The organism is Achromobacter sp. UBA2119 (assembly GCF_002331005.1).
Lineage (GTDB): Bacteria > Pseudomonadota > Gammaproteobacteria > Burkholderiales > Burkholderiaceae_B > Achromobacter > Achromobacter animicus.
The window spans coordinates 245,662-288,769 of the sequence record NZ_DCYD01000023.1 but is presented as its reverse complement, the minus strand read 5'-3'; the positions used below and the strand labels follow the sequence as shown (position 1 = coordinate 288,769).

The window sequence follows — 43,108 nt, the reverse complement described above, 5'->3', positions numbered from 1 at the left end:
CAGATCGGCCTCGGGCTCAGGCGTGCGTGCGCCGCGCGCGGGCGCGAGATTGGCGGGGGGGGCCGGGGGGGGGCGGTCCGGGGGGGGGGGGGGGGGGGGGGGCGGGGGTGGTGGTGGCGGGGGCGCGGCGGATATCAACCCCGGCGGGATAGATGGAACGGGCTACGGCGGAAATGGCGGCAATGGGGGAGAAGTTGGTATGCCGGGTGGCGGCCAGTCGAATTATGCAGGGGGCGGTGGGGGTGGCGGCGGCACCTACACCAACGGCGGGTCGCCGGGCGATGGATTAGCCAGCCCAAATCCGGGTGTAGGCGGATCAGGCGGTATCGCTGGCGGTGAGGCCGGTGTCGATGGTGGCAGAGCGACCCAAGCAACGTGGGCCGGGGGCGGTGGAGGCGGCGGGGCGGCTGGCGGATCTGGCGGCAACGGGGGGCCCGGTGCCGGCTTTCCCGGTGGCCCCCCGGGCGGCGCCGGCGGAAACAGCGGTCACGGCGTCCATGTCACCGGCGCCAACTCCGTGATCATCAATTCGGGCACGATCTCGCAGGGACCGGCGAACCAGAACACCGCCATCAAGTATGCGGCCACCGCCCAAGATTCCACGCTGGTCCTGCAAGCCGGCAGTGAAATCATCGGCCTGGTCGACGCCACGGAGTCGGGCGGCAAGAACACGTTCAGGCTGGATGGGGGCGCGGCGCTGGCCTTTGATGTCAGCCTGATTGGAAGCGGCCCGCAGGCCCAATACGTGGGCTTCAATGCCTTCGAAAAAACGTCCGCGGGAACCTGGACCCTGATGGGCGCGCCCAATCAGGCCATCATGCCCTGGACCCTGTCGGGCGGGTGGCTCGCGATTGCCGACGACGCGAGCCTGGGCGACGCGGCCGGCACCCTCACGTTCAACGGCGGCGGACTGCAACTTGACGCCAACATCCTGTCGCAGCGCGACATGCAGTTTGCGGGAGAGGGCGCGATCCGTGCCGCTGACGGCACGGTATCCGTGATGCAAGGCGCGATCAGCGGGTCGGGCGCGCTTACCAAGACCGGTGCCGGGACGTGGATCATCGACAGCGACAATGCTTTCGCCGGCGCAACGCTGATTGACGACGGCGTGCTGCAACTGGGCGCGGGCCAGGCCACCGGATCGTTGGGCGCGGGCGTGATCGAGAACAACGCCGTTCTGGCGACAGACCGCGCCAACGCCCTCATCCTGTCCAACGCCATATCCGGTACGGGCGAGCTGTGGCAGGCCGGTTCGGGCACGACGACGCTGACCGGGCCGCTCACCTACACCGGCATCACGCGGGTGGACAACGGCATGCTGGTCATCGACGGCACCTCGTTGGGGCAGGCCGATCATGCAATCGCCAGGGTGGTTGCCGCGAGCAGTGCGGGCCTGGGCGTGGCCAACGGCGGCACATTGGAAGGCTGGGTGGACGGATCGAATCTATCCATCGACGCGACGAGCAAATGGAACATCCTGACGGATGCGTCCAACCCCGCGCAAGCAAACAACCTCAGCACCGTCAACGAACTTCGGCTTGCTGGTAGCGTCGCCTTTGCGCCGCCCGCTGAATGGACCAACGATGCCATCGGTCGTACGTTCACCGCCAACAGTCTGGTGGGTGGCGGCGGCGAAGTGCAGTTGCACATGATTCCGACCACGTCGGGCACCGTGGATTATCTGACCTTGAACGCGGGGGCGACGGGGTTGACCAACCTGGCGCTCAACACCGACAGCGGCTTTGGCGATCCGCTTCACGGCAACGGCTTTCTGGTGGTCAAGGCGGGCGCCAGCACGGACGGCGCGTTTCAGCTAAAGCCCGGCCAGCCTCCGCGAGGCGGCGCGTTCCGCTACGTGCTGGCGCATGGCGCGCAGGATGGCTCACCGGACTTTGCCAACAACTGGTATTTGATCAGCGAAGTCCGCCCCGAAGTCTCCATTTACTCGCAATTGGGCGGGCAAGCGTTGCGGCAGTCCGAGCTGGCGGTGGGAACGTTCAACGAACGCATGGGCGCCACCGAAACGCTGGCCCGTAAGGTGTATCCGTATGCCTGGGCCAGAACGCTGGGGGCCTGGGAGAACCGCGACGGCGCGCCGCGCGGCATCCTGCAGTCGCAAGTGGGAAGCCGCACGATGCTGGGCGGCCTGCAGGTGGGTACGGACCTGTTCGTGACCAACAAGGGCATCCGCCGCAACAGCCTGGGCGTGTTCGGCACGGCGATGGTGTCCCGCGCCCAAGTGGATCACTATCAAGCATCCACCCGTTCGACGATCGATGCCGGCCGCAGCGATCAGACGATGTATGGCTTGGGCGCTTATTACACGATGATGGACGGCAAGGGCGGGTATGCCGACTTCGTCACGCAGATCAGCCGGTACGGCGTGAAGACCCAATCGAGCGGCGCGGAGGGCATGTCCATGCGGACGTCGGGATGGGGCGCGGCGCTGTCGGCCGAAGCCGGCAAGGCGTTCGACATTGGCGATGCCTCTGAAGAGCTTCGACTGGAGCCGCAGGCGCAGATGATGGTTCAGCACCTCCAACTGCGCGACAGCGATGACGATCTTGGCCGGGTGACGCTGCCGAAGTCGCATGCACTGCATTCGCGCGTGAGCGTGAAGCTGTCCAAAGCCTGGGGTGAGCAGGACGACGCGCAGAACCACGGCTGGGTGATGCTGAGCTACCGGCACACGTTGGGGGAATCGTCCAGCGAGTATCAGACGCTGACGCAGGGCGACATCGCCTTTGACAACAAGCTGGACGGATCGCGCGTAGGGCTATCGGCGGGCTACGACCGTCGGGCCGGCAAGAACACGTTCGTCAATGTGCAGTTGAACGCCGAGCAGGGATTGGGCGGCGCGTCGGGCTTGCGCGCGGTGGGTGGCTCGGTGGGGATCAAGTATCTGTTCTAGCGTTCGCAGATCAGGCGTCTGCGAATGACGGATCCCACGGAGGTACTGGCCGCGTGCTGGCATTGCACGCCAAGCCATTGAATCGCCCGCCCCGCGCGCATGCGGGGCGGGCGATTTTTGTTTGCTAGTCGTCCAGTGAAGGCACGGTGCCGATCTGCATCAGGATGCGCGGCGATTCCATGTCGCCGGTTTCCTTGTCGATCATCACTTCATAGGCCGCGACGCCGGCAAATTTGGAGGCCATGGAATTCGCGATGCGGATGGCTCCGAATTCGCTGCTGGCCGGGCGGATTTCCCCGGGGGCGACGCCATTGGCGGCGGCGCGGTAGGGAACGACGATGTACTGAACGAGATGAGCAGCTTCTGACACAGGAATTCTCCCCTGGACGACAGTGTTTCGGGCGAGCGCAATGTATCACGTCGCACTGTGTTTTTGTACAGTATTTTTGCCACGGTCGCCAAGATATTTTTACGAAGCGACTTCGCCGTTCAAGGAAAACCCCTAGCGTTTCGCCATTGCCTGCCCTCCGGCCCCGCGCTTAGTATTTTCGAAAATCCTCAGCGTTTTATAAAACCAGGGGCACGGAATGGAAGCGAACCGCTACGACGCCTACCGCGAAGACACCGCGGGCCGCGCCAATGTGGCCGACTCGCCAGAGCGGGTGGCCTATTACCAGGAGCTGGCGCGGCTGGAGACCGGGGCGCTGTGGACGGTGGCGAACAAGATCGAGCCGTGGGCGCCGCGGTCAGCGTCCGTGCCCGTGGTCTGGCGCTATCAGGACCTGCGCGGTCACGTACTGCGGTCCGCCGAACTGGTGTCCCCCGAAGAGGCGGGCCGCCGCGTCATCTACCTGAACAATCCCGGCCGGCGCGACGTGGCGGCCGCGGTGGGCTGGCTGTATTCCGGGCTGCAGGTGATGCGGCCGGGTGAGCTGGCGTCCGCGCACGCGCACACGCATTCGGCGCTGCGCTTCATCATGGAAGGACAGGGCGCGTTCACGGTGGTGGACGGTCACAAGATGACGCTGGGGGCGAATGATTTCGTGCTGACGCCGAACGGCACCTGGCACGAGCACGGCGTGGCCGAGGACGGCACCACCTGCATCTGGCAGGACGGCTTGGACATCCCGCTGGTCAACGCACTGGAAGCCGGCTTTTATGCCGTGCATCCCGACCTGAACCAGACCGTCACGCATCCGGTGGACGACACCAGCGGCGCGTGGGGCGGCGTGGCGCTGCGGCCGCAGGTGTCCGGCTGGACCAAGCCGTATTCCCCGCTCTTCAAGTACGAATGGGAGCCTACGTACGAGGCGTTGCGCCGCTACGCGCGCACCACCGCGGGCAGTCCCTACGACGGCATCCTGCTGGAATACGTCAATCCGGCGACGGGCGGCCCCGTGATGCCGACAATTGGCGCCAGCATGCAGCTGCTGCGTCCCGGCGAGCACACAAAGGCGCACCGGCATACCGGCAGCTTCATCTACCAGGTGGCCAAGGGCAGCGGTTTTTCCGTCATCGACGGCAAGCGCTATGACTGGACCGAACGCGACATCTTCTGCGTGCCGTCCTGGGCCATCCACGAACACGCCAACCTGTCGTCCAACGACGACGCATGCCTCTTCTGTTTCAACGATCTGCCTGTCATGCGCTCGCTGGCCCTGTACCGCGAGGAAGCGGCGCAGGACAACGGCGGCCATCAGCAGCTGATCTAGTTTCCGAACGCAAACCGCCGCGCTGCTGCGGCCGGTTCCACAACCTTTGACCTTCTGGAGTTCCCGATGCGCCTGGTGACCTTTCGCGCTCATCCCACCGCCGCCGCCCGCCTGGGCGCGCTTGTCGACGGCTACGTGATCGACCTTTTCCTGCTGGGTCAGGAAGGCGGGGTGGATCTGCCCGACGACATGCTGGAGTTCATCGACCTGGGGCCGGTGGCAGTCGCGCAGGCGACGCGTCTCTTGGACACGTTCCGCGGCAACTGGCCGGTGGGCAGCGCGGTGCCGCAGGAGAACGTGAAGCTGCTGGCGCCCATCCCGCGTCCGCGCAAGAACATCTTTGGCATTGGCTTGAACTACGTGGAGCATGTGGCCGAATCCAGCCGCACGCTGGACACGTCGGCCGACCTGCCCAAGCAGCCCGTCATCTTCTCCAAGCCGCCCACGACGGTGATCGGACCGGGCGACGCCATCGAGCACAACGCGAAGATCACGCAGCAGCTGGACTGGGAAGTCGAGCTGGCGGTGATCATCGGACGCCGCGCGTCGCGCGTTGCCGAGGCCGATGCGCTGTCGTATGTGTTCGGGTACAGCGTGATGCTGGACATGAGCGCGCGCGATTGCCGCCGCGCGGGGCAATGGATCTATTCCAAGGGGCAGGACACGTATGCGCCGTTCGGACCGTGCATCGTGACCGCCGATGAGATTCCCGATCCGCAGGTGCTGGACCTGTGGCTGACGGTCAACGGCGAAAAGAAGCAGGGCTCGAACACGCGCCACATGTTGTTCAAGGTGCCGTTCCTGATCTCCGACATCAGCGCGGGCATCACGCTGGAGCCGGGCGACATCATTGCCACCGGCACGCCGGAGGGCGTGGGCGCCGGCCGCAAGCCGCAGGAGTTCCTGTGGCCGGGCGACGTGGTCGTGGCCTGCGTCGAAGGCATCGGCACGCTGCGCCACCCGGTGGTGGCCGTCTAGGAGCGCCGCGCTTGAAACCCAGAATCAAGGCCCCGCGTGAGGATGCGGCGGCAAACGGCGGCGCCGAGATCGAAGACATCACGCTGTCCGAACAGATCTACCGGCAACTGCGCCGCGACATCATGCGCGGCGCGTTTGCGCCGGGCCAGTCGCTGCGGCTGGAATTGCTGCGCCAGCGCTATGGCGGCAGCTTTTCACCGATCCGCGAGGCGCTGAACCGGTTGCGCAGCGAACGCATGGTGCTCACTACGACGTCGCGCGGGTTTCGCATCGCGCCGCTGTCCGTGGACGAAATGCGCGATGCCTGCGAGACCCGCATCCTGATCGATTGCGACGCGCTGCGCCGGTCGCTGGCCAATGCCGACGACGCCTGGGAGGCGCGGCTGGTCGGGGCGTTTCACGCATTGGCGCTGGCCGCGCGGCGGGCGGACGCCGCGCCGGGACTGGACCCGGACCGCGAGGACGCACTGGAAGCCCGTCACCAGGATTTTCATCAGGCGCTGATCGGCGCCTGCCGCTCGCCCTGGCTGCTGGACCTGTCCGCGCAGTTGTACGCGCAGACCGAACGCTACCGCCGGCCGGCGCGCGCGCAAGCCATGGCGTACGGCCCTGAACGCGATGTTGACGACGAGCACCGCGCGCTGCTGGATGCGGCGGTGTCGCGCGATGCCGATCGCGCGGTGGCGATGCTGGCGGCGCACTACCGCGAGACGGCGCAGGTCATCGCGCGCATCCTGTCCCTGCCCGAGGGACAAGCGGCGGCCTAGCACGCGCGATGCCGTAAGCTTGTCGTCCATGGCAGACCTGAAACTCCTCGAAGACCTGATTGCGCTGGCGCAGACCGGCAGCTTCGTGCGTGCGGCCGAGCTGCGGCACGTCACGCATCCCGCTTTCGGGCGGCGCATCCGTGCGCTGGAGACGTGGGCCGGCACACCGCTGGTGGAACGCCAGCGCCTGCCGGTGACGCTGACGCCCGAAGGCGAGACGCTGCTCAAGACGGCGACGCAGGTCGTCGAGCAGATGGGGCTGGTGCGCCATCGCATCCGTAGTTCGGGCGCGGGCGGCGAGGCCGTGCTGCGCATCGCCACGGGCCGCAGCCTGGCGCGCACGCTGGTGGCGGACTGGATTGCGCGGCTGCGGCACCGCGCGCCGCGCGTGCTGACGGACGGCACGCAGGTGGAGCTGTCCACCGGCAAGGCGCAGGACCTGGTGGTGCGGCTGGAACAGGGCAAGGTCGACCTGTTGTGCTGCTACGAGCATCCGGCGCTGTCCGTGCCGCTCAGCCCTTCGCGCTACCGGTATATGACGCTGGCGACGGACAAGCTGGTGCCGGTCAGCCAGATGGATACCCGGGGCCGGCCGCGTTTTCTGCTGCAGGAGGGCGGGGCGCCCGTGCCGCTCATCACGTACACCGGCGGGCTGGCAATGGAGCGCATCGTAGGGGATCGGCTTGAGGCCACGCCGTATGCGCTGACGCCGTTTGTGCGCAGCGATTCGCTGGACGCGGCGCATGGCGCGGTCGCCAAGGGTGTGGGGGTGGCTTGGCTGCCGTGGTCCATGGTGGCGGCCGACTGCCGGCGCGGCGCGCTGGCTGAGCTGGGCGGGCGCAGCGACGAGATCGCATTCGAAGTCCGCCTGTACCGTCCGCGCGCGCGGCTGACCGACCTGGCCGAAGCCGCCTGGGAAGCGACGGCGAATCGCAAGGCGTGAATTCAGGTCTGGCCTCGGGTCCGGATTCCTGCGCCTGAAGTTCAACGCCTGTTGTTCAGTAGCCGGAGTTCAGCGACCATATCTCGCCGCCAGAATCCCGATCAGCACAACGATGTGCCGTTTTGGCACGGACTGCCCCTGGGGAGCGCTCGAAAATAGCCCCCGAAATCAAATGAGACGGCTCCGCCGTCCACCCACAGCACCCCAGGGAGAAAGTCATGAAGTCCATCTTGAAGCCGCTGCGTGCGGCGCTAGTTTCGTTGTGTGCCGCCTCGGCGCTTGCCGCGGCCCCTGCCGCCAGCGCGGCTGATTACCCGGCCCGCAGCATTTCGCTGATTGTCGGTTACCCCGCCGGCGGCAGCCTGGATCTGACCGCGCGCCTCTTGGGCGAAGAACTGGGCAAGCGCCTGGGCCAGACCGTTGTGGTCGAGAACGTGGGCGGCGCCGGCGGCACGATCGGCGCGCAACGCGTGGCGCGCGCCGCGCCAGACGGCTACACCATCTTTTTGGGCTCCACCAATGAAATGGTGATCGCCCGCATGATCAACACCGCCGTCAAATACGACAGCGCCAAGGATTTCACGGCGCTGGGCATCGTGGCCTCGCAGCCGATGCTGCTGGCCGCCAGCAAGAACTCGGGCGTGAAGACCGCCGCCGACTATCTGGAAAAGCTCAAGGGCGCCGCGCCCGGCACGTTCAACTACGGTTCGTCGGGCGTGGGCACGACGCTGCACTTGGCCGGCGAGATGATCAACCAGGCCACCGGCACCCGCGCCGAGCACGTCCCTTACCGCGGCGTGTCGCCGCTGGTGACCGATCTGATGAGCGGTCAACTGGACTACGGCATGCTGGTGCTGTCCTCCGGGCTGCCGCAGGTGCGCAGCGGCAACATCGTCGCGCTGGGCCTGACCGAGAACAAGCGTTCGCCCGCCGCGCCCGAGATCGCGCCGCTGGCCGCCACCAAGGGTTTCGAGTCCGTGGACATCAACCTGTGGTTTGCGTTGTACGGCCCGGCCGGCCTGCCCGAGCCGGTGGTGACCAAGCTGCGCACCGTGCTGGATGAAACGCTGAAGTCGGACCAGTTCCGCGCCAAGATGCAGGACGCCGGCGGCGAAGTGGCCAAGCCGGGCGTGGACCCGGTGGCGTTCCAGGCTGAAGAAACCAAGAAGTACGGCGCGCTGGTCAAGGCCGCCAAGATCGAAGCGCAATAAGGCTGCGCGCGACGCATCACACCATCGAAAGACCAGGCATCAAGCGGATATCACCATGGAATTCAAGCTCCCCGTTCCCGACATCGCCGCCGAGCGCGCGGGCAATACCGACACGCCGGGCGTGTGGCACTTTGATTCGGGCGTGCCGGGACGGGCGCTCATGGTGAGCGCGCTGGTGCATGGCAACGAGTTGTGCGGCGCCTGGGCGCTGAAGGACCTGCTGGCCTCGGGTCTGCGCCCGCGCCGCGGCAGCCTGACGCTGGCCTTCTGCAACCTGGACGCGTTCGACCGCTTCGATCACGCAAACCACGATGCGTCGCGTTTCGTGCAGGAAGACATGAACCGCGTCTGGAGCGCCGAGCGTCTGGACAATCCCACGTCGCCGGACCGCCAGCGCGGCGCGGCGCTGCGCCCGTGGGTGCGGCGTGCCGACTGGCTGCTGGATCTGCATTCGATGCACGAGCCGGGGGCGCCGCTGCTGCTGACGGGCGTGCTGCCGCGAAATATCGCGCTGGCGCGCCGCCTGAAGGCGCCGCAGCACGTCATCGTGGACGCCGGCCACAAGGACGGCGTGCGCATGCGCGACTTCGAACACTTTGGCGACCCGGCCCGCGAAGACGCGTGCGCCCTGCTGATCGAATGCGGCTTTCATGGCGACCTGTCGTCGCGCGATGTGGCGCGCGACATGGTGGCGCGGATGCTGGTGGAATCGGGCGTGATCGACGCGTCGGACCTGCCCGAAGGCTGGCTGCTGCCGGATCCGGCGGCGCAACGCGTGCTGGAAGTGACGGATGCCGTGGTGGCGCCGTCGATGAATGTGCGCTTTGCCGGCCCCTGGTCGGGGCTGGAAACGTTTGAAAAGGCCGGATCGCTGATCGGTTGGGCCGACGAGCAGCCGGTGGTGACGCCCTACGACAACTGCACGCTGATCATGCCGTCGCTGCGGCAGTTGAAGCCCGGCGTGACGGTGGTCAGGCTGGCCCGCGACTACGCCGCGGGCTGAGGGGGCGCTTACTTCTGCGGCGTGTAGCGCAGCTCGTCGAGCTGATAGCCCTGCGCCGTGGCGGCGGCCAGCGCCTTGTCCAGTTCTTCCTTGGGCAGCTTGGGCGAGCGCGACAGGATCCACAGGTACTTGCGGTCGGGCGTGCCGACGACGGACCAGCGGTATTCGGGATCCAGGCCGATCACCCAGTAATCGCCCTTGAATGGCTTGAAGAAGGTGACTTCGAGCTTGGCGTTGTTGCTGCCTTCGACCACCGTGGCGGTGCCCGACGCCGAATCGATATCCCCGTCCTTGGTGCGGCAGCGGTTGTTCACGCCGATGGTGCCGTCCGGATGCGCGGTGTATTCGGCCGTGGTGTCTCCCACGCAATTGCGCTGGAAGAACATGGGGAAGTTGGCGATTTCGTACCACATCCCCACGTAGCGTTTCAGGTCGACGGATTCCACGGTCTGCATGGGCGGCGGCGCGGCGTGGGCAATGCCCGCCACGCTGACCGCCAGGGCCAGCAGAAATTTTGCGGTGCGGCGCATGGATAAAACCTCCTGATGTGACTGGTAAGGCCCGCGCGCGCACCCCGCAGGGGCGCGGCGCGGACCAATCCCTAACGATACGCCTTATTTGCGCGGCGCCTTGAGCGCGGCGTGATAGCGGCTCACGTAGGTATCGAAGTCTTCAGTGTCCGACTGTTCCAGACGGAGCTGTTCGGCGGCGGACGCTTCGGCGGCTTGCTGATAGGCCGTGGCCACGTCGGCCGGCAGCGGCTGCGCGCGCAGCGCATCCGCATGCTTGCGGCTCAGCGCCAGCGAGTAATCGTGGAACGACAGGCCGCTGTCCTTCAGTTCGGCCAAGAGGCGCGCCGAGGGCGTGGTGTCGGGCTGGTCAAGCTTGGCGCGTTGCGCCGCCAGCGCATCCGCGTAGGCGGTGCCGCCCATGGCGCTGTCGTACAGCGCCGCGTACGGCGCGATCTGATCCAGCAGTTCGTGACCCCATTGCGCCAGGCCGATGGTCTGGCCGTCGCGGTCCAGCGTGAGGCCCGGTTTGCGGCCTTCCTTGACGACGACCGAGAAGTTGTCGGCGCTGCGCTGACAGTAACCGTTGGCGGGGAAGAACGGGCTGTCCGAGGCCGTGCAGAACAGCAGGAAGGCGTCGACAAAACGGGCGGTGGTGGCGTCGATGCCGACCGGCGAATACGGATCGATGTCCAGGCAGCGCACTTCAACGTATTGCACGCCGCGTTCGGCCAGCGCCGTGATGGGGCGTTCGCAGCGGCCCGTGGCGCGCTTGGGACGGATGCTGGAGTAGTACTCGTTTTCGATCTGCAGCACGTTGGTGTTGAGCTGGATCCATTCGCCGTCGCGGTGGGTGCCGATCTTTTGATAGTCGGGCCAGGGCTGCGTCACGGCGCCGTACAGGCGGCCGAGGAACGTGTCCAGGTCGTTGTAGCAGAGCTTGAGCTGCGACTGCGCCTTGTTCTGGTAGCCCAGGTCGCTCATGCGCAGGCTGGTGGCGTAGGGCAGGTAAAGGGTGTGGTCGCCCAGTTTGTCCAGCGCGTGGTCCTGGCCTTGCAGGAAGCCGCTGGCCAGCGCGGGCGCCGAGCCGAACAGGTACATCAGCAGCCAAGAATACCGCGTGAAGTTGCGGATCAGGCCGATGTACCCGCGCGAGCGGCGGTCCTGGTCGGAGCCCGGCTGCGTGTCGAGCACGGACCATAGGGCTTCAGGCAGCGAAAAGTTGTAGTGCACGCCGGCGATGCACTGCATCGTCTTGCCGTAGCGTTCGGCCAGACCGCGGCGGTAGACGTGCTTGAGCATGCCCGTGTTGGACGTGCCGTACCAGGCGATTGGGATTTCAGGTTCGGGCGGCAGCGTGGCCGGCATGGACTGGTTCCAGATCAGTTCATGGTCCAGCACGGTGTAGACGTGGCGGTGCGTGTCGGCAAGCTCGGCCAGGAGCGCGTCCACGTTGTCGTGCGTGCCCGTGATGAGTTCGAGCAGCGACTCGGAATAATCGGTGGTGACGTGTTCGTTGGTCAGCGCCGAGCCCAGCCCGGCGGGGTGCGGCGTGCGGGCCAGGATGCCCTGTTCGTCCACGCGCAGGCCTTCTTTCTCGATGCCCCGCAGGGTCTGGGTCAGCATCGAGCGGTTGGCCTCTAGGCGGGCGAGGCGGTTGGCGGCAGTATCGGTCACGGATTGTTCTCGTTGGGGGCTGTCGCCGGATTTTACGGGGTGCTGGCCTCCTGTGCTGAGGGAACCAGTACTGGGGACAGGGACAATGCCTGGGCGGTGCGCGCCAGCCATTCGTCCAGGTCAGCATAGACGGGATCGGCAATGGGGGCGGTTTCGTTGAAGATCTCGTGCCACGCGGTGTCGTACCAGCGCAGGGTGAGCAACTCAGCAGGCGCCCGCTGGGCGAACTGGCGGCTGCCTTCGGCCGCCACGATGGAGTCGTCGCCGGCCACCATCAGCAGCGTGCGGCAGGGCAGCAGGCTGGCTTCGCGCAGCGCCTGCTGGCCGGCTTCGTCCACAAAGCGCGCCAGCCGCCCGGTCATGCGGCGCCGCACCAGGGGATCGGCGCGGTAGGCCTTTACGACGGCCCGGTCGTGGGAAATGCGGGCGGGCGCCAGGCCGTGCGGGACGCGCAGGTCGGGGGCATGCAGGGACATCCATGTCAGCGTGCGGCGCACCCATTGCGGAACATTGACGGCAAAGGGTGGGGAGCTGAGCACCAGCCCGTCCAGGTCGGCCAGCCGGCGCTGGGCGATGCGCACGGCGACCAGGGCGCCCAGGCTGTGGCCCAGCAGAATGGGCGGACGGCCGCAGGCCTGTGTCCAGTCCTGCAGCCGGTCCACGGCATCGGTGACCAGGTCTTCCTGGTCACGCAGGGTGGCGGGGTGTCCGCCGGAGCGGCCGTGACCGCGGTGATCGTGCGCGCCCACCGTCCAGCCCCGGGCGGTCAGCCAGCGCGCCAGCCGGTCATAGCGTCCGGCGTGCTCGCTCAGGCCGTGCAGCAGATAGATGCTGGGCCGGGCTGCCGGCTGCCCGTCTGCGGCCTGCGCGTCACGGGAGTGCCTGTCATCGGATAGCCCGTCATCGGAGTGCCGGCCACCGGATAGCCGGCCTCCGTCGCCTGCTATCGGAGGCGGGACATTCGGCGCGGCGGGCCAGCAATAATTGGCGAGCAACGTGCCATCGGGCGCGGGCGCCATGGAAATCGGCGACAATTTCTGGATTCCTCGAAATGACGGGACCCTGGAGTCCTCAGGTAATGACGATTTCATCGCTGTTTCGTTTCATGTTCAAGAAAGCGGGCGTTTTTTTGGCGCTGACGTTGGCGTTGGCGGCTTGCTCGCCCAGTTACAACTGGCGCGAGATGGATGTGGCGGACGGCCACGTCCGCGCCGCGTTCCCCGCTCGGGTATCGACCGAAACCCGCGATCTGAAGCTGGACACGCACGCGTTGAAGTTCACGATGGCCAGCGCGACCGTCGGCGAAGCGGTGTTTGCCGTGGGATCGGCGCCCCTGCCGCCGGAGATCGCGGCCAGCCCCGCGGCCCGGCAGGCGCTGGGCGTGGCGCTGATGCGGTCCCTTTACACCAACATGCAGGCGCCGCCGCCCAACGAATGGCCGCCTTATGGTCAGGAAATCGAGGTGCGCGGCAAGGCGGTGGGCAAGCCCGGATGGCTGCAGGCCAAGGTGTGGGTGACGGACACGATGCTGATCGAGGCCGTAGCCGCCGGCACCGAGGAAAGCCTGCCCGCCGAGCGCGCGCGCGAATTCCTGCGGTCCGTCGTCATCAAGCCTTGAACTCGAGCAGGCCCAGCCGCAGCGCCGCCACCACGGCCGCGCGGCGGCCCCGTACGCCAAGGCGGCTGCAGGCGTTGCGCAGGTGGAAATTCACGGTGCTTTCGCTGACGCCCAATATCCGGGCGGTTTCCCAACTGGTTTTGCCCGCGGCCGACCACCGCAGGCACGCGGCCTGTCTGTCCGATAGCGGCAGACAAGCTGCCTGCCGGTCTGCCAGATGCAGGCCGGCGGGTGGAATGGCGCTGCGGACGGCGCAACGCGATGAGTGGGCAGGAATGCGCATCGGTGTGGCGGACATGGCGGCGAGGACGGGATGGTCCTGTTGTGAACAATGCGTCCATGCTGCGGCGACCGCCCCGGCCGGGGCAAGCAATGATGCCGTGACGCATCAATCTTTTTATCTCTGACGGAATAGTCCATGTTGGCCATCGCGCAGTTCTACCTGTCAGCCATTGTGCTGATGATGCCCCTGCTTTCCTGCGTGGGAATCGGGCTTTATTGGGGTAAGCGCGATCTTCCTTTCGGCGGCAACTTCATCACCACGCTGGTGACGTCGGTCACCACGCCCGCGCTGGTGTTCCATACCTTCGTCACCACCCACCTGGACAACCGCGCGCTGGCCGACGTGGCTGCAGCAACCCTGATCGCCCTGCTGCTATGCGCGCTGATTTGCGCGGCGCTGCTCAAGGCCTGGAAGCTGCCTGTGCTGAGCCTTCTACCCACGGCGTTCCAGCCCAATGCCGGCAACCTGGGTCTGCCGATTTCGCAACTGGCGTTCGGCGACGCGGGCCTGTCGGTGGCGGTGGCTTTTTTTGCGGTGAGTTCCTTCGTGATGCACACCATCGCGGTGCGCATGCTGCCTGGCGTCAACACCAAGGGAAGCTGGAAGAGCCCGATCCTGCTGGCGTCCGTGGTGGCGGTGGCGCTGCGTTTGCTGGACGTGCCGGTGCCCGCGTGGATCATCGAGACGGCGCGCATGCTGGGCGCGGTAACGGTGCCGCTGATGCTGCTGAGCCTGGGCCATGCGCTGGCGCTGATTCCGTCAAACGGCATGCGCGACGGCGCCAAGGTTGGTGCGATCCGCCTGGTGGCGGGTCTGTTGACCGGGCTGGCTGTGGTGTGGGCGATGGACCTGGAGCCGGTGCTGGCCGGTGCGCTGACGCTGCAGATGGCCATGCCGTGCGCGGTGGTCAGCTATATGTACGCGCGGCGCTACACGCCGCTGGGCGACACCGCGGCGGGCGCCGTGCTGGTGTCCACCGTCGTGTTTCTGCTGCTGGCGCCGCTGATGCTGTGGTTCTCCCACGGGCAGTAGGGGCGCCGGGCGGCGGGGTCAAGTCCCGCAGTCAAGCCCGGCAGTCAAATCGCGCAGTCAGGCCGCGCGCTTCAGCCAGCACCCGCCAACGTGCGCAACTGCGTCATCAACGCATCGGGCAGGTTCAGGCCGTGCTTGACCGCCTCGTCGCGCAGCTTGCGGCGGCGGTCGCCCGGCAGGCGCACGCCTTCGTCTTCGAGCATGGCGTCGACCAGCGTTTCCACGCGTTCCAGGTAGACATCGTTACCCGCCAGCGCGTTGGGATCGATTGCCATGAAGGCCTGCCCCAGCCGCGCCGGGCCGCCTTCATCCACAAAGAACGACTCGTTCTCGTAGCCGAAGCGCGCGCCGGTCAGCGCGCAGGCCATGAGTTCGACAATGAGCGCCAGCATGGCGCCCTTGACGCCGCCCGCGGGCAGCATGCTGCCGGCCAGTCCCGCCTTGGGATCGGTGGTGGGCTGGCCCTCGGCGTCCAGCGCCCAGCCCAGCGGAATGGGCTGGTTGTCGCGCGCGGCGATCATGAGCTTGCCGCGCGCCACCTGCGACAACGACAGGTCGATGACCAGGCGCGCGCCGCCGCGGCGTGGGAAGATCGCCGCGATGGGGTTGGTGCCGAACAGGGGGCGCTTGCCGCCCCAGGCGGGCATGGCGGCAGGCGAGTTGCTCAGCGCCAGCCCCACCATGCCGGCGTCCGCCAGGGCTTCCAGGTGGTAGGCCGCTTCGCCAAAGTGATGGCTGTTGGCCACGCCCACGAACGCAACGCCATGCTCGCGGGCACGGGCCGTGGCCTGTTCGACCGCCATCGCGCAGGCGGGAAACGCCAGGCCCGAACCGGCATCGATCAGCGCTGCGCCGCCGCGTTCGTTCACAAGGCGCGGCACGGCCGAGCCGATGGCGCGACCGGTGCGCAGATGACCGGCGTAGAACGGCACGCGCGACAGACCGTGAGAGCTGAGCCCCTGGCTTTCCGCGAAGACCAGTGCGCGGGCGGTGCTGTCGGCCATGACCGGGTTGGCGCCGGCGGCGGCAAGACCGGCCGCGGCCAGGTGTTGAAGTTCGTCCAGATAGATGTGAGCCATATCCTTCCTGTCGTGTGAGGCGCGCCGCGCCTCGTCAGCGTGCGCGGGCGTCAAGCGCCATTGTCACACCGGCGGCCACCATGTCGGAAACGCGCGTGTTGGCCTCTTGCGTGAGCCCCGCGATGTGCGGCGTCAGGATCAGGTTCGGCGCGTCGGCCAGCGCACTGCCCGCGGGCAGCGGTTCCTGCTCGAAGACGTCCAGCGCCGCGCCGCGCAACCGCCCGGCCCGCAACGCCGCGGCTAGCGCGGCTTCGTCCACGATGCCGCCACGGGATGTGTTGATGAGGATGGCGCCGGCGCGCATGCGTTCGATGCGCGCGGCGTCCAGCAGATGCCGGGTCTGGGGCGTGAGCGGCAGGTGCAGCGTCACGACGTCCGCCTGGGCAAGCAGATCGTCCAGTGACAGCGATTCTGCACCTGCTTCCTGCCACGCGGGATGGTTGGACGGCAGGGCGGCGTCGCTGCCCACGATGCGCATGCCCAGCCCGCGCGCAAGCTGGGCGGCCAGGCGGCCGATGCCGCCGAATCCCACCACGCCCAACGTGCGGCCGTGCGCTTCCAGCCCCTGCGACAGCGCATTGCGGGGCCACACGCCGGCCGCCACGTCCGCGGTGGACCCATAGGCGCCGCGCAACAGCGACAGCATCGTGCCGACGACGTATTCGGCCACGGCGCGGGCGTTGGCGCCCGTGGCGGGAATGACCTTGATGCCGCGCGTCTCGCATCCCGCCAGATCGATGTTGTCGAGCCCGACACCCAGCCGGCCCACGGCAACCAGGCGCGGCGCGGCGGCCAGCAGCTCCGCGTTCACCTGAGTGCGGTTGCGCACGATGAGGGCGTCGGCATCCGCGACGGCGGCGAGCAGCGCGCCGCGCTGCTCGACCAGTTCGGGCGCGTACTGCACGTCGAACCGCTGCTGCAGGGCCTGGACGGCAGGCGTGTCCATGAACTCCGATATCAAAACTCGCATCTGCCGGGCTCCTTTTCGTGGTGGCAGGTTGGCCGCGTCAGGCGACCTGGATGTTGGCGTCGCGGATGATCTTGGCCCAGCGGTCGACCTCGGACTTCAGGTACGCGCCGAACTCTTTCGGGCCGCGCGGCTGCGGCACGAAGCCCAGTTGCAACAATGACTGCTGCATGGCGGGCTGCGAGACCTGCTTGACGATGGCGTCGCCGATGCGCTGGACGAGCTGCGGCGGGGTCCCGGCCGGCGCGAGCACGCCCGTGAAGTTCTCGACGATCAGGTCCGGCAGGCCGGCTTCGGCCGTGGTGGGCAGGTCGGGCAGGTCCTTGCTGCGCTCGCGCGTGGTGATGGCCAGCGCGCGAAGCGAGCCGTTCTTCACGTGCGCCAGCGATTCCGGGTAGTTGGAGAACACCACGTCCAGATGCCCGCCGATCAGGTCCGTGAGCGACGGCGCGCCGCCCTTGTACGGCACGTGCATCAGCGGCACACCCGTCAGCTTCTGATACAGCGCCAGCGTCAGGTGCGGCGGGGTGCCGTTGCCGCTGGAACCGGCCGACAGCGGCTTGGCCTTGGCCGCGCGCGCCAGGTCGTCCATGGTCTTGATGTTGCTCTTGGCGTTGACGACCACCATGATCGGCGACGACGCCAGCCCGGCGAGCGGGGTCAGGTCGCGGGTCAGATCGTATCCGGCCTTGCCCGCGAACAGCGTGGCGTTGGCCGCGTGCGACAGCGTGATGGCCAGCCAGGTGTAGCCGTCGGGCGCCGCGTTCGACACATGCGCCGCGCCGATGTTGGCGCTGCCCCCGGGTTTGTTTTCAACCACCACGTTCCAGCGTTCGGCGTCCGCCAGCGCCTTGCCCACCTGGCGCGCGGCCACGTCGGTCAGGCCGCCCGGCGGAAATGGCACCACGTAGTTGATGGGACGCTCGGGCCACGCGCCTTTCTGCGCCAGCGCGCGTTCCCACGGGGCCAGCGCACAGAGGCCGGCGGCGCCCAGGGCGCCCAGCAGGCGACGGCGCTGCGCATCGTGCAGGGGGTAATGCGGTTCGCTACTCATCTGTCTTCCTCCTTGGGGATAACGCCCGGGTAGGAATGCGTACGCCTTTGCTGCCGCGGACTGCGCCCGGGTCTGCAGGTTCTTGTCGTTGATGTTGCGAGGATGCCGCTAAGGCGGCCGGCGCGTTCTCCTGGTCGCGCCGGCGCCGGAAAGGCGCTATCAGGCGCTTTCGAAAATCCGCGTGAGCACGAACTCGCGGTGGCCCAGGGCCTCGGCCGCGGTCCACCGTCCGTTGGCGGTGGCCAGCATGCATTCCAGCAGCTTGTCGCCGGCCTGGTTCAGGTCGATCTCGCGCTGCAAGAGGGCGCTGGTGTCCACGTCGATGTGCTCGGACATCGTGCGCACCGTGCGCGGATTGGCGCAGATCTTGATGACCGGCAGGATCGGGTTGCCGATGACGTTGCCCTGGCCGGTGGGGAAGAAGTGCACGGCGTAGCCCGAGGCGGCGCACAGCGTGACCATTTCCGCCGCGGCCGAGGACGAGTCCATGAACCACAGCCCGGGGCCGTCGGGGATCTCGGCCTTGTCGATGACGCCATCCACCCGGCATTGCTTGCCGATCTTCTGGATGTTGCCCATCGCCTTTTCCTCGATGGTGGTCAGGCCGCCGGCGATGTTGCCCTTGGTGGGCTGGGATTCGGACAGGTCGCTGGTCTTCCAGCGGTCGATCATGGCCTGGTAGCGGTCGAACATGAACATGAAACGCTCGCGCACGGCGTCGTTGGCGCAGCGTTCGGCGACGATGTGTTCGCCGCCGGTCAGCTCCGACGTCTCGCCGAACACCAGGGTGGAGCCCAGCGCATACAGCTTGTCGAACGCGTTGCCCACCGTGGGATTGGCGCCGCAGCCGGACGTGGTGTCGGATTCGCCGCACTTGGTGGAGACCCACAGGTCGGCGATGGGGCATTCGCTGCGCGTGAGCGCGGTAGCGTAATGCACGTATTCCTTGGCGCAGCGCGACGCGCGCATGATCGTGTCGTGGTCGCCGTGCAGTTCGATGGAAAAGCCCATGACGGGCTTGCCGGTGGCGGCGATGCCGTCGACGACGCGTTTGGTCCAGCCTTCCTCGATGCCGATCACGACCACGGCGGCGACGTTGGGGTTACAGCCGGTGCCGATCAGCGTGCGAAAGTGCAGTTCAAGATCCTCGCCGAACTGCAGGCGGCCATAAGGATGAGGCAGGGCCAGGGTGCCCTTGATATTGTTGGCGACGGCTTCGGCCGCGGCGTTGGAGATGTCGTCCACGGGCAGGACGATGACGTGGTTGCGCACGCCGACGCGGCCATTGTCGCGGCGATAGCCTTGGAAGGTGGTCTGGGCAGTGATGATGGACATGGTGGGTTCCTGTGCGATGGACGGGCGCTTACCAGCGCTTGGTCTTGATGTTGTGCACGTGGGCGTGCTGGCCGGCCTTGATGGGCGCCACCACGCGGCCGATGTCGACGCCGTACTTGAAGACGGTGTCGCCCACGGCCATGTCCTTCATTGCCACCTTGTGTCCGATGGGAATGTCCTGCGACGCGCGTACATGGATGATCTTGTCCTCATCCATGATCCAGGCGTTCAGCTCCGTTCCGGCGGTCAGGCCTTCCACCACGGCGACCGCCACCGTGTCCTTCGCATCGTGCAATACGGCGTGAATCATTGTCTTCCTCTCTGAGTCAGGGGCGCCGCCCGGGTGCTGCACGCGGCGCGGATCACAACGGCCAGGAAATCTTAGGCCCGGCTTTTTTCAAAGTCAACTAAATCATATAGATGACTTACATGACTTGAGCGAACGACGGACGCGCCGCTACACTGGAGGTCCATGATTTTTGCGATGCACCCATGAACACCAGCCTGTCACCGACTGTGCCCCTGGGCAGTCCCTTGTACGAACAGGTCAAGCAGGCCGTGCTTGCCGCGCTGGCGCAAGGCGAGTGGAAGCAGGGCGACGCGATTCCTCCGGAAAAACATCTGGCCGAACGGTTCGGCGTATCGATCGGCACCTTGCGCAAGGCCATCGACGAACTGGCCGCCGAGAACATCCTGGTGCGCCATCAGGGGCGCGGCACCTACGTCGCGGTGCACACGCGCAACCATCACTTCTTCAAGTTCTTCCGCATCGTCGGGCAGGACGGCAGCAAGTCCTATCCGACCACCGAGCTGTTGCGCTTCCGGCGCGTGAAGGCCTCGGCGGTCGCGCGCGAAAAGCTGGATCTGCCCGCGGGCGCCCATGTTTTCGAGTTCCTGAATGTGCTGTCGCTCAACGGCGACGTGGTCATGGCCGACGAGGTGTGCCTGCCCGAACCCCGCTTTCCGGGGCTGACTGAAACGCATCTGCGCGAGCGCACCAGCACGCTGTACGCGCTGTACCAGGACCTGTTCGGCGTCAACGTCATCGCCACCGACGAGCGGCTGCGGACTTGCCTGGCCGAACGCACGCAGGCTCGCTGCCTGGGCGTGGCCGAGGGCAGTGCGCTGCTGGAGATCCGCCGCATCGCGTTCTCCTACAACCGCCAGCCGGTGGAATGGCGCGTGTCCCGCGTGAACACCGAACGCTACGAGTATCTGGGACAGGAGCCCTGGGAAGCCGGCACGTAGCAGTGCTAGAATTCCTGCCGCACTACCCAATTTTCGGCGCCGATTTGCCTGATCCGCTTGCGGGCGCCTTCCAATAAATCCAGCTAAAGAGGTCCGTATGACCACTCCTGCCCAACATTTGGCCGGTGATTCGGCCAGCGGGTTCGTCCCCGCAACCGTCACGACTACCGATACCGTTGATCCCGGTTCGGTCGGCCTTGTCTCCCCCACGTTCATTCGTTTCGACGAACCGCTGCCCCTGCTGAGCGGCCAATCGCTCGCGTCCTACGAACTGGCTGTCGAAACCTACGGCACGCTCAATGCGCAGCGCACGAACGCCGTGCTGATCTGCCACGCGCTCAATGCCTCGCACCACGTGGCTGGGCAAGCCGCGGACAACCCCAACGACCTGGGCTGGTGGGACAACATGGTGGGCCCCGGCAAGCCGGTGGACACCAATCTCTTCTTCGTGATCGGCGTGAACAACCTGGGCTCGTGCTTCGGCTCGACCGGGCCGGCCAGCATCAACCCCGAGACCGGCAAGCCCTGGGGCGCCGCGTTCCCGGTACTGACGGTGGAAGACTGGGTGCGGGCGCAGGCGCGGGTGGCGGACCACTTCGGCATCGAGCGCTTTGCGGCGGTGATGGGCGGATCGCTGGGCGGCATGCAAGCGCTCAGCTGGTCGATCACCTTGCCCGAACGCGTGGCCAACTGCATCGTCATCGCCAGCACGCCGCGCCTGTCCGCGCAGAACATCGGCTTTAACGAAGTGGCCCGCCGCGCCATCATCACCGACCCGGATTTCCACGGCGGCGACTACTACGCGCAGGACACCGTGCCGCGCCGCGGCCTGTCGGTCGCGCGCATGATCGGCCACATCACGTACCTGTCCGACGACGACATGGCCGAAAAATTCGGCCGCGCCCAGCGCGCACCCGCCGAGAACGGTGCGTACCGCTACGGCTACGACGTCGAGTTCGAGGTCGAGTCGTACCTGCGTTACCAGGGCGAGAAGTTCACGCGCTATTTCGACGCCAACACCTACCTGCTGATCACGCGCGCGCTGGACTACTTTGATCCGGCCCGCACCACGGGCGGCGATCTGGCGCGCGCGCTGGCGCCTGCCAAGTCGAACTTCCTGCTGGTGTCGTTTTCGACCGACTGGCGCTTCCCGCCGGAGCGGTCGCGCGAGATCGTGCGGGCGCTGCTGAAAAACGCCAGTCCCGTCACGTACGCCGAGATCGACGCGCCGCACGGCCACGACGCCTTCCTGCTGGAGGATGCGCGCTATCACGCGGTGGTGCGCGGCTACTACGAACGCATCGCGCGCGAGCTGGGCCTGCAAGCCGCCGCCCCGATTGAAGGATGCTCCGAATGACTTCCGTGACTCCCCGCTATGCCCACAGCGCGCTGCGGCCCGACCTGGCGCGCATTGCCGGCTGGATCGAGCCGGGCAGCCGCGTCCTGGACCTGGGGTGCGGCGACGGCGCGCTGCTGGCGCACCTGCGCGACCATCGCCAGGTCAAGGGAGCCGGCGTCGAACTCGACGACACCTGCGTGATCGCCTGCGTGCGCCGCGGCGTCGAGGTCATCCAGCAGAACCTGGAAGACGGCCTGGCGCTCTTTGACGACAAGCAGTTCGACACCGTCGTGCTGTCGCAGACGCTGCAGTCCATGCACCGCACCGAGCACATCCTGCGCGAAATGGCCCGCGTGGCGCGCTACGGCGTGGTGTCGTTTCCCAACTTCGGCTACTGGCCGCACGGCTGGGCCATCCTGCGCGGCCGCATGCCCGTGACCGGACAGATGCCGTACCAGTGGTACAACACGCCGAACATCCATCTGTGCACGTTGCGCGACTTCGAACAGCTTGCGGGGGAAGTGGGCCTGCGCATCCTGGAACGCGCCACGTTCAACGAAGGCAAGGAAGTGAAGGCATTCCCTAGCTGGCGCAGCACGCTGGCCGTGTACCGCTTTGCTTCGCCCTGACAATAAACCCCTGACATTCCGACACGCATCCTCCTGACGGCGCGGGGCAACAGGCCCTAAAATGCCGCAAGCCCGCGGCCGGCGCCCGTGACGCCGCTGGCCAAGTTTCAGGAGACCGTCATCACCGCTGTATCCAACGTCTACACCAGCCCGCGCGTTGCCCCCTTGCTGGTGCTGGGCTTTGCCAGCGGGCTGCCGCTGGCCCTGACCAGCGGCACCTTGCAGGCCTGGGCCACCGTCGAAGGCGTGCCGCTGCAGGAAATCGGTTTCCTCACCCTGGTAGGCACCGCCTACACCATCAAATTCCTCTGGGCGCCGTTCGTCGACCGGTTTGCGCCGCCCGTGCTGGGCCGGCGCCGTGGCTGGATGCTCGTGACGCAGCTGCTGCTGGCGGTGGCGATCATGGCGATGGGCACGCTTTCGCCGTCGTCCACGCTGATGGCGCTGGCCGTGCTGGCCGTGCTGGTTGCCTTTCTGTCCGCCACGCAGGACATCGCCTTCGACGCCTATTGCACGGACGTGCTGCGCAAGGACGAGCGCGGCGCGGGCGCGGCCATCCGGGTCATGGGATACCGGCTTGCCATGATTGCGTCCGGCGGTCTGGCGCTGATCATGGCGGACCAGTGGATAGGGTGGGGCAACACCTATATGGTGATGGGCGGGCTGATGCTGCTTTGCGCGCTGGCCACGCTGTGGGCGCCCGAGCCCGAGCACATCGCGCGTCCGCCGCGCACCCTGCGCGAGGCGGTGAATGAGCCGCTCCGCGAATTCTTCATGCGCCGCGGCGCGATGGAAGTGCTGCTGCTGATCGTGCTGTACAAACTGGGCGACGCGTTCGCCGGGGCCCTGTCCACCACGTTTCTGATCCGCGGCGCGGGGTTCACGCCGACAGAGGTCGGCACCGTGAACAAGGTGCTGGGGCTGGCGGCCACCATCATTGGCGCGCTGGCGGGCGGGTCGCTGATGGCGCGCTGGGGGCTGTACCGGTCGCTGATGGCGTTCGGCCTCTTGCAGGCAGTGTCGAACCTGGCGTACTGGCTGATCGCGGTCAGCCCGAAAAACCTGTGGCTGATGGCAACCGGCGTGGGCATCGAGAACCTGTGTGGCGGCCTGGGCACGGCGTCATTCGTGGGTCTGCTGATGGCGCTGTGCCACCAGCGGTTCTCCGCCACGCAATTTGCGCTGCTGTCGGCGCTGTCGGCCGTGGGCCGCACCTATCTGGCCGGCCCGTTGACGCCGCCGCTGGTCGAATACCTGGGATGGCCCGGGTTCTTCCTGCTGACGGTGGCCATTGCCCTGCCGGGACTTGTGCTGCTGCGCAAGCTGCGCGGCACGATCGAGACCATGGAAAAGCAGGGCGAGTCGTAGCCGGCCGATCGCAAAAAAAGGCGGCGCACAAGCGCCGCCTTTTTGCTGGCCGAAAACCTACTCTTCGCCGCTCAGCCGGACGATCAGCACGTCGCTGGGCAGGGATTCCAGCAGCCGCTCGGCCACGCTGCCGATGGCGGTGCGCAGGATACCGGTGCGGCCGTGGGTGCCGGTGACGACCAGATCGGAGCGGTGGTTGAACGAGTAGTCGGACAGCACGGTTTCGGGCTGGCCGGCTTCGAGCACGACCTTGGTCGGGCGGCCCTTGGGAAGTTCGGGCGTTTCGGCGATGAAACGCTCGGCGCACTGTTCGGCGGTTCGATACAGGTTGTCTACGACGCCGTCGTCCGGCTTGCTCACGCTCTGGAACGGCACTTCATACGCGTTGAACAAGGTGATGTCCGCATTGGGCACCAGTTGTAGCGCGGCGCGCAGCGCCTGGCGCGAGCCATCCGAGAAGTCGGTGGCGACCAGTACGTCGCGGTACGGCCGGCGGGGGCGGTTCTTGACTACCAGCACGGGCTGACGCGCCTGGCGGGCCAGCTTTTCGACCGTGGTGCCGAGCAGCAGGCGGCCCAGCGTTTCCTGGCGGGCGATGCCGGCCACGATCAGCGAGCAGCCATACGCGTCGGCGGTTTCCATGATGCTGGCGACGGGGTCGCCCTTGGTGACCACGACTTCCGCCGGCACGTTGGCGGCGGCGACGTCTTCGGCGAGTTCGCGTTCGACGAGGGCCTTGTGGTCCGGCGACAGGCGGCGCCAGACTGGGGTGGTGAGCGGCGTGGCATGGGATTCCATGACATGCAGCATGATCAGCTTGGTGTTCAGTTCCTTGGTCAACTGCAGGGCGCGGTCGAGGGCTCTGTCGCCGCGCGCACTCAAGTCGGTGGCCAGAAGGATGGGGCCAATTTGCTGGGTCATACCTAATCTCCCGGTTACGGCCAGAGGGGCGGCTCCCGCGTCCGCGCTGCCTGGCCCAGTAGCGCCCGGTCGGGCACGTCTCCATTGTCTCGCCGCGAAACGAGACCGGAGTTGATCGTTGTCAACGCAGGTTTGAGGGTACGGGATGATGCGCGCGCAGGCAATGGCGCGCCCGCCGGCAAGGCTCAATACAATGGGGCCTGCCCAAGCTACCCCCCCACCTATGTTTACCGATCTGTCGCCCGCTCTGCTGCACACGCTGTACCTGGTCGCCATCGTTGCCGAAGCCATGACGGCGGCACTGTCGGCGGGGCGGCGCGACATGGACTGGATGGGCGTCTGCATCATCGCGTGCGTGACGGCGCTGGGCGGCGGATCGCTGCGCGACGTGCTGCTGGGGCACTATCCGCTGACCTGGGTCGTGCATCCCGAGTACCTGTGGATGACGGGCGGGGCAGCCATCCTGACCGCGCTGATCGCGCCGGTCATGCGCCGCTTGCGCAGCGTGTTCCTGCTGGCTGACGCGCTGGGTCTGGTGGCGTTCACGGTCATCGGCTGCCAGGTGGCGCAGATGATGCAGTTGCCGATCACCGTCGTGCTGATCAGCGGCATGATCACCGGGTGCGCCGGCGGGGTGCTGCGCGACGTGCTGTGCAACGAGGTGCCGCTGCTGTTCCGCAAGGAACTCTACGCCAGCGTGTCGCTGGTGACCGGCGCACTGTATCTGGGCTCGATGTCGCTCGGCCTGTCGGCCAACGCGTCGGTGCCCATCGCGCTGGCCGCGGGGCTGACCATGCGCCTCATGGCCCTGCGCTTCAACTGGCAGATGCCCAAATTTGTCTACCGCGACGACTGGGACTGACCGCGCCAGGCGATCAAATTCGTCCTTCCCGCTCTGCCCGCAGACGGCCACGCGATGCCGTGTCTATTGTGTGAAACATTATTTCTATTTCTGTTTCAATAGATTTCTAGTATCTTGTCTGGGTCTCATAGCTTGCATACGCAGTAGAAGGGGAGCCGATTGGACGTCAAAGCGCCCGCCACGATTCCGTATTTCCTACAGGAACAGATTCGTGAGTTGATAGTGAACGGCACTATCCGGCCCGGGCAGCCGTTACGGGAACAGGAACTGGAACAGCGCTTCGGCACCAGCCGCAGCCCCATCCGGGAAGCGCTGCGTCTGTTGGAACTGAGCGGGCTGGTGACGCACATCCAGCGCAAGGGGTTCCGGGTCACCCTCTATACCGAAACCCAGATCCGCCATCTGTACATGCTGCGCGCGGAGCTGGAAGCCTATTGCATCCGGCAGGTCGCCGAGATGCCCGATCTGAGCGCGCTGGTGGCCGAACTGACCACACAGCATGAGGCGATCGTCGCCGCGATGGGCCGCCTCGATGGGCGCGGCTTCATCGCCGCCTCGCGCGATTTTTACCTGGCCGCCGCGCGCTTTACCGGCAATGCGCCGCTGACCAGCATGCTCGGCAAGGTGTACGAACAGATCGAGCCGTTGCGCCACATGCTGGCCAGCAGGTCACTGGAGGCCAACAAGATTCCGATCTATACGGAAGGCGTCATCCAGGCCCTGCGCGTCCGGGATTTCGACCACGCCGCGGCGTTGACGCGCAAGTACGTGGTGCAGGTGCTGCCCGACATCGTGCGGGCGTACCGCGAGGCATCGCTCGACGACGCCTAGCTATTGCGCCCGCCTTAGCCGCGGGGCGGCGTGCGCACCTCGATGCCCGCCTGCTCCAGCGCGCTGCGGATGCCATTGGCAAAGACCAGCGCGTTGGGCTGGTCGCCATGGATGCAAAGCGTGTCGGCCTGCACCGGCACATCCTTGCCGTCCACCGACCGCACCAACCCTTCCCGCACCATCCGCACCACCTGCGCGACGGCCACATCCACGTCTTCGATCATGGCGCCTGCGCGCGTGCGCGGGGTAAGGGAACCGTCGTCCTGGTAGGAGCGGTCCGCGAAGACTTCATTGGCGGCCGACAGCCCAACGGCGCGCGCCGCATCGATCAGTTTGCTGCCCGCCAGCCCGTACAGGATCAGCGAGGCGTCCACGTCCTTGACCGCCTGGCAGATGGCTTTTGCCAGCGGTTCGTCCTTGGCTGCCAAGTTGTAGAGGGCGCCGTGCGCCTTCACGTGATGCAGCCGCGCGCCCTGCGAGGCCGCCACGCCGGCCAGTGCGCCGATCTGGTACACGACGATGTCATAGGCCTCGTCCGGACTGATCTGGATGACGCGGCGGCCAAATCCCGCCAGGTCCTGCAGGCTGGGGTGGGCGCCCAGCGCCACCCCTCGCGCCAATGCCGCGGCCACGGTCTTGCGCATGGTGGCCGGGTCGCCGCCGTGAAAGCCACAGGCGATGTTGGCAGAGCTGACGAACTGCAGCACTGCCGCGTCGTTGCCCATGGTCCAGACGCCATAGCTTTCGCCCATGTCGCAATTGAGGTCGATGCGGGTGGTCATAACGGGTTCCTTTCTAGACCAGCAGCGCGCGCAGCGGTTCAAGCGCGGCGTGCAGTTGGGCAAACGCGCGCTCGCGCTCGCCGTCCAGGCGCTGCGCTTCTTCTAGCTCGATCCGCTGGAAACGCAGCGTCTGGCCGGGTGCGGACTGCGCCAGGGCGGGCAGATCCACGGTGGCGATCTGCGCAATCTTGGGATAGCCGCCGGTGGTCTGCCGGTCGGCCATGAGGATGATGGCCTCGCCGCCCGAAGGCACCTGCACGGTGCCGAAACAGGCCGCTTCGGACAGCATCTGCCGCGGCTGGTTCATGGCGAGCGGACGGCCGAGCAGTCGGTAACCCATGCGGTCCGACTGCGGACTGATGCGGAAATCCGACTCCGCAAACGCGCGGCGGCTGCTTTGCGAGAACTCCGGCCAGTGCACGCCGGGCAGAAAGCGGATGAATTCGCGCTGCTTGTTGCCCAGCGTCGCGGGCAGATAGACGCGCACGTCCCACAGCGTCTTTTGCAAGGCGGCGGCATCGCGGTCCGGCGGCAGCGGCCGGCGCAGGGGGACGACGTCGCCCTTGGCGAGCGCGCGTCCTTCAAAGCCACCGAATCCGCTGCGCAGGTACGTGGTTTCGCTGCCCATGACGGGCGTCAGCGCGAACCCGCCGTGCACGGCCAGATAGGCGCGCACGCCGGCGGCGGGCCTCGCGCCGAAGGCCAGCACGTCGCCCGCGCGCGCGATCAGCGGACGCAGCAGGGGGATGTCCTGGCCATTCAGGGTGGCGCCCAAGTCGGCGCCCGCCAGCGCGAAACAGGCCGGCACGTCGAAACGCAGCGTAGGGCCGGTCAGCGTGATTTCCAGCGTGGCCGGGTCGCCTTCGTTGCCCGCCAAGGCATTGGCAAGCCGGTGGGCGCGCTCGTCCATGGCGCCCGCTGCCGGAATGCCCTGATGCTGGTAGCCTTCGCGCCCGCGGTCCTGGAAGCTGGATAGCATGCCCGGCTTGATCACCGTTACGCTCATGGCCGGTTCCCCCGGATGCGGTCGAATTCGTCGGGCGCGATCGGCACGAAGCGCACGGTGTCGCCGGGCTGCAGCAGGGCGGCGGGTTCGCGGGCCGGGTCGAACATGACAAGCGGCGTGGCGCCGATGATGTTCCAGCCGCCCGGCAACCGGTTCGGGTAGATCACGGTCTGGCGGTTGGCGATGGCCACTGCGCCCGGCGGTACGGCGGTACGCGGCGAGGGGCGGCGGGGAATGTTCAGTTTTTCGTCGTGCACGCCCAGATAGGCATGTCCGGGGGCAAATCCCAGCATGAACACCATGCTGCGCGGTTCGCTGTGCAACTGGATGACGGCGTCGGGCGAAATGCGCGCTGCGCGGGCGACCTCGGCCAGGTCGGGACCGTGTTCACCGCCATAGCAGACGGGGATGTCGACCTCGCGTCCGCCCGCATCGCCGGTCGGAATGCCGCCGGCCAGCAAAGCCTGGATGTGTTCTGAGAGTGAGGCGTAGGTGGGGCCTTCGCCCTGTCCGCCGGGCCGGTAATGCACGGCCACGGCGACGAAGGAGGGCACCACGTCGGTGACGCCCGGCAGCCGTGCGTCGCGCAGCATGCGAGCCGCCGCCAGGCACGTGCGGCCGATGGCGGCGTCGATGTGTTCGCCGAAGGAAATGATCAGGCAGCGGTCACCCTGGGGCAGGATGCGCCAGCGGGTTTCGGCCGGAGAAAGCGGGTCTGAATATACGTTCAACGGCACGAAACCTGTAGTGACGGGTTACTTGGCGAACAACGAATCCATGTTCTTGAACGCCTTGAATTCCAGCGCGTTGCCCGACGGATCCAGGAAGAACATGGTGGCCTGTTCGCCGACCTCGCCCTTGAAGCGGATGTAGGGTTCGATCACGAACTCGGTCTTGGCGTCGGTCAGGCGCTTGGCCATGGCTTCCCATTGTTCCATGGAAAGCACGGCGCCGAAATGGCGCACGGGCACATTGTGCGAATCGACCGCGCTGGTGGCTTTGTGGCCACACTCGCTGGGCGCCAGGTGAGCCACGATCTGGTGGCCGTAGAAATTGAAGTCGATCCATTCGGAGGAGCTGCGCCCCTCCGGACAGCCCAGCTTTTCGCCGTAGAAGGCGCGGGCTTCGGCCAGGTCCCGCACGGGGAAGGCCAGGTGGAACGGCGGCAGGTTGGTTTGAGCGGACATGCAAGGCTCCGGGTCAGGCAAAGGAAAGATGAGCGTTCGGGGCGGGCCGCCGCCGCAGTCGCGTCGGCATTAGCACCAGGACGTAGTTTAAGTATTGTTTTTTTTATAGCAAAACGATATTTTTCGAGTCTTAGCATCGAAAAAATTGATTGTGCTCAAAGAATTCAAGACCTTCATCGCCGTGGCGCGGGACGGCACCTTCACTGGGGCGGGGGCGCAACTGGGACTCACGCAGTCCGCCGTCAGCGCCCAGATCCGGCGCCTGGAAGAGTATCTGGGCGTCGCGCTCTTTGACCGCAGTCCGCGCGCCGCCCTGCTGAACGCGCAGGGCCGCGAGATGCTGCCTCAGGCCGAAGAGCTGGTCGCCATGGCCGATCGCATGGCGGCCTCTGCCGGCGGCGCCCATGTCAGCGGGCTGCTGCGCATTGGCGCGATTGCGTCCGTGCAGCAGGATCTGCTGGTCCACGCGGTGGGCGAGTTCCGCGCGGTCTATCCCGATGTGCGCGTGCGCATCGTGCCCGGTGTGTCGCTGTCGCTGCTGGGTCAGGTGGACGCGGGCGAAGTGGATCTGGCCGTGCTGATCCGCCCGCCGTTCGCCTTGCCGCCCGAACTGGGATGGCAGCCGCTGATGAGCGAGCCGGTGATGCTGGCCATACCGGAATCCTTGCCGGTCGCGCCTTGGCGGGAACTGCTGGCGACCCAGCCCTTCATCCGCTACGACCGCGCTTCGTTCGGCGGGCGGGTGGTGGATGTATTCCTGAAGAAGCACCGGATCACCGTGCATGAGGCCGTGGAGCTAGACGAGATCGAGGCCATCGCGGGGATGGTCCGGCACGGGCTGGGCGTGGCGCTGCTGCCCCGCCTGCGGCGTCTGGACATGACGGGGCTGCGGCTGCTGCCGCTGGACGAACACGCGTTTCACCGCGAAATAGGCATCATCGGCCGCCTGCCGTTCGACCCGGGCAGCGTCCGCGAAAAGATCGCGCAATGCCTGCATCGGGCGGCGGGTGATTCGGCAGGGGTTTGACACCATCCCAAGCCAGCCGGTCGCACAACAAAAAAGCCCCCGAAGGGGCTTTTGCTTTTACACCCGGTCGCAGCGGACCGTGATCGGGTGATCGCGCAAGGCGGTCATGACGATGTCGTCGACCTGGCCCTCCACGTCGGTGATCACGTAGCCGATCTGGCCGCGCGTCTGCAGGGTCTGGCTGACGATGTTCAGGCCGTGTTGCGCCATCAGGTTGTCCAGCGCGCCCAGCGCCCCGGGCGCGTTGCGGTGCACGTGCAGGATGCGCGTGCCGCCGGCCTGTTCCAGGAACGGCAGCTCGGGGAAGTTGACCGCGCCCTTGGTGGTGCCGGCCTGCAGGAAGCGCACGAGCTTTTCGGCGACTTCGCGGCCGATGTTCTCTTGGGATTCCTGCGTGCTGCCGCCGATGTGCGGGGTGAGGATGACGTTGGGCATGCCGATCAGCGGGCTGGCCAGCGGTTCGTCGGCGCTCTTGGGCTCGGTGGGGAACACGTCCAGCGCGGCGCCGGCCAGGTGGCCGGATTTCAGCGCCGCGTGCAGCGCGTCGATGTCGACGACCGCGCCGCGCGAGGCGTTGATCAGGATGGCGCCGCGGCGCATGCGGCCGATGGTCTCGGCGTTCATGATGTTTTCGGTGGACTTGCCGCCGGGGACGTGCAGCGTCACGACATCGGCCTGTTCCAGCAGATCGTTCAGCGTGCCGGCGGGGCGGGCGTTGCCCAGCGGCAGCTTGGCCTCGACGTCGTGATAGATGACGCGCATGCCCAGGCTTTCGGCCAGGGTGCTGATCTGCGAGCCGATGTTGCCGTAGCCGACGATGCCCAGCGTCTTGCCGCGCGTCTCAAACGCGCCCGCGGCGCTCTTGTCCCAATGGCCCTGATGGACCCGGGCGTTCTTTTCGGGAATCCGGCGCAGCAGCAGGATGGCCTCGCCCAGCACCAGCTCGGCGACCGAACGCGTGTTGGAGAACGGCGCATTGAAGACCGGGATGCCGCGCTGCATGGCGGTGTCCAGATCGACCTGGTTCGTGCCAATGCAGAAGCACCCGACGACGCGCAGATCGGGGTTGCCGGACAGCAGGGCGGCGTCCAGGTGCGTGCGAGAACGGATCCCCGCCACTTGCACGCCGCGCAGGGCGTCGTGCAATTGCGCCGGCGGCAGGGCCGCGGCATGCGTGACGATATCGGTGTAGCCGGCGGCCTCGAAGACGGCGCGGGCGCTCGGGTGGATGTTCTCGAACAGGACGATTTGTGCCATGACTGCCAAGGGTTGGTGAGAAACGCAATTATTTATTGTGGACCATTTTTGCTGCAGTGCAAGGAGTAGCCATTGAGGCGGTGTGGGTGAATTGTTTCAGGCGCGGCTCAGCGGTAAGCCTGGAAAACCTTGGCGCTGCCGCGCTTGTCGACCAGCACCACGTCGTGCGGCGTCTTGCGCCCGCCGTATTCCGGACCGTCCATGCCCGGGGACCCCAGCGGCATGCCGGGGGCCGAAATACCCGCCGCGTCCGGCTTTTCGAGCAGCAGCCGGCGCACGTCGCTGGCCGGCACGTGGCCTTCCACCGCGTAGCCATCCACCATCGCGGTGTGGCAGGAACCGTAGTTGGCCATGCCCGCGTTGCGGCGGATGGGGCCGGTGTCGTCGACGTCGTGCGTGACGACCTCAAAGCCGTTGTCGCGCATGTGTTTGACCCAGTCTTCACAGCAGCCGCAGGTGGGCGTTTTCCAGACTTCGACTTTGACGGGCGCCTGCGCGGCCGCGATGGCGGGGGCGCCGAGAACGGCGGCGAGGACCAGGCAGCGTGTTAGACGGACAAGGTTCATGATGCTCCAGGCGAAAAAGGTTTGTTCAAAGGATACGCCCGCGCGGGGCGCGTCACCGCACCGACACCGAGCCCTTCATCCCCGCGGCATAGTGGCCGGGCTCCAGGCAACCAAACGACACCGTGCCCGCCTTGTCGAAGCGCCACACGATCTGGCCGCTTTTGCCGGCTTCCAGCGACACGGCATTGGGTTCCTCGTGCCGCATGCCGGGATCTTTCAGCATCATGGCGTAGTGCGCCTGCAGGTCGGCATCGGTGCCCAGCACGAGCTCATGCCGGATCTTGCCGGAATTGTGCACGTTCAAGCGGACGGTTTCGCCGGCCTTCACGTCGATTGTGGCGGGCGAAAAGCGCATGGCGTCATTCATGTCGATCTCGACCGTGCGCGTGACGCGGGCCGGATCGCCCGGCGTGCCGATGGGCGCTGCGGCGGCGGGCTGCGCGTGGCTGCCATGCGCGTGGTCGCCTGCGGCCAACGCCACGCCGGACAGCATGAGCGCCAGGGCGGCGAACGAAGTGCGTAGCAGAGTGCCTTTCACGAGAATCCTTGCAGAGGGAATGAGCGTGATGGCACTTTAAGAAACCGGGGGTGACCCGATCCTGTCGCGCAGATTACGTTTTTGTAATGTTCGGCCCTGCCGCCGGATCCATCAGCGTGATGCCGACGACAGTGCCGGTGCCGTCTGACACTGCATCGGCCTCGCCGCCGTGCATGAGCGCAATGGCGCGCACGATGGCAAGACCCAGGCCGTGGCCTTCGCTGCGCGGGGCGCGCGCCGGGCCGGCGCGGAAAAAGCGGTCGAAGATGCGGGGCAGGTCTGCGGGCGGGATGGGCGGCCCGGGGTTGCGGACCGTGACGCGCGCGCCGCCGGGGATGCGCGCGCAGGCCACCACGATCCCGCCGCCGGGTGGTGTGGCCTTGATGGCATTGGAAATCAGGTTGGCCAGCGCGCGTCGCGCGAGGCCCCGGTTGGCGGCCACGGTGGCGTCGCCCTCGCAGCGCAACTGCACGCCGTGTTCTTCCAGCGTGGCTTCGTAGTATTCGGCAACGCGCCGCGCTTCCGCGGCCAGTGACACCGGAGCCAGATCGGCCGCACGTTCGCCACGGTCGGCCCGGGCAAGGAACAGCATGTCGTTTACCAGCGTCTTCAGGTCTTCCAGCTCTTCCAGATTGGATTCCAGCGCGTCGCGCAGCTCGGCGGCGTCGCGCGGCGCGGACAGCATGACCTGCGTGCCATTGATGAGCGTCGCCAGCGGCGTGCGCAGTTCGTGCGCCACGTCGGCGTTGAATCCCTCCATCTGCTGGTAGGCCGCCTGCAGCCGGTCCAGCGTGCGGTTGAATGAGCGCACCAGGTCATGCAATTCGCGGTCGGTGTCTTCCAGCGGGAGGCGGCGCGCCAGGTTATCGGGCTGGATGCCCGCGGCCTGTTCGGACAGCCGGCGCGCCGGCGCCATGCTGCGCCGCACGGCCCAGGCCGCCAGCACGACGGTGGCGCCCACCCACAGCGCGCAGATCAGCGCGAGGGCCGTGCCGTAGGCGTAAAGAAATTGCGAACTGGTCCGGGTGCTGACCGCCACCGTCAACTGCGCGCCAGGCAGAATGCGATCGTTCATGGCGACGCGCAGGCCGCGCATGCGGCCGCCATCGGGCGTTTCCAGCAGGACCTGGCGACCGTCCGGCGACGCCAGCGTCTCGGGCGGCGTGCCGCCATAGACGGCCTTGCCTTGTGCGTCGACGATCCAGATGCCGAGCTGGCCCTGCCCCGCGCGCATCTGGTCGAAGGTGGCCGCCAGATCGTGCAGGCCGCTGGCGCTGTTCTGCATGTCGATCAGGTGGTCGATGAGTTCGAGCTTGCCGCTGACTTCGGTGATCTCCTGGCGTTCGACCTCGCGCTTGAGCGCCCAGAAGAGCGTCGCCCCGGCAAGGCTTGAGACCAGCAGCGCGATGGCGCCCAATAGCAGCGTCAGCCTCGCCTGCATGGACCGCACGCGCGGGCGGATCATCGGGGGCTGCCGCCCGGGGCGACGCGCGATTCCAGCACATACCCCATGCCACGCACGGTGTGCAGCAGTTTCGAGTCGAAGGGATCGTCCAGCTTGCCGCGCAGGCGCCGCACGGCGACGTCGATCACGTTGGTGTCGCTGTCGAAGTTCATGTCCCAGACCTGCTCGGCCAGGGTCGTGCGCGACAGCACCTGTCCCTGGCGGCGCAGCAGCAGGGCCAGCAGGCTGAATTCCTTGGCGGTCAGGTCCAGGCGGTGGCCGCCGCGCTGGGCACGCCGGCTGGCAAGATCCAGCTCCAGGTCTGCCAGGCGCAGCAGCGTGGGCTCCTGCGAGCGGCCGCGGCGCAGCAGCGCCTGCACCCGGGCCAGCAGTTCGGAGAAAGCGAAGGGTTTGACGAGGTAGTCGTCGGCGCCGCCCTCCAGGCCGCGGACCCGGTCTTCGACCGCGTCGCGGGCGGTCAGCATCAGGATGGGCGTGTCCTTGTGCGCGCGCACCGAGGCCAGGACCTCGAAGCCATCCACGCCGGGCAGCATGACGTCGAGCACGATGAGGTCGTACGCGCCTTCCAGCGCCAGATGGCGGCCATCGACGCCGTCGCGCGCCACGTCCACGACGTGGCTTTGTTCCGACAGTCCCTTCTTCAGGTAGTCGGCCAGTTTGGGTTCGTCTTCAATGACCAGGATGCGCATGGCCAAAAACTTTACCACCCGCGGGGCGCACTCAGGCGCTCGCGCGGGCGGAATTCAGGCCGTTTCGGCGATAGCGATGCGGTCGGCGGGAAAGCGCAGCGAGAAGACGCTGCCCTTGCCGGGTTCGCTGGTAATCAGCAGTTCGGCGTCGTGCCGCATGGCGATATGCTTGGTGATCGCCAGGCCCAGCCCCGTGCCGCCAACGGCGCGCGACCGGCCCCGGTCCACGCGGTAGAAGCGTTCGGTCAGGCGCGGCAGATGGCGCGCCGGGATGCCGATGCCCGTGTCCTGCACGCTGTAGCACGCGCCGCCTTCGGGCTCGCGTTCCCAACGCACGGTGATGGTGCCGCCGTCCGGCGTGTAGCGCACGGCGTTGGTCAGCAGGTTGGACAGGGCCGAGGTCAGCTCGTTTTCGGCGCCCAGTACGTCCAGGGTTTCGTCGATGTGCCAGACCAGCTGGTGCCGGCCGCCCGACAGCGCTTCGATCTGCTGGCGCGCCTTTTGCAGCAGCGCGCCCATGTTGACCGCGCGCGGATCGCTGCCCGGCGATGATTCCAGCGTGGACAGCGTCAGCAGGTCTTCCACGATGGCCTGCATGCGGTGCGCCTGCTCGTGCATCATGTCGATGTACTGCTCGCGCTGCTCCTGCGGCAGCGCGTCGTCGGGCATGTCGCGCAGCGTTTCCAGAAAACCCGCCAGCACCGTCAGCGGCGTGCGCAGTTCGTGCGAGACGTTGGCCACGAAATCGCGGCGCGTGGTTTCCAGGCGTTCGATCTGCGTGACGTCGCGAGTGATGAGCAGGCGCTGGTTGCTGGCGTAGGCCGTCAACTGCATCATCATCAGCCTTTCCTGGCCTTGCTGGCCCAGCCGCACCAGGATGGGTTCGGGCCAGGATGGGCGATGCGCGTATTCCACGAATTCCGGCGCGCGCAGCAGGTTCAGAAGGTTGTGTCCGCGATCGGCCGGCAGCCGCAGACCCAGATGCTGGCGCGCCATGCGGTTGCACCAGTCGATCTGAAAGTCTTCGTTCAGCGTGACGGCGCCGTCGGGCAGGGCCTGGGCAGCAGCCAGCATGCCTTGCATGGTGTCGCGGGTTTCAGTCAGTTCACGTGCGCGGGCGCGGGTGTACCGATAGAGCGGAGCAAGAATGTCGTCCCAGGGGCCGACAGAGGCGGGCGGGGCGGAGTCGGGTTGATTGGCCCAGCGGGAGACCAGCGTCAGCCGCCAGCTGCGCCACAGCAGCATAGCGGTCAGCGAAGCCGAAAACACGACCCAGCCCGCGGGGTCTCCAATAAGCCATTGCGCCAGTAAGGCAACCACCGCCCACAGGGCGACAAATATAAGCGTGCGCAGCCAGATCATCGTGCGCCAGTTTTACCGCGTTGGGAGCTGTGCCGTAAACCGATAGCCGCTGCCGCGGACCGTTTCCACGTGCGCGTCATGGCCGCTGGGTTCCAGGGCCTTGCGCAGGCGGCGGATGTGCACGTCGACCGTGCGTTCTTCCACGAAGACGTGGTCGCCCCACACCTGATCCAGCAGCTGCGAGCGCGAGAACACGCGCTCCGGGTGCGTCATGAAGAAGTGGAGCAGACGGAATTCGGTGGGGCCGATCTGCAGGGACTGGCTGTTGCCCGACAGGCGATGCGTCACCGGATCGAGCTTCAGGCCGCCGACGTCGATGACGTCGTCCGTCAGCTGCGGCGCGCGGCGGCGCAGCACGGCCTTGATGCGGGCCATCAGCTCCTTGGGCGAGAAGGGCTTGGTGATGTAGTCGTCGGCGCCGGCCTCCAGGCCGTCCACCTTGTCCTGCTCGGAGCCCTTGGCGGTCAGCATGATGACCGGGACGGCGCGGGTGCGCTCGTCGTTGCGCAGCTTGCGCGCCATGGCCAGGCCGGAGGTTCCCGGGAGCATCCAATCCAGCAGGATCAGATCGGGAAGCTCGGCGCGGATCAGCGTCTGCGCCTGGTCGGCGTCGAAGGCGCGCAGCACCTTGTGGCCAGCGAAGGACAGGTTGACGGCGATCAGTTCCTGGATGGCGGGTTCGTCTTCGACGACGAGGATGGTGCTGGACATATCGAATTGGGCACACTTCTGAGCGCCGGCGCGGCGCGAACATTGCGATAGTATGGCCGCAATATTTCAGGTATGTGACCGCAGCGCGTCATTCGGCGGGTCCGGCACGCCGCAGGCGCGCGCCCGATAGGCTACCATTGACCGATATATCGGGAATTCACCATGCAAAACCCCTCCGAATCGCAACAATCCGCCGGTTCCGGCTCGACCTCCACGCACTTTGGCTTCCAGTCGGTCCCCGAAGGCGAAAAGGCCCGCAAGGTCGCCGAAGTCTTCCATTCAGTCGCCCAGCGCTACGACGTCATGAACGATTTCATGTCGGCGGGCCTGCATCGCGTCTGGAAGGCCTTCACCATCGGCCGCGCCGCCATCCGCCCCGGCATGAAGGTGCTGGACATCGCCGGCGGCACGGGCGATCTGGCGCGCGCCTTCGCCAAGCGTGCCGGCCCCACGGGCGAGGTCTGGCTGACCGACATCAACGATTCCATGCTGCGCGTGGGCCGCGATCGTCTCACTGACGCCGGCCTGCTGGTGCCCACCGCCGTCTGCGACGCCGAGCGCCTGCCGTTCCCCACCGGTTACTTCGACCGCGTCAGCGTGGCCTTCGGCCTGCGCAACATGACCCACAAGGACCGCGCCCTGGCCGAAATGACCCGCGTGCTCAAGCCGGGCGGCAAGCTGCTCGTCCTGGAGTTCTCGCGCATCGCCAAGCCGCTGTCGCCCGCGTACGACTGGTATTCGTTCAACGTCCTGCCGTGGCTGGGCAAGAAGATCGCCAAGGACGAGGCCAGCTATCGCTACCTGGCCGAATCCATCCGCATGCATCCCGACCAGGAGACGCTGGCCGACATGCTGCGCACCGCCGGCCTGGAGCGGGTGCAATATTTCAACCTGACAGCGGGCATCGCCGCGCTGCACGAAGGCGTCCGTCTGGGCTGACGCCCGGCGTCCACGGCGGATTTCGCCGCCCCGCGGGGAACTTGTGGGGCGGCGGCTTGTCCGTTATTCTTACGCCATTCAGATTACTGTAAGAAAAGTCGCGCAGATGGTCTCGCGTATTGCGAGGCCCTCCCGTTGCTCGGGGCAGCGGGGGCGCGAGTACGAGGGAGCAAATCTATGTCCAAATTCTGTCTTTCGCGCTTTGTCGCGGCAGCGCTCATCGCCGTTTCGGGCGCTGCGCTGGTGACGGCGTCGTTTGACGCCGAAGCCCGTCGCGCCGGCGGCGGCGCCAGCGTGGGCCGTCAATCCTCCAATGTCACGACGCAGCGCCAGGCCACCACGCCGCCGGCTGCCAACAGCAATACCGCGGGCGCCACCGCCGCGCCGGCAGCCGCCGGTGCCGCAACGGCCGGCGCAGCGGGCGCCGCCGCCAAGAGCGGCGCTTCTCGTTGGTTGGGCCCCATCGCCGGTATCGCCGCCGGTCTGGGTATCGCCGCGCTGCTCTCCAGCATGGGCCTGTCGGGCGCATTCCTGGAATTCCTGTCGTCCGCGCTGCTGATCGCCGCTGTCGTCTTTGCCGTCATGTTCATCATCCGCCGCCTGCGTGGCGCCGGTCCGCGCACTGCTACCCAGGGCGCATTTGGCGGCAACAACAACGCCTCGGGCCAGCAGCAACAGCAGCCGATGTGGCGTGAAGCGCTGAAGCCGGGCGCCGCCGCGCCCGCAGCCGCCGCACCGGTGGCCGCCGCTCCCATCGAGCCGCCGGCTGTCCTGCCCAAGGCGGGCGATGACAACAACTGGTTCGTGCCGGGCGATTTCGACACGCCGGCCTTCCTGAAGCAAGCCAAGGAACAGTTCGTCCGCATCCAGGCCGTCTGGGACAGCGGCAGCACCGACGGTCTGCGTGAATTCCTGACCGACGACCTGATCACCGAACTCAAGCCGCAACTGGCCGAGCGCGGCGCGGCGCCCAACAAGACCGAAGTGGTCCTGCTGAACGCCGAGATGCTGGGCATCGAAACCGTTTCCGACGGCCACCTGGCCAGCGTGCGCTTCTCCGGCATGCTGCGCGAGGCGCCGGGCGCCGAGGCTTTCCGCTTCGAAGAAGTCTGGAACCTGTTCAAGCCGGCCAATGGCGGCTGGTTGCTGGCCGGCATCCAGCAGATCCCGGTGGAACACGCCAGCTAAACCCTGGCGGTCCGGCTCGACCGGCCCTCTGCCGCGGACGCCGTCACGGCGTCCGCATGAACCGGCCCCCAAAGGGCCGGTTTTTCATGTGCCTTCCGCAAAACAGGCCCCCATCTAACCCGTTACACTCCCGATTTACCCATCAACTTCGGCAAGCCCTCCCGGGTCCTTGCAACCGCTCATGCTGCCTTTTTCGTTCCTGCCCACCCCCAAGCGCCTGGCCGTCAGCGCCCTCAACGCCCTGTTGCGGCGTGAGGACTGGGCGCGCGAACGCCTGGCGCGGCATGCCGGCAAGACGGTGCGTTTCGTCATGGGCGGCTTCACGCTGGGTCTGTCGATCGATAGCGACGGACTGGCCGACCAGGCCGATCCGGCCGTGGTACCCGATGTCACGCTGACCGTGTCGCCAGACAAGCTGCCGTTGCCGCGTCTGGGCGCGGGGCACGACAAGCCCGACTTCGCCGAGGCTACGCATATTTCTGGCGACGCGGCGCTGGCGCAGGTGGTCGCAGATCTGTCCAAGCAATTGCGGTTCGATCCCGAAGACGCGCTTGCCCGTGTGGTGGGCGACATCGCCGCGCTGCGCATCGTGGGCGGCGCGCGCGCGGTGGCCGGCGGGGCTCGCAATGCGGGTCAGCGGCTGGCCGAGAATGTCTCTGAATACCTGTCCGAAGAAAGCGGTGTGCTGGCGGGCCGCCCGGCCCTGGAGCAATGGCGCCTGGACCTGGCCGAACTTAACGCGCGCGCGGATGCGCTGGCGCGATCGGCGGCCGCGCTGCAAACCCGCCTGGCCTCGGCCGGCGCAAAGCGGGGCGCCTGATCCATGTTTCCCTTGCTGCGCCTCTTTCGCATCATCGTCGTCTCGCTGCGCTACGGCCTGGACGAACTTGTCCTGTCCAGCCTGAATCATCCGCTGGCCACGTGCCTGCTGCGCGTCATGCGCCTGGGCACGCGTCCGCGCTCGCCGCGCGGGCAGCGCCTGCGTCTGGCTTTGGAATCGCTGGGTCCCATCTTTGTGAAGTTCGGGCAGGTGCTGTCCACCCGCCGGGACCTGATCCCCGCCGACATCGCCAACGAACTGGCGTTGCTGCAGGACCGTGTGCCCCCGTTCCCGTCCGCCCAGGCGGCTGCCTGCATCGAGGCGGCGCTGGGTGCACCGCCCGAAAAGCTGTTCGCGCAGTTCGACGTGGACCCGGTGGCCTCGGCGTCCATCGCGCAGGTTCACTTCGCGGTGCTGCACGATGGCCGCGAGGTCGCCGTGAAGGTGCTGCGTCCGGGCATGCTCAGCATCATCGAAAAGGACATGTCGCTCTTGAAGGTCGTGGCGCGCATCATCGAGCGCCTGGGCGCCGATGGCCGCCGCCTGAAGCCGCGCGAGGTTGTCGCGGAGTTCGACAAGTACCTGCACGACGAGCTGGACCTGGTGCGCGAGGCCTCCAATTGCAGCCAGTTGCGACGCAATTTCGGCCCGGAATCCGGCCGCGGCGACATGCTGATCGTGCCCGAGGTGATCTGGGAATACACGGCCTCCACCGTCTTCACGATGCAGCGCATGTACGGCATGCCCGTGGGCCAGGTCGAGCGCATGCGCGAAGCCGGCATCGACATTCCGACGTTGGCGCGCACGGGCGTGGAGATCTTCTTTACGCAGGTGTTCACCGACGGCTTCTTCCATGCGGACATGCACCCGGGCAACATCTACGTGTCGGACCGCCCCGGCACGCTGGGCAGCTATATCGCGCTGGACTTCGGCATCGTGGGCTCGCTGTCCGAGTTCGACAAGAATTACCTGGCGCAGAATTTCCTGGCCTTCTTCCATCGTGACTATCGCCGAGTGGCGCAACTGCATATCGAATCGGGCTGGGTGCCGCCGGATACGCGCGAGGAAGAGCTGGAAGGCGCGGTGCGCGCCGTCTGCGAACCGTATTTTGACCGGCCGCTGTCGGAGATCTCGCTGGGGCAGGTGCTGCTGCGGCTCTTCCAGACCTCGCGCCGTTTCAACGTTGAAATCCAGCCGCAGCTGGTCCTGTTGCAGAAGACCCTGCTGAACGTCGAGGGACTGGGCCGCCAGCTCGATCCCAACCTCGACCTCTGGAAGACCGCAAAACCCTATCTGGAACGCTGGATGCGTCAGCGTGTCGGATTCCAGGGATTGCGGAAAAGCCTGGAAAAAGAGGCCGTGCAGTGGTCGCAAATGCTGCCCGCCTTGCCAAGGCTGGTCCATGACCATCTGAGCCGACCCAATGTCTCGCCCGCGATGCTGGCCGAGATGATGCAGTTACGCCGCGCACAAGAGCAGAACAACCGGCTGGTTGCAGCGCTGGTTGGCGTGCTGGCGCTGGCAGTCGGGGTCGCGATATGGGCGTTGACCCGATAGGCGGCGCGATGATCTAGACCTTACTGTCATGTTTCATTCATGAAACGGTCATCATAGCTTCGCGGGAGACGGCGAAAAATAGCGCTGCGCAATTGGCAAGCAGCGCCCACGCCTATAAGAACGCGCGCGCCATTCATCAATTTTCATAGCCCCACTAGCGGGACGAATACAAGGGCAGAATATGCTTTATCCAGAACTCTTCAAGACCATGGAAGCCGTGCGATGGAACATGGCGCACGATATTCCGTGGGGCGATTTCGACCGCAGCAAGCTCTCGGACGAACAAGCCCACACGATCAAGATGAACGCCATCACGGAGTGGGCGGCGCTGCCGGCCACCGAGATGTTCCTGCGCGACAACCGCGGCGACAGTGATTTCTGCGCGTTCATGTCGGTCTGGTTCTTTGAAGAGCAAAAGCATTCGCTGGTGCTGATCGAGTATCTGCGCCGCTTCTGCCCGGACCTGGTGCCGACCGAGGAAGAGCTGCACAACGTGCGCTTTGAATTCGACAAGGCCCCTGAACTTGAAACGCTGATGCTGCACTTCTGCGGCGAGGTCCGCCTGAACCACTGGTACCGCCGCGCGGCCGAATGGCACACGGAGCCGGTGATCAAGGCGATCTACAAGACGGTGGCGCAGGACGAAGCGCGCCACGCGGGCGCCTATCTGCAATACATGCGCCGCGCATTGCATGACCGCGGACAGGGCACGAGCGAGCAGGCGCGTCTGGCGTTCTCGAAGATCGGGGTGTTGATGGCGTCGGCGGGCCGCACGCAGCAGGCGCTGCATCCGACCAATCTGCACGTGAACAAGGATCTGTTCCCGAACGATACGGTGCAGTCGCGCCTGCCGGAGCCGGGCTGGCTGGAGCATTGGCTGGATACGCAGATCCGCTTTGACGGCGTGTGGGAACAGAAGGTGGCGACGCGGATCCTGCACATTCTGTCGAAGCTGTTGGACCGCAGCTTCGAGACGGTGAAGGATCTGAACCGCTACCGGAAGGAAGTGTCGGCGCTGATCGTGCCGAAGGACAAAGAGATCATCCTGGGCGGCGCCTGATCCCTCCTATAATCGCCGCATGCCTGCCGCCCGCTTCGAATCCAAGGTCCTGTCCCGCGACGAACTCGTCGCTGCCGTTGCCGCTGGCCGCTATCCGCGGCCGCTGGTGTTTACGAACGGGGTGTTCGACATCCTGCATCGCGGGCATGCGACGTATCTGGATCAGGCGGCGCAGTTGGGGGCGACGTTGATTGTCGCCGTGAATACGGATGAGTCGGTGCGGCGGCTGGGTAAGGGTTCGGAGCGTCCGCTAAATCGCGTGGAAGACCGCGCTGCGCTGCTGGCGGCACTGGGTTTCGTAACCGTAGTCACGTCCTTCCATGAAGATACGCCTGAGGCGTTGATCGGAGAGATCAAGCCCGATCTGATCGTCAAGGGTGGCGATTACGATATGGAGACGTTGCCGGAGACTGCGCTGGTGAAGACCTGGGGCGGACGTGCCGTTGCGATTCCTTTTGAGTTTGAGCGGTCTACGACGGCGTTGGTGAAGAAGATTCAGGGCGGGTGATTCGTTGCTGAATCTACATATCGGATTGAAGGCGGCCTTTGTAGGCCGCTTTTCTTTTTGTCTTTTTGTGGGGGCTTCGTCGGTGGGGTGGGGGGGGCGCATCTCGTGGCGTCGGTCTTCGTTGGTAGTGACCGATCTTCGTAGGTCGCCCGGCGCCGCGGTCACCGTG

44 protein-coding genes and 1 riboswitch are annotated in these 43,108 nt (G+C 66.6%); of the genes, 22 read left to right on the top strand and 22 right to left on the bottom strand.

Annotation, left to right across the window (positions count from 1 at the left end):
- Nucleotides 1–517: 517 nt before the first annotated feature.
- Nucleotides 518–2,911 carry an autotransporter outer membrane beta-barrel domain-containing protein gene (locus tag B3098_RS29010; protein WP_286900865.1) on the top strand — a complete coding sequence of 798 codons (2,394 nt, stop codon included), beginning with the start codon at nt 518–520 and terminating at the stop codon, nt 2,909–2,911.
- 124 nt (nt 2,912–3,035) lie between these two features.
- Here the strand turns inward: B3098_RS29010 and B3098_RS29005 are convergent, their stop codons facing one another.
- Complete coding sequence (locus B3098_RS29005; RefSeq protein ID WP_056327580.1) at nt 3,036–3,281, bottom strand: hypothetical protein; 246 nt, start codon at nt 3,279–3,281, stop codon at nt 3,036–3,038.
- 217 nt (nt 3,282–3,498) lie between these two features.
- Between B3098_RS29005 and B3098_RS29000 the strand changes: the two genes are divergently transcribed.
- The 6 genes from B3098_RS29000 (at nt 3,499) to B3098_RS28975 (ending at nt 9,525) form a co-directional block, all read left to right on the top strand.
- Nucleotides 3,499–4,623 (top strand): cupin domain-containing protein, encoded by a 1,125-nt coding sequence (locus B3098_RS29000; protein WP_286900864.1) that lies wholly within the window; start codon nt 3,499–3,501, stop codon nt 4,621–4,623.
- Between the two features lie 66 nt (nt 4,624–4,689).
- Nucleotides 4,690–5,601 (top strand): fumarylacetoacetate hydrolase family protein, encoded by a 912-nt coding sequence (locus B3098_RS28995; protein WP_175125130.1) that lies wholly within the window; start codon nt 4,690–4,692, stop codon nt 5,599–5,601.
- A gap of 11 nt (nt 5,602–5,612) precedes the next feature.
- Nucleotides 5,613–6,368, top strand: coding sequence for a GntR family transcriptional regulator (locus B3098_RS28990; protein ID WP_286900862.1), 756 nt, complete (start codon nt 5,613–5,615; stop codon nt 6,366–6,368).
- 28 nt (nt 6,369–6,396) lie between these two features.
- On the top strand, nt 6,397–7,311 hold the full coding sequence (locus B3098_RS28985; protein ID WP_286900861.1) for a LysR family transcriptional regulator: 915 nt from the start codon (nt 6,397–6,399) through the stop codon (nt 7,309–7,311).
- A gap of 218 nt (nt 7,312–7,529) precedes the next feature.
- Nucleotides 7,530–8,522: a Bug family tripartite tricarboxylate transporter substrate binding protein gene (locus B3098_RS28980; protein WP_279975580.1), complete on the top strand. Its 993-nt coding sequence runs from the start codon at nt 7,530–7,532 to the stop codon at nt 8,520–8,522.
- A gap of 55 nt (nt 8,523–8,577) precedes the next feature.
- Complete coding sequence (locus tag B3098_RS28975) at nt 8,578–9,525, top strand: succinylglutamate desuccinylase/aspartoacylase domain-containing protein (protein ID WP_279975579.1); 948 nt, start codon at nt 8,578–8,580, stop codon at nt 9,523–9,525.
- Between the two features lie 8 nt (nt 9,526–9,533).
- Here B3098_RS28975 and B3098_RS28970 read toward each other — a convergent pair whose 3' ends face one another.
- The 3 genes from B3098_RS28970 to B3098_RS28960 all read right to left on the bottom strand — a co-directional run bounded on the left by B3098_RS28970 (nt 9,534) and on the right by B3098_RS28960 (nt 12,745).
- Nucleotides 9,534–10,055, bottom strand: coding sequence for a lipocalin family protein (locus B3098_RS28970; RefSeq protein ID WP_175125135.1), 522 nt, complete (start codon nt 10,053–10,055; stop codon nt 9,534–9,536).
- A gap of 84 nt (nt 10,056–10,139) precedes the next feature.
- On the bottom strand, nt 10,140–11,711 hold the full coding sequence (gene gshA, locus B3098_RS28965; RefSeq protein WP_175139442.1) for a glutamate--cysteine ligase: 1,572 nt from the start codon (nt 11,709–11,711) through the stop codon (nt 10,140–10,142).
- 32 nt (nt 11,712–11,743) lie between these two features.
- The gene (locus B3098_RS28960) at nt 11,744–12,745 is read right to left on the bottom strand and encodes an alpha/beta hydrolase (protein ID WP_286900858.1); all 1,002 of its coding nucleotides are present in this window, start codon (nt 12,743–12,745) and stop codon (nt 11,744–11,746) included.
- 44 nt (nt 12,746–12,789) lie between these two features.
- Here B3098_RS28960 and B3098_RS28955 point away from each other — a divergent pair, with 44 nt between their 5' ends.
- Nucleotides 12,790–13,329, top strand: a complete 540-nt coding sequence (locus B3098_RS28955) for a hypothetical protein (RefSeq protein ID WP_191579239.1) — start codon at nt 12,790–12,792, stop codon at nt 13,327–13,329.
- On the opposite strand, the gene B3098_RS28950 is transcribed toward B3098_RS28955, so the two are convergent.
- Nucleotides 13,319–13,612 (bottom strand): helix-turn-helix domain-containing protein, encoded by a 294-nt coding sequence (locus B3098_RS28950; protein WP_254594340.1) that lies wholly within the window; start codon nt 13,610–13,612, stop codon nt 13,319–13,321. The genes B3098_RS28955 and B3098_RS28950 overlap by 11 nt on opposite strands.
- A gap of 135 nt (nt 13,613–13,747) precedes the next feature.
- Between B3098_RS28950 and B3098_RS28945 the strand changes: the two genes are divergently transcribed.
- On the top strand, nt 13,748–14,644 hold the full coding sequence (locus tag B3098_RS28945) for an AEC family transporter (protein ID WP_286900854.1): 897 nt from the start codon (nt 13,748–13,750) through the stop codon (nt 14,642–14,644).
- A 71-nt stretch (nt 14,645–14,715) separates the two neighbouring features.
- Here B3098_RS28945 and B3098_RS28940 read toward each other — a convergent pair whose 3' ends face one another.
- The 5 genes from B3098_RS28940 to B3098_RS28920 all read right to left on the bottom strand — a co-directional run bounded on the left by B3098_RS28940 (nt 14,716) and on the right by B3098_RS28920 (nt 19,389).
- On the bottom strand, nt 14,716–15,723 hold the full coding sequence (locus tag B3098_RS28940; protein ID WP_286900853.1) for an Ldh family oxidoreductase: 1,008 nt from the start codon (nt 15,721–15,723) through the stop codon (nt 14,716–14,718).
- A gap of 34 nt (nt 15,724–15,757) precedes the next feature.
- Nucleotides 15,758–16,693, bottom strand: a complete 936-nt coding sequence (locus B3098_RS28935; protein WP_286900851.1) for an NAD(P)-dependent oxidoreductase — start codon at nt 16,691–16,693, stop codon at nt 15,758–15,760.
- Between the two features lie 37 nt (nt 16,694–16,730).
- Nucleotides 16,731–17,744 (bottom strand): Bug family tripartite tricarboxylate transporter substrate binding protein, encoded by a 1,014-nt coding sequence (locus B3098_RS28930; protein ID WP_286900847.1) that lies wholly within the window; start codon nt 17,742–17,744, stop codon nt 16,731–16,733.
- 159 nt (nt 17,745–17,903) lie between these two features.
- Nucleotides 17,904–19,079 carry a UxaA family hydrolase gene (locus B3098_RS28925; RefSeq protein WP_175125143.1) on the bottom strand — a complete coding sequence of 392 codons (1,176 nt, stop codon included), beginning with the start codon at nt 19,077–19,079 and terminating at the stop codon, nt 17,904–17,906.
- Between the two features lie 28 nt (nt 19,080–19,107).
- The gene (locus tag B3098_RS28920; protein WP_056327564.1) at nt 19,108–19,389 is read right to left on the bottom strand and encodes a UxaA family hydrolase; all 282 of its coding nucleotides are present in this window, start codon (nt 19,387–19,389) and stop codon (nt 19,108–19,110) included.
- A gap of 182 nt (nt 19,390–19,571) precedes the next feature.
- On the opposite strand from B3098_RS28920, the gene B3098_RS28915 reads away from it, so the two are divergent.
- The 4 genes from B3098_RS28915 (at nt 19,572) to B3098_RS28900 (ending at nt 23,663) form a co-directional block, all read left to right on the top strand.
- Nucleotides 19,572–20,327, top strand: coding sequence for a GntR family transcriptional regulator (locus B3098_RS28915; protein ID WP_286900843.1), 756 nt, complete (start codon nt 19,572–19,574; stop codon nt 20,325–20,327).
- A gap of 26 nt (nt 20,328–20,353) precedes the next feature.
- A riboswitch (SAM riboswitch) is annotated at nt 20,354–20,435 on the top strand.
- The gene (gene metX / locus B3098_RS28910; protein ID WP_286900840.1) at nt 20,425–21,684 is read left to right on the top strand and encodes a homoserine O-succinyltransferase MetX; all 1,260 of its coding nucleotides are present in this window, start codon (nt 20,425–20,427) and stop codon (nt 21,682–21,684) included. It overlaps the preceding riboswitch by 11 nt.
- Nucleotides 21,681–22,295 (top strand): methionine biosynthesis protein MetW, encoded by a 615-nt coding sequence (metW, locus tag B3098_RS28905; RefSeq protein WP_175125146.1) that lies wholly within the window; start codon nt 21,681–21,683, stop codon nt 22,293–22,295. Before metX ends, metW begins: the two co-directional genes overlap by 4 nt.
- An 87-nt stretch (nt 22,296–22,382) precedes the next feature.
- Nucleotides 22,383–23,663, top strand: a complete 1,281-nt coding sequence (locus B3098_RS28900) for a muropeptide transporter (RefSeq protein WP_414631322.1) — start codon at nt 22,383–22,385, stop codon at nt 23,661–23,663.
- Between the two features lie 57 nt (nt 23,664–23,720).
- Here B3098_RS28900 and B3098_RS28895 read toward each other — a convergent pair whose 3' ends face one another.
- On the bottom strand, nt 23,721–24,584 hold the full coding sequence (locus tag B3098_RS28895) for a universal stress protein (protein ID WP_105237166.1): 864 nt from the start codon (nt 24,582–24,584) through the stop codon (nt 23,721–23,723).
- A 223-nt stretch (nt 24,585–24,807) separates the two neighbouring features.
- Between B3098_RS28895 and B3098_RS28890 the strand changes: the two genes are divergently transcribed.
- The gene (locus B3098_RS28890; protein WP_056564767.1) at nt 24,808–25,446 is read left to right on the top strand and encodes a trimeric intracellular cation channel family protein; all 639 of its coding nucleotides are present in this window, start codon (nt 24,808–24,810) and stop codon (nt 25,444–25,446) included.
- Nucleotides 25,447–25,605: 159 nt separating this feature from the next.
- The gene (locus tag B3098_RS28885; protein WP_175125148.1) at nt 25,606–26,277 is read left to right on the top strand and encodes a GntR family transcriptional regulator; all 672 of its coding nucleotides are present in this window, start codon (nt 25,606–25,608) and stop codon (nt 26,275–26,277) included.
- Between the two features lie 14 nt (nt 26,278–26,291).
- On the opposite strand, the gene B3098_RS28880 is transcribed toward B3098_RS28885, so the two are convergent.
- Genes B3098_RS28880 through B3098_RS28865 form a run of 4 tightly spaced genes read right to left on the bottom strand, consistent with a single transcriptional unit; the run spans nt 26,292 to nt 29,252 of the window.
- Entirely contained in the window at nt 26,292–27,059 is a 768-nt protein-coding gene (locus tag B3098_RS28880) for a LamB/YcsF family protein (protein ID WP_286900835.1), read from the bottom strand.
- 13 nt (nt 27,060–27,072) lie between these two features.
- The gene (locus B3098_RS28875) at nt 27,073–28,065 is read right to left on the bottom strand and encodes a biotin-dependent carboxyltransferase family protein (protein WP_286900833.1); all 993 of its coding nucleotides are present in this window, start codon (nt 28,063–28,065) and stop codon (nt 27,073–27,075) included.
- A complete protein-coding gene (pxpB, locus tag B3098_RS28870) occupies nt 28,062–28,802 on the bottom strand; it encodes a 5-oxoprolinase subunit PxpB (protein ID WP_376784636.1) in 741 nt (246 codons plus the stop codon). Before pxpB ends, B3098_RS28875 begins: the two co-directional genes overlap by 4 nt.
- A gap of 18 nt (nt 28,803–28,820) precedes the next feature.
- Complete coding sequence (locus B3098_RS28865) at nt 28,821–29,252, bottom strand: VOC family protein (RefSeq protein WP_105237171.1); 432 nt, start codon at nt 29,250–29,252, stop codon at nt 28,821–28,823.
- Nucleotides 29,253–29,403: 151 nt separating this feature from the next.
- Between B3098_RS28865 and B3098_RS28860 the strand changes: the two genes are divergently transcribed.
- A complete protein-coding gene (locus B3098_RS28860; protein WP_286900880.1) occupies nt 29,404–30,279 on the top strand; it encodes a LysR family transcriptional regulator in 876 nt (291 codons plus the stop codon).
- A gap of 57 nt (nt 30,280–30,336) precedes the next feature.
- On the opposite strand, the gene serA is transcribed toward B3098_RS28860, so the two are convergent.
- The 7 genes from serA to phoB form a co-directional block, all read right to left on the bottom strand.
- The gene (gene serA / locus B3098_RS28855) at nt 30,337–31,536 is read right to left on the bottom strand and encodes a phosphoglycerate dehydrogenase (protein WP_286900830.1); all 1,200 of its coding nucleotides are present in this window, start codon (nt 31,534–31,536) and stop codon (nt 30,337–30,339) included.
- 107 nt (nt 31,537–31,643) lie between these two features.
- Nucleotides 31,644–32,102, bottom strand: a complete 459-nt coding sequence (locus B3098_RS28850) for a DUF411 domain-containing protein (RefSeq protein WP_286900829.1) — start codon at nt 32,100–32,102, stop codon at nt 31,644–31,646.
- 52 nt (nt 32,103–32,154) lie between these two features.
- Nucleotides 32,155–32,595, bottom strand: coding sequence for a cupredoxin domain-containing protein (locus tag B3098_RS28845; RefSeq protein ID WP_286900878.1), 441 nt, complete (start codon nt 32,593–32,595; stop codon nt 32,155–32,157).
- Between the two features lie 118 nt (nt 32,596–32,713).
- Nucleotides 32,714–34,102 carry a heavy metal sensor histidine kinase gene (locus B3098_RS28840; RefSeq protein ID WP_414631324.1) on the bottom strand — a complete coding sequence of 463 codons (1,389 nt, stop codon included), beginning with the start codon at nt 34,100–34,102 and terminating at the stop codon, nt 32,714–32,716.
- Nucleotides 34,102–34,794, bottom strand: coding sequence for a heavy metal response regulator transcription factor (locus B3098_RS28835; RefSeq protein ID WP_175139427.1), 693 nt, complete (start codon nt 34,792–34,794; stop codon nt 34,102–34,104). The genes B3098_RS28840 and B3098_RS28835 overlap by 1 nt, the downstream gene beginning before the upstream one ends.
- 54 nt (nt 34,795–34,848) lie before the next feature.
- Entirely contained in the window at nt 34,849–36,156 is a 1,308-nt protein-coding gene (gene phoR, locus B3098_RS28830; protein WP_175139426.1) for a phosphate regulon sensor histidine kinase PhoR, read from the bottom strand.
- 12 nt (nt 36,157–36,168) lie between these two features.
- On the bottom strand, nt 36,169–36,867 hold the full coding sequence (phoB, locus tag B3098_RS28825; protein ID WP_006227196.1) for a phosphate regulon transcriptional regulator PhoB: 699 nt from the start codon (nt 36,865–36,867) through the stop codon (nt 36,169–36,171).
- Nucleotides 36,868–37,029: 162 nt separating this feature from the next.
- Here phoB and ubiE point away from each other — a divergent pair, with 162 nt between their 5' ends.
- The 6 genes from ubiE to rfaE2 all read left to right on the top strand — a co-directional run bounded on the left by ubiE (nt 37,030) and on the right by rfaE2 (nt 42,939).
- The gene (gene ubiE, locus B3098_RS28820) at nt 37,030–37,806 is read left to right on the top strand and encodes a bifunctional demethylmenaquinone methyltransferase/2-methoxy-6-polyprenyl-1,4-benzoquinol methylase UbiE (protein WP_056564732.1); all 777 of its coding nucleotides are present in this window, start codon (nt 37,030–37,032) and stop codon (nt 37,804–37,806) included.
- 177 nt (nt 37,807–37,983) lie between these two features.
- Entirely contained in the window at nt 37,984–38,994 is a 1,011-nt protein-coding gene (locus tag B3098_RS28815) for a Tim44 domain-containing protein (RefSeq protein ID WP_175125160.1), read from the top strand.
- Between the two features lie 181 nt (nt 38,995–39,175).
- Entirely contained in the window at nt 39,176–39,814 is a 639-nt protein-coding gene (locus tag B3098_RS28810) for a ubiquinone biosynthesis accessory factor UbiJ (protein WP_175125161.1), read from the top strand.
- A 3-nt stretch (nt 39,815–39,817) separates the two neighbouring features.
- Complete coding sequence (gene ubiB, locus B3098_RS28805) at nt 39,818–41,371, top strand: ubiquinone biosynthesis regulatory protein kinase UbiB (protein WP_175125162.1); 1,554 nt, start codon at nt 39,818–39,820, stop codon at nt 41,369–41,371.
- Nucleotides 41,372–41,552: 181 nt separating this feature from the next.
- Nucleotides 41,553–42,431: a ferritin-like domain-containing protein gene (locus B3098_RS28800; protein WP_286900819.1), complete on the top strand. Its 879-nt coding sequence runs from the start codon at nt 41,553–41,555 to the stop codon at nt 42,429–42,431.
- 19 nt (nt 42,432–42,450) lie between these two features.
- On the top strand, nt 42,451–42,939 hold the full coding sequence (gene rfaE2, locus B3098_RS28795; protein WP_218342237.1) for a D-glycero-beta-D-manno-heptose 1-phosphate adenylyltransferase: 489 nt from the start codon (nt 42,451–42,453) through the stop codon (nt 42,937–42,939).
- The last annotated feature ends 169 nt before the right edge of the window (nt 42,940–43,108 follow it).

What these genes read in the sequence shown, in the direction of transcription:
- B3098_RS28945 (WP_286900854.1), top strand. Translation starts at nt 13,748, where the DNA reads ATGTTGGCCATCGCGCAGTTCTACCTGTCAGCCATTGTGCTGATGATG.
- B3098_RS28980 (WP_279975580.1), top strand. Translation starts at nt 7,530, where the DNA reads ATGAAGTCCATCTTGAAGCCGCTGCGTGCGGCGCTAGTTTCGTTGTGT.
- B3098_RS28815 (WP_175125160.1), top strand. Translation starts at nt 37,984, where the DNA reads ATGTCCAAATTCTGTCTTTCGCGCTTTGTCGCGGCAGCGCTCATCGCC.
- B3098_RS28925 (WP_175125143.1), bottom strand. Translation starts at nt 19,079, where the DNA reads ATGTCCATCATCACTGCCCAGACCACCTTCCAAGGCTATCGCCGCGAC.
- B3098_RS29000 (WP_286900864.1), top strand. Translation starts at nt 3,499, where the DNA reads ATGGAAGCGAACCGCTACGACGCCTACCGCGAAGACACCGCGGGCCGC.
- B3098_RS28865 (WP_105237171.1), bottom strand. Translation starts at nt 29,252, where the DNA reads ATGTCCGCTCAAACCAACCTGCCGCCGTTCCACCTGGCCTTCCCCGTG.
- ubiB (WP_175125162.1), top strand. Translation starts at nt 39,818, where the DNA reads ATGTTTCCCTTGCTGCGCCTCTTTCGCATCATCGTCGTCTCGCTGCGC.
- B3098_RS28880 (WP_286900835.1), bottom strand. Translation starts at nt 27,059, where the DNA reads ATGACCACCCGCATCGACCTCAATTGCGACATGGGCGAAAGCTATGGC.
- B3098_RS28890 (WP_056564767.1), top strand. Translation starts at nt 24,808, where the DNA reads ATGTTTACCGATCTGTCGCCCGCTCTGCTGCACACGCTGTACCTGGTC.
- metW (WP_175125146.1), top strand. Translation starts at nt 21,681, where the DNA reads ATGACTTCCGTGACTCCCCGCTATGCCCACAGCGCGCTGCGGCCCGAC.
- B3098_RS28950 (WP_254594340.1), bottom strand. Translation starts at nt 13,612, where the DNA reads ATGCGCATTCCTGCCCACTCATCGCGTTGCGCCGTCCGCAGCGCCATT.
- B3098_RS28850 (WP_286900829.1), bottom strand. Translation starts at nt 32,102, where the DNA reads ATGAACCTTGTCCGTCTAACACGCTGCCTGGTCCTCGCCGCCGTTCTC.
- B3098_RS28970 (WP_175125135.1), bottom strand. Translation starts at nt 10,055, where the DNA reads ATGCGCCGCACCGCAAAATTTCTGCTGGCCCTGGCGGTCAGCGTGGCG.
- B3098_RS28800 (WP_286900819.1), top strand. Translation starts at nt 41,553, where the DNA reads ATGCTTTATCCAGAACTCTTCAAGACCATGGAAGCCGTGCGATGGAAC.
- B3098_RS28930 (WP_286900847.1), bottom strand. Translation starts at nt 17,744, where the DNA reads ATGAGTAGCGAACCGCATTACCCCCTGCACGATGCGCAGCGCCGTCGC.
- phoB (WP_006227196.1), bottom strand. Translation starts at nt 36,867, where the DNA reads ATGTCCAGCACCATCCTCGTCGTCGAAGACGAACCCGCCATCCAGGAA.
- B3098_RS28940 (WP_286900853.1), bottom strand. Translation starts at nt 15,723, where the DNA reads ATGGCTCACATCTATCTGGACGAACTTCAACACCTGGCCGCGGCCGGT.
- B3098_RS28935 (WP_286900851.1), bottom strand. Translation starts at nt 16,693, where the DNA reads ATGCGAGTTTTGATATCGGAGTTCATGGACACGCCTGCCGTCCAGGCC.
- B3098_RS28995 (WP_175125130.1), top strand. Translation starts at nt 4,690, where the DNA reads ATGCGCCTGGTGACCTTTCGCGCTCATCCCACCGCCGCCGCCCGCCTG.
- B3098_RS28955 (WP_191579239.1), top strand. Translation starts at nt 12,790, where the DNA reads ATGACGATTTCATCGCTGTTTCGTTTCATGTTCAAGAAAGCGGGCGTT.
- B3098_RS28985 (WP_286900861.1), top strand. Translation starts at nt 6,397, where the DNA reads ATGGCAGACCTGAAACTCCTCGAAGACCTGATTGCGCTGGCGCAGACC.
- B3098_RS28845 (WP_286900878.1), bottom strand. Translation starts at nt 32,595, where the DNA reads ATGCTGTCCGGCGTGGCGTTGGCCGCAGGCGACCACGCGCATGGCAGC.
- B3098_RS28920 (WP_056327564.1), bottom strand. Translation starts at nt 19,389, where the DNA reads ATGATTCACGCCGTATTGCACGATGCGAAGGACACGGTGGCGGTCGCC.
- metX (WP_286900840.1), top strand. Translation starts at nt 20,425, where the DNA reads ATGACCACTCCTGCCCAACATTTGGCCGGTGATTCGGCCAGCGGGTTC.
- ubiE (WP_056564732.1), top strand. Translation starts at nt 37,030, where the DNA reads ATGCAAAACCCCTCCGAATCGCAACAATCCGCCGGTTCCGGCTCGACC.
- serA (WP_286900830.1), bottom strand. Translation starts at nt 31,536, where the DNA reads ATGGCACAAATCGTCCTGTTCGAGAACATCCACCCGAGCGCCCGCGCC.
- phoR (WP_175139426.1), bottom strand. Translation starts at nt 36,156, where the DNA reads ATGATCTGGCTGCGCACGCTTATATTTGTCGCCCTGTGGGCGGTGGTT.
- rfaE2 (WP_218342237.1), top strand. Translation starts at nt 42,451, where the DNA reads ATGCCTGCCGCCCGCTTCGAATCCAAGGTCCTGTCCCGCGACGAACTC.
- B3098_RS28875 (WP_286900833.1), bottom strand. Translation starts at nt 28,065, where the DNA reads ATGAGCGTAACGGTGATCAAGCCGGGCATGCTATCCAGCTTCCAGGAC.
- B3098_RS28975 (WP_279975579.1), top strand. Translation starts at nt 8,578, where the DNA reads ATGGAATTCAAGCTCCCCGTTCCCGACATCGCCGCCGAGCGCGCGGGC.
- B3098_RS28835 (WP_175139427.1), bottom strand. Translation starts at nt 34,794, where the DNA reads ATGCGCATCCTGGTCATTGAAGACGAACCCAAACTGGCCGACTACCTG.
- B3098_RS28895 (WP_105237166.1), bottom strand. Translation starts at nt 24,584, where the DNA reads ATGACCCAGCAAATTGGCCCCATCCTTCTGGCCACCGACTTGAGTGCG.
- B3098_RS28810 (WP_175125161.1), top strand. Translation starts at nt 39,176, where the DNA reads ATGCTGCCTTTTTCGTTCCTGCCCACCCCCAAGCGCCTGGCCGTCAGC.
- B3098_RS28915 (WP_286900843.1), top strand. Translation starts at nt 19,572, where the DNA reads ATGAACACCAGCCTGTCACCGACTGTGCCCCTGGGCAGTCCCTTGTAC.